A 57,671-nucleotide genomic window follows, 5' to 3' on the forward strand; every position below is an offset into this window, starting at 1 on the left:
GCTGCATAGGCTCCCACTTCTTCGTGCCGCACATGAATCCATTCAATACTGCTTTTCTTAACGGCAATATTAAGGTGATTGAGGCTGTCGCCGGTTACTGCATAAATTCTTTTCACATGGGCATTTTCGAGCATTTCAACAATCTGCTCTGCTATGTTTTTCGCCATAATTATTCTTTTTTGGTGTTTGTTTTCGTTTGAGAAATACTGAAGAGAATATGAATTGGTGAGATTTTAGCCTTAAAAAAATCTTCTCTCTCTCAAATTTAGCTAATAAATTATAATTTCTATGCCTGGATTATATTAAAATTTCAACACATTCCTCCGTTTCGATAGTACTGAAAAATTTTTAAACCATTAAGGAAATTGAAGTTATTAAGGATAATTAAGATAAAATCAGACGATTTTTTTAAGCATTCATTTCTGGAGAGATCTTAATGGGTTTAATAATATTTACGCTTTTTTCAAACAAAAAACTCTGCCATTACAGCAGAGTCTCTTTATTATTAAATGAAATATTTATCTGTTTCTGTCACCAGCGAAATTAATACGCCCATCCTGATCAGGAATATTTCTTGAAAAACTTAAAGCTAAAGAAATATTTTCTTTTTTATTTTTTGTAAAACGTTTTTGCATTCTTACAAGATCTCTCTTCACTTCTCTTTCGAAAGATTGATCAAAAACTGCCGGCAAAAGCTTTACATCAGAAACTTCTCCCTTTTCACTCACATTGAAAGTCAAGGTAAAATCGCCGGTTACCTGAAAACTGTTTCCGGTTTGCTGAAGATTGAACGCCAAATCTTTGTCAAATTTTTCCTGCCCGCCCTGGTAAGAACCATTCAGCTGATTTTTATCTGATTTAATTTTCACTAATGTCTGCGAAAAAGAAAATGTAAAGGCCAGAACCGCTAAAACTGAAAATATTTTTTTCATAAATTGATTTTTTGGTTCTTTAAAATTACATTCTTTCTCTTATATCTACAAAATTTCGATCTGATTTCTCAACAGGTCCTCAAACTCGTCTCTTTTACGGATCAGGTGTGCTTTTCCGTCTAAGAACAGCACCTCAGCAGGTTTTAGTCTTGAATTGAAGTTTGAACTCATTTCAAAACCGTACGCTCCGGCATTGTGGAACGCCAGAATATCACCTTCTCTCACTTCATTCAGCTTTCTGTCCCATGCGAAAGTATCGGTTTCACAGATATTTCCTACCACGGTATAAATTCTTTCTGCTCCTTTGGGATTGGACAGGTTTTCAATCAGGTGGTAAGAATCATAGAACATAGGACGGATCAGGTGGTTAAATCCTGAATTTACGCCTACAAACACAGTAGCCGTCGTCTGTTTGATCACATTCGCTTTCACTAAAAGATAACCGCTTTTTCCCACCAGGAATTTCCCTGGCTCAAACCACAGTTCGAATTTTTTTCCTGTGGATTTTGAGAATTCCGAAATAACTTTTTCTACTTTCTTACCTAACGTTTTCACATCTGTTTCTTCTTCACTGTCCTGGTAAGGAATTTTGAAACCGCTTCCCATGTCCAGATATTTAAGATTAGGGAAATGTTCTGAAAGTTCAAGCATAATGTCCAGTGCCTGTAAGAAGACATCCGGATCTTTGATCTCGCTCCCTGTGTGCATGTGAAGACCTTCCACATTCAGGTTGGTGCTTTTCATCACTCTTTCGATATGACGAACCTGGTGGATGGAAATACCAAACTTGCTGTCGATATGTCCCGTTGAAATTTTATAGTTTCCGCCTGCGAAAATATGCGGATTGATTCTTACCAGGATCGGGTACGAATTTCCGTATTTGTTTCCGAACTGCTCAAGAATAGAAATATTATCAATGTTAATATGAACTCCGAAAGTCATTGCTTCCTCTATTTCAGCCAGGTCAACACAATTGGGGGTAAACAGTATCTTTTCTTTCGGGAATCCTGCTTTTAGCCCTAGTTTAACCTCATTAATAGAGACACAATCCAAAGAAGCACCCAGGTTCTTGACATACTTAAGGATATTGATGTTCGTCAATGCCTTCGCTGCATAGAAAAACTTTGTATGTTTTAAAAAAGAAGATGTAAGTTTCTCGTATTGAGTTTTAATAGATTCCGCATCATAAACGTACACCGGGGTGCCAAACTCATTGGCAATCTTTAATAGTTCTTTTGAATTCATAATTTGATTTTAACATAAAAAAAGGCAGATTCTTCCAAAAAAGAGTCTGCCGCATTGATTATTTTTTATGCAAGACAACTCTTTAAATATTCCAAACCTTAGAGAACTTTACAGCTCCCTTTTTTCCGGTTTTAATTTGTTTAAAATTTTGCATTGCTTTTTTAATTATTTTGTGCAAAAGTACTACTTATTTTTCACTTCAGGAAAAATCACCCCATAAGCCTGCTTTTAATGCTAATCTTCTTTCGTTATTTTAAGGTCTGTAAAATGTCCAAGTGTACCCGGACCGATCCAAAGTCCTATTCCTCCCCGGAGATTTCCGCCCTGTTTTAGGTCATTAACGATCAGTGTTGGCTGGGAAGCTCCATTCACATACAGTTTTGCCGTCTCGCCTTTGACTTCTACTTTCACCTTAGTCCATTCACCCGGCACCATATCAACATAAGCTTCGTACTTTTCCGGAGTTTCTTTTCTTAACTTTTCCCATGGATACCCGGGCCAGGAAATATACTGGGTAGAGTGGTTTCTGCGAACCTGATCATCGGCGCGCCCGTTGGTAGGACGCAGATAAAAGACTTCCATTTTGGAAATGTCTTTCGCTACCCGGAAAGCGATGCCTACAAACCCACGTGCCGTTTCGCTGGCGGTAGAGTTGGGCTGCCCGGAAATTGTTGCTTCAATGGTTCCGTTATGAAAATCGATATTTTTTAATAATGCCAATGTCTTTTCATTGGTCACTTCGCCTTTAATGTCTAAAACCAGGGCATTTTTATTCTTATATTTTGCCTCTTTAACGGTTACCTGAGATGGAACAACATCCGCAGCCTTTAAGGTTATCTTCTGTGCTTTAGATAAAAAACAGGTGAAAACACTCAATACAAGAGCTCTTAATAATTTTTTACGGATCATAGCTTTGTTTTTTTATTACCTGAAAATCAATCCGAATATAATAAAAATCGAGACTCCTCTGATCAGAAATTTTTATTTCGGCAGCGGTAAGGTTTCGAAATCACCCCGTAATAATGCCAGCTGAAGGTCATTATGTAAATCTGTGGAAGATAAAGGCAAATCTATTTTGAGTTTTGCCAGCTTGCTCATCGTCTGAATCTGCGTAAACAGGTCATAGAAACCGTAAGAAATTATTTTCCCGTTTTCAATGATCAGGAACATCTTTTCGCCCAGTTTTCTTCCCTGTCCGAGCCAGAGTTCATTTCTTTTTCTGAAATCAATCTTTTTCATGAAAACACTGACGTCGTTAAACTCTTCCTGCAGGCTGATAAACTGAACGGCTTTTGTTCCCTGGGTAAATGATCTGAATTTCAGAATCGGTTTTTCCGTTTTATTCAGCTTGTTCTTTTCAACAATGTATTTATTATTTCTGTAGTAAAGCCCGAACGGAAATGCTTCTCTTTTCTTAATATTTTTGGAATTAAGGATCAGTTTTGCAATAATATCCGTTCCGGTAAGCTCATAATTGATCTGTTCAACATCTTTCTGAAGCGTTTCCCATTTTTTGGATTTGGAATTGAACACTTTTTTTGAAAACTTGTTGATATCCTGAACATATTCCGACAGAATAATCTTTCCTGCCTCATTCTGAAAGTAAACAAATCCTTTATCGTTGGGAAGATCCTGAGTCAGTATCTTGATTTTATTAATGTATGTTTTGGCATTGGTTTCGTCGTGCTGCTTCTGAATAATCTCGTTTTCAGTATCTTTTGAAACCAAAAGTTTAAAGAGCTCCAATGTTGCTCTGGCGTCCCCGTCAGCCCTGTGGTGATTGGTCAAAGGAATTCCTAAAGACTTCACCAGTTTCCCCAATGAGTAGCTTACCTCATCCGGAATCATTTTTTTGGCTAAAGGAATGGTATCTAACGTACTGATCTGAAAGTCATATCCAAGCCTTTTGAAGGACTGGCGAAGCATTCTGTAATCAAAATCAATATTATGTCCTACAAGCGTTGTATTCTGGGTAATTTCAATGACTCTTTTTGCGATTTCATGAAATTTCGGAGCGGTTTTCACCATTTTTGGGGTGATGCTGGTGAGCTTCTGTACAAAAGGGGTGATATCGCTTTCGGGATTAACGAGAGATATAAACTGGTCAGTAATTTTCTGGCCATCGTACCTGTAGATGGCTATATCTATAATGCATTCATTTCTATAACCTGCACCATTACTTTCTATATCTATAATCGAATACATTGAATTGTAGTTATACTGCTATTTTTTTTATTTTACTATTAATAAGCCCTGCCATCATCAGCCCGGAACACAGGGTTATGAAACCTAGTACATAACCCATGCCATAGGTCCATAACGGCTGTAATTGTATCTGCTGCACATCTCTGATATGGGAGAGAAATACCGCAAGAAGCACGTACAGACTCATCAGCGAAAGTATTCCGCCAAATAACTGATACAGCCATTTTTTATTTACCAGCAAAGGCAATCCTGCTAAAATAACAAAAAATATATCAAAAAAAGTAAAACGGGCATTGATACTGTCCATCACCAGATTCAAAACGGCCAGCGCGATACAATAAAAAGCTGATACTCTTTTCATAGCAGATTATTTTTTATGAAATTAATTTTAAATTTTCTACCTCCTTCTTCCACCCAATCCGAACATTCCGAGGATCGCTTTTGCGCCTTCACGCATCAACGTACTGGTAAATGTTCTTCCGGCCTTGCTTTGAAGGACCTGTTCAAACATTCCCGGTTCTTCTTTTACCGGTTTTGTTTTCTGGGTAGGCGCAGGGTTTTGGGCGGCCTGCTCCATTCTGTTGGTCAGTATTTCATAGGCTGAATCTTTATCAACTGCCTGTTCATATTTTGCTACCAGGGCAGAATTCCCGGTCAGTTCTGAAATTTCTGCATCATTCAGGACATCCATTCTGGATTCCGGAGAGATCAGATAGGTATGAACCAGCGGTGTTGGAATCCCTTTTTCATCCAGCGCGGTCACAAATGCTTCCCCGATTCCGAGATTCTGGATCAGAGTTGCTGCATCGTAAAATTCAGTCGTCGGATAATTTTCAACGGCTTTGCTGATTTCTTTTTTATCTTTTGCTGTAAAACCTCTTAACGCATGCTGGATTTTCAAACCGAGCTGTGACAATACATTTTCCGGAACATCCCCTGGAATCTGGGTAATAAAATAAATTCCGACTCCTTTGGAACGGATCAGTTTTACCATCGTTTCTATCTGGGAAAGCAGTGCTTTTGAAGATTCGTCAAAAATCAGGTGGGCCTCATCGATAAACAGAACTAATTTCGGTTTTCCACTGTCCCCTTCTTCCGGGAACGTCATATAAATTTCAGCAAAAAGCGAAAGCATAAAGGTGGAAAAAAGCTGTGGCTTATTCTGAATTTCAGCTACTCTGAGGATATTCACCACCCCTTTTCCGTCTCTGGTTTCAAGAAGATCCTGAACATCAAAACTAAGTTCACCAAAAAAATCAGCTGCTCCCTGCTGTTCCAGGGCAACGATGGATCTCAGGATCGCTCCCAGAGAAGACGGAGCTATGGAGCCGTAATTGGCAGCCAGTTCAGCTTTTCCCTGAGCATTATCTGTCACATATTGCAGCACTTTCTTTAAGTCATTAAGATCAATTAACGGAAGACCTTTATCATCACAATATTTAAAGACAATAGACATAATACTCTGCTGGGTATCATTCAGTTCCAGTATTTTACTTAATAAAACAGGCCCGAATTCCGTAACAGTAGCTCTCAGCTTCACTCCTTTTCCTCCGGAGATGCTCATTAATTCTACAGGAAATGCCTGCGGATTGTATGGAAGCTGGGTTTTAGCATATCTTTCTTCAATCACCGGATTCATCTGTCCTGCTTCCGCAATTCCTGAAAAATCGCCTTTGATATCCAGAACCAGGGATGGAACGCCTGCGTGAGAAAGCTGCTCTGCAAAAACCTGAAGGGTCTTCGTTTTACCGGTTCCGGTTGCCCCGGCAATAAGCCCGTGGCGGTTGATTGTTTTCAAAGGAATCGTGACATTGACTTCCGGAACTACTTCCCCGTCCAGCATTCCTTTTCCGAGTATAATGTGTTCTCCTTTCGGAGTATATCTGGTATTCAGTTGTTCAATAAATTGTGCTTTATCTGCCATTTGATCTTTTTTTAACATATAAATATAAAAGTTTTTGTAAAATATTCAGGTATTAAAGTGATAATCCGGAATAATCTTAGTTAACATATCCGGGAAAATTACCTGACAGCCATGCTCTGCAAATTTTAAACCATGAGAAAAAAAGATCTCCCCGAATTACTGCATACAAGGCATTACATAAATATTTTCACTTCTGTAACATGATAAAAAACATTCTGTAAAATAAGTATCCGGCGTACTCTCTTTTTTATTTGAAAACAAAGGTATTTACAGCTTACCTGCTCAGAATATTGAAAGAAACTATCGCGTGGATTTAACATTTCGTTTACAATTCATCTAATACTTTGTATCTTTATCTAAAATTTTAAAACGACCCCAATGAAAATTGAACAAATATATACGGGCTGTCTGGCTCAGGGTGCCTATTATATTGTATCAGAAAATGAAGCTGCCATTATTGATCCGCTAAGAGAGGTAAAACCTTATCTGGATCGTCTGGAAAAAGACAACGTTACTTTAAAATATATTTTTGAGACCCATTTTCACGCTGATTTTGTCTCGGGGCATTTGGATCTTAGCAAAAAAACGGAAGCTCCTATTGTATACGGACCTACCGCACAGCCTGCATTTGAGGCTATCATCGCTGAAGATAACCAGATCTTTGAAATCGGAAAAATAAAGATCAAAGTATTGCACACGCCTGGTCATACCATGGAAAGCACCACTTACCTTTTAATTGATGAAAACGGAATTGAAACCGCTATTTTCACGGGAGATACGCTGTTTTTAGGGGATGTGGGAAGACCCGATCTTGCCCAGAAAGCCACTAATCTTACTCAGGAAGATCTTGCAGGAATCCTGTATGACAGCCTTCAGACCAAGATCATTCCACTGGATGACAGCATTACGGTTTATCCCGCACACGGAGCCGGTTCTGCCTGCGGAAAGAATATGCAGAAAGAAACGGTAGACATTCTGGGAAATCAGAAAAAAACCAATTATGCGCTGAACCAGCCGGACAAGGAATCATTCATCAGAGAGGTTCTGGATGGTCTTACTGCGCCGCCGAAATATTTCGGAATGAACGTAGCCATGAACAAAGGCGGATATGAAAGCCTGGATGTGGTGATGAACAAAGGTTTAAGCCCTGTGGCTGCAGAAGATTTTGAAGCATTTGCAGAGGAAACGGGAGCCTTGATTTTGGATACCAGAAGTGCTGCAGAATTCCATAAAGGATTTATTCCTAATTCCGTAAATATCGGATTGAAAGGAGATTTTGCACCATGGGTAGGAAATATGATCGTAGATGTAAAGCACCCTATTTTACTTGTTACCGATGAAGGAACGGAGGAAGAAGTTATTACCCGGTTAAGCAGAGTAGGATTCGACAATGTAGTGGGATATTTAGACGGAAGCTTTACCGCATGGAAATCTTCAGGAAAAGAAACGGATGAAATCAAAAGAATATCTCCGGCTGAATTCGCTGAACAGTTTACAGAAAACGCAACGGTAATTGATGTAAGAAAGCTTAGTGAGTATTCTGCTGAACATATTGACAATGCCTTCAACAAGCCACTCGATACCATCAGTGATTGGGTAAAAACCATTGATGATTCTGAACATTTCTTCTTACACTGTGCCGGAGGATACCGAAGCATGATCGCCGCAAGCGTCCTTAACGCACACGGAATCAGAAACTTTACCGAAATAGAAGGAGGCTTCAACGGCATCAAAAAAACAGAAAAACTGCCGACAACAGATTTTGTCTGCCAGTCTAAAACATTATAAGACGTGAATGAAAATCACACCCAAACAGAAAGTTTTTAACCAACTATATTTCAGCAATTTAAACTAAAAACTATGTCACAAAAATTTCAGGAAATTATTGAATCCGAAAGACCTGTTTTAATTGATTTCTTTGCCACGTGGTGCCAGCCCTGCAAAGTACAGTCCTCTGTTTTAAATACCGTAAAGGAAAACATAGGGGAAGGAGCAAGGATCATCAAAGTAGATGTGGATCAGTATCCTGCACTGGCTGCCCAATACGGAGTAAGAGGTGTTCCTACCCTGGCAGTCTTTAAAAACGGTGAACTTTTATGGAAAGAAAGCGGAGTTCATGATGTGAATACACTCACGGAACTGCTTAAACAATATGCTTAATCAGGCTGAGACTAAGGTTAAGACTGAGATTCAATCTTAACCTTAGCCTCAATCTGAATCTATAATTCAATTGAAAATTGGTCTCGGTCATTCAGAAACTGGAAGTGCTGTCTGAAGTCTTTTAATTCATCCATATTCCATTCTGCGGCCACAATATTTCCATTCTTTTGAGAAATTTCTGTGCCGTCCGCAAAAAAACAGTGCGAACTTTCCTGATAAAAAAGATTATTCCCATCGGTCCCGATTCTGTTCAAACCAAAAACAAAGGACAAATTCTCTATGGCTCTGGCTTTTAAAAGATGTTCCCAGGCCCCTACTCTCTTTTCGGGCCAGTTGGCCACATACAAAACAGCATCATAATCATCATTATTCCTTGCAAATACCGGAAAACGAAGATCATAGCATACCTGCAGCAGGATCCGGAAGCCTTTATAATTCAAAATAACCCTCTGATTTCCTGGCGTATAGACCTTATCTTCTCCCGAAAAAGAAAAAAGGTGTCTTTTATCATAAAAAACGGTTTCGGCATCCGGCTGTACAAAATACATCCTGTTGTAAAACTTTCCATCTTCTTCTACAGGTGCGCTTCCACAGACGGCAGCATTTTTTTCTTTCGAAAACTTTTTCAGAAACTCCAGAGATTCTTCATTTCTATCGGAAACCTCGGAAGCATCCATACAAAAACCGGTAGAGAACATTTCAGGAAGCAGGAAAATATCAGCCTCCACCTCTTTAAACTGTTCTTCTATCAACCGAAAATTTTTGTCTTTATCTTTCCAGACAATATCTAAATTAAGTCCTGCAATTCTCATAAACTTTGTTAAAAAACTTCAATAAAAATACGATTTTCCATTGATTTCGGTTCTATTTTTGATGAGGATATTTCCAATTGCTATTATTTAAAAAGTAAAATTTATGAAGAAATTGTTTTTTGTGCTGATGATCGCTTTTTTCGGAACCACGGCTTCTGCGCAGGCGTATACAGGTAAGGGAGACCAGAAGATCCAGCTTGGACTGAGCGCCTGGGGCTATGGAACAGGAGTTACCGGAACTTATGACTACGGACTGAATAAGCTTGTATCCGTTGGAGCCGGACTGAATGCCTATTTCGGCAACTACAAAGATCATGATAAGGATAACCGTGTTTTTGTTTTCGGAAGAGTGAATTTCCATCTTCAGGAAGCCCTTCAGTTACCGGCCAAATGGGATATCTACCCTGGTGTGGACGTGGGTGTTCTCGGCAAGGATTTTGGAATCGGTGCACACATTGGAGCCCGTTACTTTTTCACCGAGAAAGTGGGCGTTTTTGCAGAAGTTGGAAACAACGGCAGTATAGGGGTTTCTTTCAATCTGTAAAATACATTAAATATATGACAAAGCTTCTCGTTTCGAGGGGCTTTTTTATTTGGCATAGTTTTGATAATTGTTACCTTTGCAAATTAAAATCTAAAATTTATTAATGGAATTAGCAATCAAGATTTTCCAGTTCATACTAAGTATATCTATTTTAGTGGTTCTTCATGAGCTTGGACACTTTTTACCGGCAAAATGGTTTAAGACCAGAGCTGAGAAATTCTTCCTGTTTTTCGATCCATGGTTTTCTATCTTTTCCATGAAGAAAATCAACGGAAAATGGCAGTATAAATTTCTTTCCAAGAACCTTCCGGACACCACAACTGTTGTTGTAGACGGAAAAGAGAAAGAAGTTCCTATTGATATATCACAACTTTCTGACGACGACTGGAGAAAACATCCGGAGCAGACGAAATACGGAATCGGATGGCTTCCTTTCGGAGGTTATGTGAAAATTGCCGGAATGATTGATGAAAGCATGGATACCGAGCAGATGAAAAAACCTGCTGAACCATGGGAATTCAGATCCAAACCGGCGTGGCAGAGACTGATCATTATGCTTGGAGGAGTTACTGTAAACTTTTTCCTGGCGTGGATTATTTTCGGATGTCTTTCTTTCTTTAATGGTGAAACTTCTTTTGATACCACTAAAGTAGATACGCCGATGCATTACACCAACGTTGCAAAAGCTATGGGCTTTGAGGATGGTGACAAGATCTTAAAAGTAGACGGAAAAATTCAGAACAACCTGGATAAACTGTCTTTAGATATATTATTAAGTGACCAGGTAACGGTTTTAAGAAAAGGAAAAGAGGTTACCTTTAATACGAATGACGATGGAAAAGCACTGGCTTTCAAAGATGAAAACCCAAGAGCATTCCTTACGCCAAGATACGCTCCTGTAATTGATACGATTGTAAATCCTAAAACGGCTGCGGCAGGTTTAAAGATCGGCGATCAGGTAGTATCGGTAAACGGGCAGAAAATCAATTATTATGATGAATTTCAGGGAGTTGTTGTAAAAAATGCAGGTAAAACGATCAATACAGAGGTATTAAGAGCCGGTGTAGTACAGCCTTTAAGTCTTGAGGTTTCCAAGGAAGGAACGTTAGGAATCGCTTCTTACAAGCAGCTTCAAAAATATGCCCAGACTCAGCAATTCACTTTTGTACAGTCTATCGGAAGAGGATTTACAAGAAGTATTGAGAGTTTAACGTACCAGGTGAAACAGTTTAAACTGGTATTCAACAAGAAAGTTCAGGGATATAAGAAAGTAGGAGGTCCGTTAGCGATCATCAAGAATATGCCTGTAGAAAAATCAAAAGACGGAGCGGTATCTGTAAACTGGAGCATGTTCTGGAGTTTTACAGCAATGTTCTCGGTTTGGCTGGCATTTCTGAACCTGATTCCTATTCCGGGACTTGACGGAGGGCACGTTTTATTTACTTTATGGGAAGTAATTACAGGAAAACCTGTTCCTCAGAAAGTATTGGAAAATGCACAGATGATCGGGGTTATCTTCCTGTTAGGATTGATGTTACTGATCTTCGGAAGCGATATCTTTAAAGCGCTTACAGGCAGTTTATAATTTTTTTGAATTTTTTTCTAAAAAATATTTGTAGGGTATAAATATTCGTCCTATATTTGCACCACTTAAAACAAAGGACATTCCTCCTTAGCTCAGTTGGTTAGAGCATCTGACTGTTAATCAGAGGGTCGCTGGTTCGAGCCCAGCAGGAGGAGCCAATAAGGACTAAACACTTACATTCATTTGTAGGTGTTTTTTTTGCTTTAAACGTTTCATGCACGGCAAAGTTTTACATAATAAATATAATGTGATAAGCAAAATTTTCATTGATGAAATGGAAGAGTTAGTAAAATTAAGAAAATTAGGAATATTAAAATAACAATTATGAAAAATACTGAGAAACAAATACTTGAACTATCTAAAAAAATACTTAATAATTCTGGATTCGGTTATGATGACGAGAATCAAATAAAGTGCACTGAATTAAATGAAGACTCTTTTTTTGGTCACAGCAAAGAAGAAAGCCAAAACATTTGGCAGATTTCTTTTTTATGGGGAGAAGAAGAATTTGGTAAAAGCAGAGGTGCTTTCCTATACATTGATGATGATAAAAAATTACCTCTTTTATTGGTTCATTCGCTCGGTCAATCTAAAATTAAATATTCTTTATCAAATGATGGCAAAACAATAGTTAGTAGCACTAATGTAAAGTTTACTATTGAAGAGTAAAAATGAAATATACAAAAGAACAAATTGAGGAAATCGCTAAAGAGGTTTTAGATAAAACAAATTTTACATATGATACCAAAGAAAAAATGATTGTCCGTGAAAATGAAGATTTCTACTTGAATGGAGAAAAAATCAACTCTTGGAATGTATCGGTATTTTTTGGAGAGGAAGATTGGGGCAAAAACCAATTAGCAGGACTTATAATTAATGATGAGAATGGTCATCCGATTTACTTACAACACAGTTTTAATAGTTTCATTTATTATAAGATTCATAATAATGGAGAAATCTCAACGGAAGCAAGACAAGGTAGCAAATAATCAATCATTTTTTATGTAGTACAAAACAAACAAAAACTCAACTTTCCATTTTGTATTAACAAACACATGATAACAATGTTTTAATCTGTAAACAAGTAGTTATACTGCTACATATATAGTATAGAGAAACAAAAATTCCCTCTGAAACTGGAGGGAATTTCTCTTTTTAAAAACCAAAAGAGTATATGATAAGTTTGGAAAAGACCCAGTAGATTTGCCCTTTGACAATACTAAAGTCACAGATGTTAAAAAAGAAATAAAATTACACGATATTTTAAAAATTAAGTAATATGATAACGAAAGAAGAAGCCTATAAAAAAGCAAAAGAATATTTGGATAAATCAAATACACAATATATAACTATTGATTCTGACAGTATTAAACTTGAAGAAAATGAAGTAGTCAGCTATGGAAAGAACGAGGGGAACAAATTAAATATATTTTCTGTTTGTTTTGGACAGTTATGGGGCATGGAAGAAAGAAGTATGTTCGTAGATATAAACGCAGATACAGGTGAGATACTGTATATAATGACACCTCATGGGTACATAGATATAAAAGAATAAATAAAAGGCTTTTTAATCAGAGGCCCTTGGTTCGAGCCCAGCAGGAGGAGCCAATAAGGACTAAACACTTACATTCATTTGTAGGTGTTTTTTTTGCTTTAAACGTTTCATGCACGGCAAATCTATTATATATTAGCAAAAAAATATACAATCAGTCTTACTACAGGGTATAAATATCAGATTATCTCATGAAAAAAACCTTTATTTCGTTATTCACCGCTTTTTCTCTTATCCAGATTTCAGCACAGGAAAAGTCTTATTTTTTATCAACTCCATCACTTAGTCCTGACGGAAAAACAGCCTACTTCTCTTACGACGGAGATATCTGGAAAGCAGATTCCAATGGCGGAAATGCATCCAGAATCACGGCTTTAGAAGGCGAAGAAATCAATCCCCGTATTTCTCCGGACGGAAAATGGCTGGCATTCAGCTCCAATCAGTACGGTAATTACGACGTTTATATCATGCCCGCTGAAGGGGGAACAATTAAGCAGCTCACCTTCCACACCGGAAAAGATGAAATAGAAAACTGGGGATGGGACAGCAAAACGCTTTATTTTACCTCAACAAGAAATAATAATTTCGGAAGTTTTAAAACGACTATTGAAGGAAAAACACCGGAAAAGCTTTTCAGCAATTATTTCAATAACACCAGCGGACTTGCTGAAACACCTGCGGGAGAATATCTTTTTACCAATTCTTCGGAAGCCGCTCATCAAACCTACCGTAAGCGATACAAAGGAGAAAACAATCCTGATATTTTAGGTTATAACCCGAAGAACGGTTCTTTCAGACAGTACACGAATTATGAAGGAAAGGATTTTAACCCAAGTGTAGATAAAAACGGTGTTATTTATTTTATTTCCGATGAGAAAAATAATGAATACAACCTTTATAAAATTGAAAATGGCGAAAAAACACTGCTGACCCAGTTTGATACTTCCATTAAAAAGCCTTTTGTCTCAGCAAACGGATCTAAAGTGATATTTGAAAAGGATTATCAGCTCTATACTTATGACGTAGCTTCAAAAAGCACACAACCTCTCAACATCAGCCTGAACGCCAATAAAAGATTGGAAAAAGAACAAAATTTCAGCGTAGAAAATAACATTTCCTATTATGACGTTTCTCCGGACGGCAAAAAGATGGCTTTTGTAAGCCGCGGTGTTCTGTTCGTTTCGGATATTGAAGGGAAATTCACCCAGCAAATTTCCGATGGCAAAGAGCGCATCATGGAAGTAAAATGGATGAAAGACAACCGCACATTACTTTTCAGCCAGACCGACAAAGGCTATCAAAACTGGTTCACTATTGCAGCAGACGGAAAAGGAAAGCCGAAACAATTAACCCAGGATTTACGCAACAACCGTAACATAGCGCTTAACAGCGATCTTTCAAAAGCCGTTTATTTAAGCGGGCGTGATGAAGTGAGAATAATGGATTTAAAAACATTCACTTCCGCCATGATCGTAAAGGATGAAATCTGGGCGTTCCAAAATTCAAGACCTTCTTTTTCACCTAATAACGAATATGTCTTGTTTTCTGCAAAAAGGAATTTTGAACTGGATATTTTTATTTATAACATTAAAAAAAGTGAAACCATCAACCTTACCAATACGGGTGTTTCTGAAGAAGATCCTTTCTGGTCGCCGAATGGCAAGTACATTTATTTCAGCAGCGACAGAACGAATCCTTCCTACCCTTTAGGCATGCAGAAATCCAATATTTACAGGATGGCTCTGGACTGGTTTGATGAACCTTACAAATCTGAGAAATTCGACAAGCTTTTTGTTGAAGAAAAGAAAGATAAATCCTCAGAAAAAGATACTAAAGAGAAAAAAGGAAAGAAAGAAGAAAAAGAGAAGGAGAAAACGCCTGTTATAAAAGAACTGAAGGTTAATCCTGATTACACGCTGGAAAGAATCGAATTGGTTACAGACCGATACGGCTCCCAGGAAGATCCTACGGTTTTCGCTGACGATAAGAAAGAGATCCTGCTGTTTAATTCCAATCAGGACAATGGGAAAAAGCAGTTGTTCAAAAAAGTATTTACTGATTTTGAGCCTGCCAAATCCGAGAAAGTTTTTGATAAGGAAGCCTATTATCTCACAAAAGTTGAGAAAAATGTATTTGCATTGATAGAAGGCAATATTTATAAGATGACCCTGGATGCATTAAAACCTGAAAAAATTAATGTTCAGTATGCTTTTGATAAAGATCTGGCTTCGGAATTCACCCAAATGTATGACGAAACCTGGACGGGCGTTGAAGAAAACTTCTATGATGAAAATTTCCACGGCATCAACTGGAAAGCGAAAAAAGAGCAATATGCAAAGTATCTTCCATATGTAAACAACAGAAATGATCTCCGAATTTTATTGAATGACCTCTTGGGTGAACTTAATTCTTCACATACCGGGTTTTCTTCATCCGGAAAAGAAGAAACCAAATACCTTAATTATTTCACCAATGAAACCGGGATTGTATTTAAAGCCGATCAGCCTTATGTTGTAGAAAGCATCGTAAGGAAGTCTCCTGCATTCCGCTCCGGTGTTGATATTAAACCCGGAGACCAGCTGATTGCAGTAAACGGAAAAAATGTTGATTCCAGTGAAAACCGTGAATCGTATTTTACCAGTCCGAAAAAACAGGAGGAGCTTGTACTCACTTTCAGCCGTGGCGGCAAAAATGTGACGACAAAAGTGCATCCGATTTCAAATATGGAATTAAAAGGGCTGCTTTACGATGACTGGATTTTCAAAAACCGCCAGCGTGTTAATAAGCTTGGAGACAACCGGATTGCTTATTCGTACATGAAAAACATGTCTACGGATGAGCTGGACCGCTTCCTTCTGGACATGGTGGAACAGGAAAACAAAAAAGACGCTGTGATTCTCGACCTGCGTTACAACACAGGAGGAAATGTTCATGATAAAGTATTGAATTTCCTTGCCCAAAAACCTTATCTGCAGTGGAAATACCGTGAAGGAAAAATGACGACTCAACCCAATTTTGCGCCTGCCGGCAAACCTATCGTTCTGCTGATCAATGAAAGCTCGTTAAGTGATGCCGAAATGACTGCAGCAGGCTTTAAAGCACTGAAACTTGGAAAAATCATTGGTCAGGACACCTACCGCTGGATTATCTTCACTTCGGGGAAAAACCTTGTAGACGGTTCTTATTACAGACTGCCTTCGTGGGGAACCTATACTCTTGATGGCCAGAATCTGGAAAAAACAGGGGTGAAACCGGATATTTATGTTAAAAATACCTTTACGGACCGACTGCAGGACAAGGATCCTCAACTGGAACGGGCTGTTCAGGAGATATTAAAAGACCTGAAGAAATAAAATCCCTATAATTAAAAGAATCCGGGGTGAAATAGCGATACGGAAAAGCGTATCGTTATTTCAGCACCGGAAAAAGGAAGCTTTGAGAAGCAACCCGCAATATTTCTGGCATTTATTGCTGTACTTTAAGAACCAGTTTAAAATATTTCTTACTGAAATTCAACATTTTTAGCCTAAAATGGTGGTTAATTGGGGATAAAACTTGACTGATATTAATATTCGTTTTATATTTGCAGCACCTTAAACAAAGGAAAATTCCTCCTTAGCTCAGTTGGTTAGAGCATCTGACTGTTAATCAGAGGGTCGCTGGTTCGAGCCCAGCAGGAGGAGCAGAAAGACTTACAGAAATGTAGGTCTTTTTTTATGTCCTTCCGGCAAAAAAGATCGCAGACGATTTGTGTATTTGAAATAGCATATATTTTGCATCATAAGAAATTAAATCAAATAACACCATGCCCTACTTATCCCGGATTTATCTAAAAGATGAACACCCTCAAGATTATCCTTTTAATCTTCCTTTTTTGCGTAACGGCTTAGATCTGAAACTCAAAAGAAATGTCACTTTTTTCGTTGGAGAAAACGGAATTGGTAAATCTACCCTCCTGGAAGCTATTGCAGAAAAGTGTGGTTTCAATGTTGCGGGAGGCAGCCGGAACCACCGCTACGATTTTCACAAAACGGAATCCGGACTATCCGATTATCTTACGCTTTCCTGGAAAACCAAAACAGCCCAGGGATTTTTTATGAGAGCCGAAAGCTTTTTCAACTTTGCCACTTATATTGACGAAGTCGCCAAAGAAGACAGAAGAGTGCTGGATGCGTACGGAGGCAAATCCCTGCATCAACAGTCTCATGGCGAAGCGTTCCTGTCGTTATTCCACAATCACTTTCAGAATGGGCTGTATATTCTTGATGAGCCCGAGTCTGCCCTTTCGCCTCAAAGACAGCTTTCCTTATTATCCATCATTCATAAACTCGAGAAGGCCGGAAAAGCCCAGTTTATTATTTCCACCCATTCCCCGATCCTGATGTGCTATCCGGATGCTGAAATATTTTTACTGGATGATAAAATTCAGCTGACTCATTACAAAGACACTGAGCACTATCACTTAACAAAGAATTTTTTAGAATCCCCTGAGCATTATTTCCGTCACTTGTTTGAAGATTTTTAGGGTTAAAATAAAAAACAGGAGAAAATAGTTCCACTTACAACACCTCATTAACTGAAAAATCCTTTTTTCGGGAAAATTTACCTACTAGACAATCTCCTTTATTACACTTTTCAGCATTCCGCTTCCGTTTTCCACAAATATTCACCAGATACTCAAACCATATAATATTCAGGTAGTAAAATCGGTATGAATAGAATTCCCCATTATTATGTGGAAAAGCAATGGAAAACATTCATTAGTTACTGTAAATCAATTTATTTATATTGTTAATAACCTGTGGAAAAAATATTGATGAGCTATCAATATCATATTAAAAACAGCTCATCGTACTGTATAAAACATGTGAATATCCTGTTAAATGCATGTTGAAAGCCTATGAATAACGCATATTGGCAGTGGATAGATTGTGGAAAACCTGTGAATACTTCCAGGAACTTCATAGGTATTGTATTTTTTAATTTAAATCATTGTATAAGGTTTATTTTTTTCAAAAAATGATGCAGAGTAAATGATTAATGATCACAATCTTTTATTGTTATTTTCGTTACATTTGTAGTTTTGTGATTTTTTATAGAAAACGTTAAAAAAAATGATATTTTTTTAATAAACAGCACGCTTTTTGTTTGTGCTAATTGCCTGAAGAACCAAATGATGTCAAACAACAACCTCAAATATTATAATCTCTTTTTTTTGCTTTTTATAACCTGCCTGACATACGCCCAAAACACAGCAAACGGCAGAATTGTTGACGCAAAAACCAATAAAGAAATTCTAGGTGTAGATGTATTTATCAACGATAATACGGAACCTGCTTTAAAAACTTCGCTGGGAAGTTTCACCGTACAGTCCGACAGCCTGATTTACAAGCTAAAATTCTCGAAAAAGAATTATTCTACGGAAACTATTACTATTACTCCCGAAACTGCGGAAAATATTTTCGTGAAACTTTCGCAGGAAAAAGAAAACACCATTGCGGAAATTGTAATTCACAACGAAAAACCGAAATACAAGAACAAAAAGGAAAATCCAGCATACGCAATTATGCAGGAAGTGTGGAAAAGAAAAAGAAACAACGGTTTAGAAAAATTTGATACCTACACCTATAAAGAGTACGAAAAGATCCAGTTTGATGCGAATAATCTGGACAGTGCTTTTATGAGTAAAAAGATCTTCAATAAGCTGGATTTCATCTTCGACTACGCAGATTCTACAGCCAGCGGAAAGATCGGACTTCCTATTTTCCTGAATGAATCCATTTATGAAAATTACGGAGAGAACAAGCCCGGAAAAAAGACAAAAAGATTACTGGTAGCCCAGAAAACATCAGGGTTCCAGGACAATCAGGTGATTACCATTACAGCCAAAAACCTTTACAGGGACATCAATATTTACGATAATACACTTAATTATTTTGATATCGGCTTCCCAAGCCCGGTCGGGTCCAACGGATTCAGCACATATGACTATAATTTAACGGATACGATCTCCATTCATGGTGAAAATGCTTACAAAATACGCTACCAGCCTAAAAGGAAAGAAGTTTTGGCCTTCCAGGGCTATCTTTATATAGACACGGACAGTTATGCGGTTTTGGGTGCCACTTTAAAATCAACACAAAAAATCAATGTCAACTTTATCAACAGTATTTCCACAGAGCTGGAATATGATAATCCCGACGAAAATACTTTCCTTCCTAAAAAATTCATCACAGAAATAGAACTTACCCCGTTTGCCAAGAAAAGAACTTCGAAAAGTATCATTGCGAAGCGGACCGTAGATTATTCCCAATATGATTTCAACAAACCTCTTGACGATAAAGTATTCACCCGGAGACAGGAAGAATACGACGATAAATTTGTTGATAAAGACGATGCCTACTGGGTAAAAGCAAGGCCTGACACTTTATCGAAATCTGAGCGCGGAGTTTATGAAATGCTTGACAAACTTCAGCAGACCCCAAAATTCAACCGTATTGTAAAAATCTACGAAACATTAGCTTCAGGATACTACAATGCATTTAAAGGTGTTGATATAGGTCCTATTTTTTCAATTTACGGTAAAAATGAAGTGGAAGGCGACAGAATAAGACTTGGAGCAAGAAGCTATTTTGGACAGAACGACCCTTGGAGAGTTCAATTTTACACTGCTTACGGATTCAAAGACGAAAAGGTTAAATATGGAGCTGAGGCCAGGTTTATGTTCAACCGCGTCAACAGATTTATGATTGGAGCAGGAACCAAAAGGGATATAGAGCAACTTGGAGTACAGCTTACCACGGATGATGGAATCATGGCCCGTACCTTTGCATCATCTACCCTTTTTGCAAGAGGTGAAAATGCTTCCCTGAGCTCTATTAACAAAACCAATATTTTCGCTTCCATTGAGCCCTGGAAAAACTTCCAGGTGAGGGTAGACGGAACTTTACAGAGCATCAAATCCGCCAATCCTGATAAATTCAGCCTGATGTACTACCGCAACGGCGATCTGAGAAAAACCCTTAATGACTCCCATGTTACCCTTAGCTTAATTGCAAGACCGGGAGCTAAATTTTCTCAAACCGGAGTTGACCGTTATGAACACGGAACTTTAGCACCAACCATCATCCTTAAATACACAAGAGGGATTGAAGGTCTTTTCAATGGTGATTTTAACTATAACAGGCTTCAGTTTATGTTCTACAAACCAGTACTGATCGGAAGCTGGGGAAAAACATTGGTAAGCTTTGAGGCTGGTAAAACCTTTGATACCGTTCCTCTGGCACTTCAGAATGTAGTTCCGGGAAACCAGTCTTACAGTCTTGCACAGAATACTTTTGCACAGCTTAATTATTATGAATTTGTAGCTGACACGTATTCTACACTGCATTTAGAACATCATTTCAACGGGAAAATATTATCTTTTATTCCTTTGATCAAAAAACTAAAACTTAGGGAAATCGCTTTCATAAGAGGAGCCTACGGAACCTTAAGTGATGCTTCGAAATCGATTAATGTGGACGGTTTCAAATATTCTGCACCAAGCGATCAGATCTATTTTGAATACGGATTCGGAATTGAAAACATAGGAATCGGAAACCTCAGAATATTCAGGGTAGATTTTAACTGGAGAGGAAATTATCTCGACAGACCTGACATTTCGACATTCGGCGTGAAAGCAGGATTCCAGGTTGGATTTTAATCAGACAATGAAAATAAATAATAAACGGGCTGTATCTTTGAAGATGCAGCCCGTTTTTATTCCTAAAATTTATGGGCAATGACTACCCGTGTTCTGTACTTTATGAGCACTCACAACCCTCATCTACATAAAGCAGACAACGCATTTTCTGCAGCGGCGTCATTCCGCACCAGATATCACATGAGGTAATTGGATTGGGAGGACATAATCCTCCTCCGTTAATTTGTTTCAGATGCTGCTTTGTTAGTTTCTTTAAATTTTTCATAGTTATTGTTTTAATCTGTCTGCCTACTCTATATGCTTTTCGGCCTTCGCAAGTATTTTATAATTTGACTGTTAGCAAATATAAAAATATTTCACCACAGTTGGAATATTAACGAAAATTTATCCTTAAAAATGCAAACAAAAAAAAGCCTCAGCATACGCTGAGGCCCTTTTCAATAACTTTATTTATGTTAACATCCGCATGGATCCGGATCCATTACCATGTTAGGACATCTAAGCCTTTGCTGCGCAGTCCATGAGCACCATTCTCCGCAGGTAGTTGCAGGCGGCGGACATGACGGCCCTCCTCCTTCTATTGTTCTCAATTGCTTTTTAGATAATTTTCTCAAATTTTTCATAGTATTTTGTTTAATTTGTCTGCCTACTCTATACGCTTTTCGGCTTTCGCGTGTAATTTTTTATTTGATTGGTTAACAAATATATAAATATTTCACCATAATTAGAATATTAGTGAAAATATTTTTCTTTTTTACAATAAAGACATAAAAAAAACCTCAGCTAATGCCGAGGTTTACATTTTATAAAACGCTTAAATGATTATGCGTTTGGCTCTACAGATACGAAAGATCTGTTGTTTGCTTTCTTTCTGAAAACTACTTTACCGTCTACTAATGCAAACAAAGTATGGTCTTTACCCATTCCCACGTTTTCACCTGGGTGGTGCTGCGTACCTCTCTGTCTGATAATAATATTTCCGGCAATAGCTTCTTGTCCTCCGAAAATCTTCACACCTAATCTTTTAGAGTGAGACTCTCTACCGTTCTTGGAACTACCGACTCCTTTCTTGTGTGCCATTTTATTACTGGATTATTTATTAAGTGCTTTAAATTGATCGATATTCTTAATGATAGCAGCATCTACTTCTTCATGAGTAAGAATATTCTTTTCTAATTCTACTTTAACTGCTTTACCTAAAGTAATTAAAGTTTCTCTGTTTTCTTTAGACTGAGACAAGTTGTTTTTCTTCAGGTGATAGTTCAGTTCATGATCTTCACCAAAGTTAACAGTTGCGTTATCTGAAAGAACTTCAGCTTTCACAGTTTCTTTTTTAGCAGCTTTCTTAGAACTTCCGTCAAAACCAGTGATACCAGTGATTTTAATTTGAGTTAAAGATTGTCTGTGACCGTTTTTAACTTTGTAACCTTTTCTTCTTTTCTTTTTGAAAACGATTACTTTATCAGCTTTTACGTGGTCTAGGATCTCTGCATCTACAGTGATTCCGCTTACAGCTGGGGCGCCAACAGTGATTGAACCGTTTACAGTAAGAAGAATTTTATCAAAAGAAACTTTGTCTCCTTTTTCTCCTTTTAAACGGTTTACAAACAACTTCTGGTCTTGCTCAACTTTGTATTGAAGCCCTGCTATTTCTACAATTGCAAACATTGTTTATAAATTTTTAGTTATTTCGAGGTGCAAATATATGAATAAATTTCTAAATAGCTTGCAATCAGATCCGTATTTTTTAATAAAATCAATTTGCCCCTATTTCAATAATTCGTCGGGAGAAAATATATTGGGAAACAGATCGTTTAAAAGAAAAAGATTCATACTCTAAGTGGCTTGCAAACCTAATAAGATGTTACGTTGAATGGACTCATTTCAGCTACATCAAAAACACAAACAGGAAATACATGAATAAATTTATCTGAAGTTTTACAATAGCTTTATTTTATTCCATTAAACGCAATAAAAATAAAACTTCACTATGGTTTGAATAATTTTTTCTATGAAAGTGCTTATAATTCAGAGATAATTTTATACCTTCGTTATCACCAAAAAATATTTTATATGAAAAGAAACTTCAAATTCTGCTTATTAGCAGGAGCCATAGCCGCTTTCTCCCTGTCTGCGTGCCGTGATGACAAAATGGAAGAATCTGCTCTTCCGGAATCCGAAACTTCCAGTGCCAAAATAGAACAGCCTGGAGACCTTGAAAAAATATGTTCTTATGTAGACCAATACTGGAGCTCTACTGCAGTATTGAAAACAGGACTTCAAAACACAGCCGACACCAATTTCATGAACGCCCAGATGACTAAAATTGCCAGTCTTTGGGGAAGAAGCAATCCTACGCTGCGTTTCGTAGACGATCCTTCCAATTTTAATTCTACCTACAATGCCATTTCCTATTCTACAGGGAAAATCTATTATGGGTACGCCATCTACGCTGACGCCAAAAACAAAGGCGGTGATATCGTTAATGCTATGATCCTTGCCCACGAGTACGGACACCAGCTTCAATACATCTTTAATCTTCCTTCTGTAAACGAATCCACAGCAAGACCCAACGAACTGGAAGCAGACGGTTTTGCAGGCTATTATCTGAGAAGACCTAACGGATACAACAAAACAAGCTTTGCCGAAATTGCAGCAGCCTATGAATTTGCACAGAGCATCGGAGATTATCAGACGACCAGCTCAAACCACCACGGAACTCCTCCTCAGAGAAGATCTGCCGTACGTTTAGGGTTCCTTCTTGGACAATATGACCTTAATGCAGCCAATTTTGACTATAACTTCTTCTATTATTATCAAGGCGTATTAAACGGAACTTACAAAATGGGTAAAAACTCTGTAAATCCGGAGATTGATGCCTATATGAGCCAATATATGGATGAACTTAGAAAAATCCAGACCGGAGAAATCTCCGAAGAAGAATTTAAACATCTTAAATAAACATTCATTTTTAGCATATTTAATTAAGGAGACAGACAGCAATGTTTTGTCTCCTTTTAGTTTATTTGAAAATATCCCAAAGTTTATATACTTTTGAACCTTATCCTAAACACATGAACAGAGATCTCTACATTGACTTTGCTAAAGGAATGGCAACCCTCTCCATTATATTCATCCATACCGCTTTCTGGTCGGGACAGTTTTACATTCCTGCAGAAGTAAGAGTATTTTCTCTCGTGTTTGATGTGGCCTTATTCTACGCATTAAGCGGAATCACCTCAGGATCGAACATTGAAAAAACCTTCTACAGATTATTAAAGCTTCAGATCACCTACATGATCTTTGTAACGTTTCTGTTCTTTATGGATTATTTTTTCAAGGTCTTCGGATTGACATTCTTTTCCATGGAATGGCTGCAAAACTTCTATTCAACTTTCGGATCAAAATATGCAACAACAGGTGTATCTGATATTCCGCAGTGGCAGAATCTCGGAAACTGGTACCTCCATCAGTATACCAATGCTGACACATTTCCTGTAGTAATGGGAAGTTTCTGGTATCTGAAAGTCTATTTTATCCTGGCTGTTTTTGGAGTATTAATCTTAAAATTTTTCCCGAAACATGTCAATTGGTTTATAGGCCTCTGTCTTGTCTTAACCTTATTATTCAACATTTTTCCGGAATATTATCCAGCCGGACAGGTCGGTTATGTAGCTTTTTATCTCGCAATATTTTTAGTTGCCCATCAGATGCGTGGAAAAACAATTCCTGCAAAGGTAATTCCGGTCGCTTATCTGCTGGTCGCTGCTGCTTTAATCTGGATGTTCTGGTATTACGGCGGGGAAATTTTTTATAAGATCAATAAAAATAAGTTCCCTCCAAAGATTCCTTATATTATCTGGTCCCTGTTCTCACTGACCACTTTATTTGTTCTTTACAACAGATTAAAGATCACGAAAGAGAATTTCGTCACCCATATCGGAAAGAATGCTATCTTTTTCTATTTTGCCCAGGGTTTAAGCTCATCCCTGGTGTATTTCATTGTAGTTCCATTAAAGGAAAATATGCCCTGGTGGATCCTGATGATCATTATTTATGTTATTAATGTAATTCTTGCTTTCATCATTGCAGCCGGACTAAAAAAAGTAGACAGCCTTGGTTGGAACGTTTTAGAGTTTTTAAGAAAAAAAACAGCAAATCAATAACTTTATAAGCCAATTTTGAATAAAATAATCTTTATTACCGCAATTTATTTTAATTTTACAAAAAATTCAAAGCATGTTTAAGTTGAAACTTCCTACCGATCCAAGGTGGGCGAATATTGCAGAGGAAAACATTGGAGAAATTTTAACGGATCACGCATGGTGCGAGCAAAAAGCAGCAACCAATGCTATCGGTCTGATCACAATGCTTCCCGAATATTCTGAGATCGTAACGGAACTTCTCGCCATTGCGCAGGAAGAGCTTGATCATTTCAACCAGGTACATGAGATCATTAAAAAGAGAGGTTATACTTTCGGAAGAGCCCGGAAAGATGATTACGTGAATGAACTTGCTAAATTTATCATTCAGGGAAGCCGTGAAGACTTAATTGTAGATAAAATGCTTTTCGCCGCCATGATCGAAGCCAGAAGCTGCGAAAGATTTAAAGTGCTTACCGAAAATATTAAGGATGAAGAGCTGAAAACATTCTACAAAGAGCTTATGATCTCGGAAGCCAATCATTACACCACATTCATAGGATTTGCCAGACAGCTTGGTGATCCTGAAAAAGTAAACAAACGCTGGGACGCATGGCTTGAATACGAAGCCAATATCATTAAATCTTACGGAAATAAAGAATCCATCCACGGCTAAAATAAAAAAAGTAAAAAATCCACGTTGAAAAAACCGACCTTCGAGAATATTGCCAATTTTTTCCTGAAAAACTTTTTTCAGGGACTGGTTATCATTGGGCCTATCGGGCTTACCATTTTTGTAATATGGTACATCGTAAGCGCCATTGACAATATTATCCCTTCTGTTGCAAAAGAAATTCCGGGACTGGTTTTTGTTTCAACGATTCTGATCACGGCGATTCTGGGTTATCTGGGAAACAAATTCGTAGTGGGAAGGTTCTTTTTTGATACAATGGACAGCCTTCTGGAGAAAACTCCCGGAGTAAAGCATATCTACACGCCTACCAAAGACGTGATGTCTTCGTTTGTAGGAGACAAAAAGAAGTTCAACGATCCTGTATGGGTAAAAACCAATGAAAATCCGGAGATCTGGAGAATCGGGTTTTTAACGCAGAAAGAAATGTCGGACGTTGAAAAACACAATTACGTTGCCGTATACTTACCTCACTCCTATGCGATTTCGGGATGGGTCATTGTGACGGAAGAAAAAAACATCAAGCCTGTAGTAGGCATGACTGCTGCTTCTGCCATGAAGTTTGCAGTAAGCGGCGGTGTTGCAGGATTCCATTCTGACGACAATATTTTCAAAGCTCCGGAATAATTTTTCCTGCTTAATTCAAAATCAGCAGTATCAAACTGCTTTCCTGTTTTCTTAGTTTTTAAAATATTATGTTAACCAAAAATCTGTTTTGGACACACCAGCATATCTGTTTTTTAACTCTATATCATTCAAGTAATTACAAAAAAATATGATCACTAATAATCCACTTTTAAACTGCGATCCAGAAAAAGGAGTATGCGAAATCCTTGAAACACCAGGTTCAGAATCATCTGCAGAACAGCTGCAGAGCACCAAAGATAAAATCACCATTATTTATTATACAGACCCCATCTGCTCTTCATGCTGGGGAATTGAAGCCCAGTTAAGAAAAATGAAACTGGAATACGGCGATGCTGTGGAACTGGATTACAGAATGGGAGGCCTTTTACCATCCTGGGATATTTACAATTCCGGCGGGATCAGCAAGCCAGGAGATGTTGCCCACCATTGGGAAGAAGTGAGCCCTTATTATCAGATGCCTATTGAAGGCGGAGTCTGGCTGACAGACCCTCTGAATTCTTCCTATCCTCCGTCAATTGCTTTTAAAGCTGCTCAAATGCAGGATAAAAAGAAAGCAGTAGACTATATGAGAATTACCCGTGAAATGGTTTTCCTTGACCAATTAAACATCACAAAACAGGAACATCTTGAAAAAGCCGCAGAACTCGCTGGATTAGATGCAGCACAATGGAAAGAGGATTATGAATCCAAAGCTCAGATTGAGTTCAAAAAAGATCTTGATCTTGCAAGACAGCTTGGGGTAAGAGGATTTCCTACACTGATTTTCACCAAAGATGACGAAATTTTAGATATTCTATATGGTTTCAAACCTTACGCAGATTTTGAAAGAAGAATAACAAAAATAAGCCCTGATGCGAAAAAGCAGAAATATTCTACTGAGCCTGAACAGCTTTTTGCAGTTTATCCTACTTTAACCACTCAGGAATTCGCAGTTCTTTCAAATATTTCTTTCGAAAAGGCGTTTGAAACTCTTATAAAGCTCAGCGGCGAAAAAATTATTTCCCGTAAGCAGTATAAAAACGGAGACCTCTGGGTTTTCAGTAAAAACTAATAACACGATTTAAAACTAATAAGGATGTATAAAGTTGCAATCATAGGAGCTGGAGTTTCCGGGTTGAGTATGGCCAATTATTTGGAAAAAAATAATATTGAGTACCATATCTACGAAAGGAGAACCCAAAATGACCTGAAAGGACACGGATTTATTCTTCCCAAAGAAGGCATTGAGTTTCTTTCCAGCATCATTAATATTGATGATCTGTATAAAAAAGGCCAGTTTTTAAAAAAATACCTTCACTATCACCAAAGCGGTGAAATTCTTTCTGAAAAGGAGCTTGAAGATGTTTTTGTAGTTTCCAGAAGTGCCCTGATAGAGATTTTGGCTCAGGGAGTTCCTTCTGATAAAATATCTTATGAAACGACAGTCACTCTGAACGGTTTCTCCGAAGGAAAGGCGGATATCACGATTAATGACGGTGCAGCTTTGGAAGCCGATATCATTGTGGCTTCAGACGGTTCAAGAAGCAGGATCAGAAGAAAGATCTTCGAGGATGAAAAAATGAAAGCCGTTTTAGAAAACGAAGTGGTCAACATTATTGAAAATGAAGAAATTGCAGGTAAGCTTGAAAATAATTTCCTTAAATTCCACCATGAAAACGGTGGTCTTACGTTTGGAGTTCTGAAGCTTTCTTCTACAAAAGTTCTCTGGTACTGCCAGTTTGATATCACCAAATTCTTCATCAATGAAGATTATACGCCGGATTGCATCAGACAGTTCATCGTTGATAATTTTGGGGACTGGAACCCTCTGGTATCTTCTATCATCAATGATTCCAGCTATGAAAATGCTCACATATGGAGAGTGTACGAACTGGAAAAGCTTAACCCTTTCTATCATGAAAATGTAGTGTTTATAGGCGATGCAGCCCATCCACTGATTCCGTTTACCAGCCAGGGTGTGACTTCTGCCCTGAAGGATTCTTACGTTTTAACGAATCTTTTACTGGAAGGAAACAGTCTGCCGGAAACCTTCAAAACCTACGAGGAAGTACGAAAAGCCGAAATAGAGATCCACATCAGCAACGGAAGAGCATTACTGAACCAGTTCCTGCTGCCATTGTGCGACCAGCAAAAAAATACCTTACCCATTTCATACAAATAAAAAATGTTTACAAATAAAGATATCAATTTCGAAGCCCTGAAAAGAAAAGCCTACAACGGAAGATGGGCAACCCTTGAGAACGGGATCATTCCATTAACCGCGGCAGATCCGGATTTCAGAATGTCCCATGAAATCGAGAACGGAATCATTGAATACATCAAAGACGGATACCTCAGCTACGGACCTTTTTCCGGAATTCCTGAATTTAAAGCAAGCGTGGCCAAACATTTCAATACAGAAAAGAAAGGAAGTTTCACGCCTGACAATGTTTTAGCCGTAAACAGTGCGGCGATGGGAATGTTCCTGATTGCGAAATACGTTCTTGGCCCCGGAGATGAAGCCATTATTTTTGACCCGGTAGATTTCTTATTCAAAAAAACTGTAGACGCAGCCGGTGGAACCATCAGATTGTGCGCTGTTGATTCCAAAACAGGAGAAATTGATTTTGAGATGCTTACTTCTCTGATTACACCCAAAACAAAACTTATCAGCATCTGTAATCCTCACAACCCGGTAGGAAGAATTTACTCAAAGGAGGTTTTAATCAGGATTTCAGAAATTGCCGAAGCTCATGATCTTTGGGTAATGAGTGATGAGATCTGGAGTGATATTGTGTATGACAACAAGGAATTTAATACGTATTCTTCAGTTTCCGAAGCTGCAAAGAAAAAAAGCTTTACCGTTTTTGGATTTTCAAAGTCATACGGAATTGCCGGATTAAGAATTGGAGCAGTTTTATGTAATGATCAGGAACTTTTGGATGATTTTACGGAAAAATCACAGTTCAATTCTACCATTGAAGGTGTTTCCACGCTATCTCAGATTGCGGCCAGTGTGGCTATTGAAAAGGCTAAGCCTTGGTTTAATGACTTCCTTACGCATCTGCAGCACAACAGGGATCTTGCCCATACTATGCTGAGCAACTCCGGTATTCTGACGCCTAATTTACCTGAGGCCACTTTTGTAATTTTCCCTAAAATTGAGAACGGATATTCAAGTGATGCCTTTGCACAGCACGTTTTAAAGGAAGGAAAGGTAGCCGTTGTTCCGGGTTCTGAAAGATGGTTCGGGAAAGGTGCTGAAGGTCATATCAGAATTTGTTTTTCCACTTCAAGAGAAATTCTGGAAGAAGGATTGAACCGGGTAATCGGAAGTTTTTAAGGTTGATAATTTTCACAATTAAAACCAAAACAGTTAATATTTTACTATAATTAACAAAAAATAAAGTTAATTTAAATATTTTGTTCACAATAGCTTATTTCCACATTGATTTGAGGATAAAATTCAATATTTTTGAATCAATCACCAAATCAAATAGGAAATATGAAATTGAAATACACAAGTATTCTTTTTTTGGGAACCGTATCTATGTTTTACTCACAAAACACCAATGATACCATCGCCAAAGAGTCAAAAATAGAAGAAGTATCTGTTACCGGAAGCCGGAATAAAAAAAGAACCGTGACCAACACGCCTGTTCCTGTGGATGTTATTGACATTAAACAGGTCAGCCAGTCTACAGGTCAGATAGAGGTGAATCAGCTTCTTCAGTTCAGTGCGCCTTCATTTAATTCCAACAAACAATCGGGATCAGACGGAGCGGATGCAGTAGATCCTGCCACACTTCGCGGTCTTGGTCCCGACCAGACTCTTCTCCTTCTCAATGGAAAGAGATACCATCAGTCATCTCTGATCAACCTTTTCGGAACCAAAGGAAGAGGAAATACGGGCTCGGATATGAATACCATCCCGATCGGGGCCATCAAAAGAATTGAGGTGCTGCGTGACGGAGCTTCTGCCCAGTATGGTTCTGATGCTATAGCCGGGGTAATCAACGTGATTCTCAACGACCGCAACCAGGGTTTTGAAGGCAATGCCTTCTATGGAATGAATGTTTTTAAAAGCCCGGGAGATAAAGATGTGGTTTCTGAACGCAAAATAGATGGTACCACTTTCGATTTCAGTGGAAATTTAGGAACGAAAATAGGCAATAAAGGCGGCTTCGGTAACTTCACCGTAGAGTTTGTCAATAAGGACAGAACCATCCGTAATGCCAATCCTGAGAAATATTCCACGCCGAGAGAGAAGTTTGGGGATGCCAAATCTCAGAATATTTATTTCTTCGGAAATGTGGAACTGCCGTTATCAGATGGCTTAAAATTCTATTCTCGACAAGGCTTTTCCCACCGTAAAACAAATGCTTATGCCTGGACAAGATCTGCAGATGCTGACGGAAATATTCCTGAAGTTTATCCGAACGGTTTTAATCCTCTTCAAAACACTAGTATCACGGATTTCACCTTTGACAATGGCCTGAAGTTTAAAGTGGCCGGCTGGGATGTTGATTTTTCCAATGCATTCGGAAGCAATAGATTTACCTACCAGATAGACAATACAATTAATGCGACTTTGGGAGTAAAATCACCGACCAGTTTTAATGCCGGAGGTCATTCTCTTTTGCAGAATACGACAGGTTTTAATGCCTCAAAACAATTTGGAGTTCTTAACGGTTTAAACATTGCATTCGGATCTGAATTCAGATATGAGCAATTTGAAATCATCAAAGGAGAAGAAGCATCATACGCAATGTATGACATCAATGGAAATATTGTAACAGCCAGCACTCCTCAAAGCTTACTGGTTACCAATCCGCTTTCCGGAGACAGCAGACCGGGGGGCTCACAGGGATTTCCAGGTTATTCACAGGAAGTTAACAAGAACCGTAATAATTTTGCCGCATATATAGACACCGAACTTGACATTACCAAGAATTGGATGATCAGTGTGGCCGGAAGGTTTGAAAATTACAGTGATTTCGGGAGTACTTTGAATGGTAAATTTGCCACAAGGTATGCGATTACGCCTAAGTTTGCCTTCAGAGGATCTGTTTCTACAGGGTTCAGAGCGCCTTCACTGGCACAGAAATACTACAGCCTTCAGTTCACGAATTTCCAGAGCGGGCAGCTTGTAACCATCCAGCTTGCTTCCAATGACAGTGATCTTGCAAAAACGGTAGGAATTCCGCAGCTAAAACAGGAAACCTCTCTGAACGGAAGTGCCGGTTTTACTTTCAACTCAGGAAAGTTTACAGCAACCGTTGATGGATATTACATCAAGGTAAAAGACAGAATTGTACTGACGGGAAATTTCTCGCAGGATGATGATGCCATCGGAAATATTCTGGCCGAAAACCATATTGATCAGGCACAGTTTTTCACGAATGCCATTGATACCAGAACAAAAGGTGTTGATGTTATTATCAGCTACACAGAAAATATTGGCAATGGAAAACTTTCTGCAACACTAGCCGGAAATTACAATGAAATGGAGATCACGAAAGTAAACACTACCGAAAAGCTACAGGGAAAAGAGGATACCTATCTAAGCCCTAGAGAACGTGCCTTTATCCTGGCTTCCGCTCCCAAAACAAAGATCAATCTGAACTTAAATTATAAAATTGATAAGTTTAATGCAAACGTTCAGCTTGTAAGATTTGACAAAGTGAAACTGATTGGTTACAGCGGTGCTGATGATTACCAGCTTTATGGCGCAAAAGTAACTACTGACATTTCTTTCGGTTATGAGTTCTCCAAAAATTTCAACCTTACAATCGGAAGTAAGAACTTATTCAACCGTTACCCAACTCTACAGACTGCGCATGTAGATGGAAATACAGAATCCGGAGGCATCTTCGATCCTGTACAGATGGGATTTGCCGGAAGACAGGCTTTCGCCAGACTAAACTTTAAGTTTTAATATAAAAAGAGCTTTATAAGCAAATTCGCAAACCGCCAATTTGCTTATAGCTCTTCTTTTTATTTCTTTGAGATTTTGTAGAGTTTTCCGCTGTCTGTTACCGCATACAGATTACCATCCATTCCATTCAGAACATCTCTGAACCTTTCTTTCTGATCGGCCAGAAGACGTTCTTCTCCTACTACTTTATTATCCTTCATAACCACACGGTTGATATGTTCACCGCTGAGACATCCAATCATAAGATTTCCTTTCCATTCCTCAATATTTCCCGTGTAGAATGTTACTCCGCTTGGTGAAATTACCGGATCCCAATAATAAACGGGCTGTTCGGTGCCTTCTTTTTGAGTGATTCCGTTTCCTACTTTTGCCCCTGAATATTCAATTCCGTAGGTCACATCTCCCCAGCCGTAATTTTTTCCGGGCTGAATTAAATTAATTTCATCGCCTCCTCTTGGGCCCATTTCAACATCCCAAAGCGTTCCGTTCGGATCAATCGCCATTCCCTGAGGATTTCTTACCCCATAGGCATAAATTTCAGGCTTATAACCCTGTTTCCCGATGAATGGGTTTCCGGGGGCAGGCTTTCCGTCTTTCGTAATTTTCAGAATCTTCCCTAAATAATTGTCCGTTTTCTGAGCATAGACTCTGGTTTCTTTATCAGATCTTTCTCCTGTACTTACAAACAGATTCCCGTCTTTGTCAAATTCCAGCCTGCTTCCATAGTGCTTATCGCCATCATAAGAAGGTTCTGCACGGAAAATAACCTTAACATCTGTGATATTTTTCAGATCACCTGAAAGTTTTCCTTTTGCTACAGAGGTAAGATTACCTTCTCCAAAAGGTTCTGAAAAGCTGAAATAGATTATATTATTGGATTTAAAATCCGGATCAAGGGCTACATCCAGCATTCCGCCCTGCCCTTTTGCATCTACTTTCGGGAAACCTTCAATTTTGGAAACCTGTTTTCCATCGGAGGAAACTACATTCATATGACCGTTTTTATCGGTAATAAGAAATTTCCCGTCGGGAAGGTTGATAATTCCCCAGGGTCTGCCGAGGTCTTTGTTGAGGATTTCCACATTATATGCGGTTGCCGTTTTTACCGCTTTAATCCTGGTCTGCCCTTTAAAAGCAGGCTTATAGTTGGTATTAGCCTTATCAGTTTCTACACTGCCGTCGGTTCCTGTCTGCTGGGCATTTGCATTGTTTTTATTACATGATGATAAAAGTAAAAAAACACTGAGCCCAGGAATAAAAAGATGATTGAATTTCATACTGCTATAATTTAGTGATTAAAAGATAAATAGAAAAATAATGCCATAAAAATTTGCAGGAATAGAATTTTATTCTACATTTGTAGAATAAATTACAACATTGTAGAATGAAAGATATAAAATTAACTGATTCTGAAAAGCGGCTTATGGAAATCCTTTGGGAGAAGAAACGTATTTTCATGAAGGATATTCTTGAGGCCTATCCGGAACCGAAACCAGCCGCAACTACTGTAGCCACACTTCTGAAAAGAATGCAGAACAAAGATCTGGTAGGCTATACACTGTATGGAAATTCCCGCGAATACTACCCGAAAGTAGAAAAAGGGGAATATTTCAATGAGGAAATGACCTCTATGATTGACCGTTTTTTTAACAGCTCCGTGACTCAGTTTGCATCGTTTTTTACGTCTAATACCAAATTCAGTCAAAAGCAGCTGAAAGAACTCCGCGACATTATTGATCAACAGATAAAAGAATAAAAATGCTGCCCATTGTTTTAAAAATAATTCTGTGCTCTTCAGTATTCATTGCGGTTTATTATCTGTTCCTGGAGAAAGAGAAAATGTATCGGTTTAACAGGTTTTACTTATTATTTTCTCTTGTGCTTTCTTATATAATTCCGTTTATCACGATTACAACAGAGTCTCCAAAAGTCGAAAACAGTCCGCAGATTATCATTGAAGACACCGCACAGCAGATCATCCTCACACAACCTGCTCAGGAAAGTTTTGACTGGATGAATATAGTATGGATGATTTATGCAGGCATTACAATTTTCTTTCTGATACGGTTTATTCTATCTTTCAGAGCTTTGAAAAAAATACAGGGAGAAAAGCGGATCTACCGGAATCACAATGTGGTGGTAACCCATGAGAATCTTGCTCCTTTCAGTTTCTGGAATACAATTTATTTAGGGGAAAATTATATTCAGCATCAGGTAATTGACCCGAGAATATTCCTTCACGAAAAAAGCCACATAGACCAAAAACACAGTATTGATCTTATCATCATGGACATCTTAAAGATTTTCACATGGTTTAATCCGGTTCTTTTCTTTTATAAAAAGGCGGTGATCACCAATCATGAATATCTGGCTGATGAAGCCGTTCTGATGAGCAGTTACAATATAAAAGACTATCAGAATCTGATTCTTGAAGAGATTATAAGCAGTCAGAATCCAACGCTGACCCATTCATTTAATTTTAACAACACCAAAAAACGATTTATTATGATGACCGCAAAAAAATCTAAGTTCAGTTTCCTGAAAAAAGCAGTCGGAATTACTTCTCTTATCGCTGCAACGGCATTATTTGCAGAAAGAACGTATACCGTGAATCAACCCGTCACTGATGATATTCAAAAAGTGACCGGAAAAAATACAGCTGTTTTATCTGCACAAGATCCATATCAGGAATTCAAAGAAATTTTAAGTAGATATGCTGATCTTTTAAACAGTGGAAAGTATGCAGAATTCTCCAAAAAAGTATCTGAAAGCGATAAAAAAAGACTGGAAGAACTGTACCCGCAGCTAACCGATGTCCAGAAAAGTGAACAGAAAATCACCTTTTTCAATACTCCGGGATTGCAAAAGAGAATTCCTACTGAAAATGAATTACAATCATTTTTAAACAAAAATAATTATGCGGTATGGATTGATTCCAAAAAGATCGAAAACAACAGCTTAAAAAACTATAAAACATCTGATTTCTCACAGGTTTTCATCAGTAAGGTTGGCCAGAATGCCAGAACGGCAAAAAATCCGCAGCCCTATCAGGTGAGCTTAATGACCCATCATTATTTCGAAAAAACAAAGGAGGAACAGCCACAAACCGCCATGGGATTCAAGAAGGAGGTCATAAAAACAGTTTCAGATACAATCCCTCCAAAGAAAACAGCAAGCAGCGAAGGTAAAAACACAGATAACAATACTGATCAACATTTTACTGCGGCAGAATATCCCGGAGGAGCTGCAGCCTTAAGAAAAAAAATAGCCCAGACTATGGACACCAGTTTATTCAGTTCCAAAGATGGGACCCTCAGCTCAATCGCATATATATACATTGACGAGGTAGGAAAAACAACAAAGGTAACAGCTTCGGGCAATAATGAAGCTTTTAACAACGAGCTCATCAGGACAGTCAGGATGATAAGCAACGAAACGACCTGGAAGCCTGTAACCCAAGATGGAAAAATAGTGGGAGTCGTCTATAAAGTCCCTGCTACAATGACTTTCCAATAGGATTGAATGAAAAGCGCTAGATAACTAGCGCTTTTTAATTTACATACTTGAAGCTGATGAAAATTTTACTATCAAAACATTCATCTTCAAATACTTTATGAAGGCTAAAAATTTCTTTCGTATTTTTGTTGTATACATCATTTCCTATGAACTTTAATCTTCATTCAGAATATAAACCCACAGGCGACCAGCCACAGGCGATCGAAAAACTTACCGAAGGCATCGAGATCGGCGAAAAATACCAGACACTTCTGGGTGTGACCGGTTCCGGGAAAACCTTTACGGTAGCGAACGTTGTACAGAATGTTCAGAAACCTACCCTGGTCCTGGCTCACAATAAGACACTGGCTGCACAGCTCTTCATGGAGTTTAAAGAATTTTTTCCCGATAACGCGGTTGAATATTTTGTCAGCTACTATGACTACTACCAGCCGGAAGCTTATATTGCAACTACCGGAACTTATATTGAAAAGGATCTTAGCATCAATGAAGAAGTGGAAAAACTTCGTCTTTCGGCCACTGCCAGCCTGCTTTCCGGAAGAAGGGATGTGCTGATTGTAGCTTCTGTTTCCTGTATTTATGGTATTGGAAACCCTTCAGAATTTCATAAGTCACTTATCACTTTAGCTATTGGAGAGAAAGTGACCAGAACTGCGCTTTTGCATTCATTAGTTAATGCATTGTACGCCAGAACACTGGGAGACTTCCAAAGAGGAACATTCCGTGTAAAAGGAGATGTTATTGATGTTTTTCCTGCTTATGCTGACAATGCGGTCCGGATTCAGTTTTTCGGAGATGAGATTGAAAAAATCCAGAGTTTTGATCCGGTAAGCGGAAATGTGGAAGCCAATTTTGACCAGATTCAGATTTATCCCGCGAATCTTTTCGTGACCTCAAAAGAAACGTTAAACGGAGCAATCAGAAGTATTCAGGATGATATGGTGAAGCAGGTAGATTTCTTTAATTCCATTGAAAAACCGCTTGAAGCCAAAAGATTACAGGAAAGAACGGAGCTCGACCTTGAAATGATCAAAGAACTAGGTTACTGTTCCGGCATTGAGAACTATTCGAGATATCTGGATGGAAGACTTCCGGGATCAAGACCTTTCTGCCTGATCGATTATTTCCCTAAAGACTTTTTAATGGTCATTGATGAAAGCCACGTTACGGTTCCCCAGGTTCACGCCATGTACGGTGGTGACCGAAGCAGAAAAGAATCACTGGTGGAATACGGTTTCAGACTTCCGGCCGCGATGGATAACAGACCTCTTAAGTTTGAAGAATTTGAGACCATGCAAAATCAGGTGATCTATGTTTCCGCAACTCCCGCCGATTACGAGCTTGAGAAAACCGGAGGGGCATATATTGAACAGATTATCCGTCCTACAGGCCTTCTGGACCCTGTGATTGAGGTAAGGCCAAGTTTAAATCAGATTGATGATTTAATGGAAGAAATCCAGAAAAGAGCTGATGCTGATGAAAGAGTTCTGGTAACGACCTTAACTAAAAAAATGGCTGAGGAACTGACCAAATATTTTATGAAATTCGGAATCAGGACCCGTTATATTCACTCGGATGTGGAAACCCTGGAACGTATTCAGATCATGCAGGATCTTCGTTTAGGCCTTTTCGATGTATTGATCGGAGTGAATTTATTAAGAGAAGGACTTGACCTTCCTGAAGTTTCCCTGGTAGCCATTCTGGATGCCGATAAGGAAGGAATGCTCAGAAGCAGAAGATCCATGATACAAACGGTGGGACGTGCCGCGAGGAATGTAAACGGAAAAGCCATCATGTATGCCGATAAGATCACAAAATCTATGCAGGCAGCCCTTGATGAGACGGAATACCGCCGAAACAAACAGATACAGCATAATGAAGCGAACGGACTTGTTCCAACAGCTTTAAATAAAAAAATATCAGAAAATCTGGTCGGAAGAAGCAAAGACTTCCCGGATCCGAAATATACGCAGAAAGAGATTCTTCAGAAAGCTGCCGAAACAAAAGCCAGCTACGGCGGTGAAGACATTGAAAAAATGATTGTGCAAAAGCAGAAAGAAATGGAAGCCGCGGCCAAAAATCTTGATTTCATAAAAGCGGCGAAGCTGAGGGATGAGATTGCGGCTTTGAAAGAATAATTGGGCAGAATATATTTCGGGCGGCATCTTCGATGCCGCCCGAAATTATACTATTTTCATTTAAAAATCTGTTATCTTAAAGAAGCCCTGATCGGTATCAGAAGTTCCATCAGCCCATTCAGTTTAATTTCATAAACCGTTGCCAGCTGCATTCCTAATTTTCCTTTGGGCATTCCTTTTCTGTTGAACCATTCAAGGTAGCTTACCGGAAGATCGGCAAGTACTGTTCCTTCGTATTTTCCAAAAGGCATCTTCACGACGCATATTTCTTTTAATATTTCTGAATTGACTCCTTCCACCTTTATACAATTAAATTGATTTTACCATCATCTCCCTTATCTTTCCCGGGAAGTTCAAGGTCGGGTGGCGTATCTTCATCCGAGAATTCATTTCTGTAAACCTGAATCAGAAGAACGGTAAACGAGATCAGAATCGGTCCGAAAATAAGCCCCATAAAGCCAAATAGATTCATCCCCATGATAATTCCGAATACGGTGTTCAGCGGGTGAATATTTTCCAGCCTTTTCAGGAGAGTAAACCGGAGAAGGTTATCGGTAAGTCCTACCACTACAAGACAGTAAGCGGCAAGTCCAAGCCCCTGCCCTGTATTCCCTTCTGCGATCATAAAGACACATACCGGAATATAAACAATGGCTGCTCCTACCACAGGAATCATTGAAGCAGCAGCGGTCAAGGCAAAAAGAAGCACCGGACTTGGGGCTCCAAAAATAAAATACCCTACCAGTGCCACAACACCCTGTCCTATAGCCACTACCGGAATCCCAATAGCGTTGGCCATGATTAATTTTCTCAGCTTATCGCCGATCAAGGAAATATTGGCTCTCTTCAAAGGTGCGGAAGAACTGAGCACTTTCTCAAACAGTCTGGGTCTTTCCAGCATAAAATACAGGATAAAATACATGGACATGATCACAGTAAGTGTATTGAAAGTCCCGCTCAGCGCAGAAGTAGAAAATCTTCCGGCAGAGTTTTTCACTTTATCCATATTCTCCTTGCTCAGAATATCAAAACTGGTTTTCGAGTAGATATATGAGTGTATCTTATCCAGAAATACATTGAATTTAGTCATATAAACCTGGGCATTTCCAAGCTTGTCAATCAGAAGGTCTACAATAAAATAGACCGGAAGAATAAGTATGACAAGACTCGCGAGCATTAACACCAGCGCGGCCAGCCACGGTTTCCACTTCTTTTCTTCCTGCAGATAAAAATTATACCTTCTGCACACCACATAAATGGTTATTGCCCCTAACACGGAGGGTATAAACAGGGAAAGATTAAAGCAGATCAATCCGGTAAGCACGAGAATGATGGCGATCAGAGCCACCTGTTTTATTGCAACATTACTGATCTGTTTATCTTTATTCATTGATCTGTTTTTATATTAATTTTTAAATCCGATCTGTCTTGGCTTTCCTAAAAATGCACAATACGTAGAGTACATAACCACCATTATGAAGGGTGCCGTTACGATGATACCAATACCGCACAGAATGATTCCTGCAAAAGAAATCAATCCTCCTAAAACAGTTACTCCAAGAAATGTTCCATAATTTTCTTTGGCAATATTGAACGACTTTCCTAAAGCCTCAGTAGCCGATGCATTTTCAAATAAAAGAATTGGGTAACCTAACAGAAGTAATGGATACACAAAAATAATCGGGAAGAAACACAATGACATAGCAACCGTAGAAATAAGCCCCGAAAGAATACTGTAAATCAAGATATTCACAAAATTCTGCTTGTATCCAATGAACAGATCAGCAAAATCAATCTGGCTTTTCGTGTTGTATTTGTTGACAATATAGATCAATCCTACGTACAACGGAGCAAGCAGGAGGCTCAAAAGACCTGATAATGTAAGATACAGAGAAAAGCCTGGCATATTCCAGTAGCTGAAGCTTGAATAATCTCCTTCCAGGTCCTGCATCTCTTCCATCATAGACATAGAATTAAAGCCACTCACAGACTGGATGATGAAGCCGCCTATAAGATAAATGATCATTGCAACAATCCCGTAAAGGAAAACTCCTTTAAACATTTCAAAGGAATGCGAAATGATAGATCCGGTATCTCTGTTTGGAACGGACCCCTGCTGGTCAAATTCGTTAAATTCTGACATAGTTTAATATTTAATGATTTCACCAAATTTAACTTTTTTTGGCAGAAAAAACATATTAAACCTATTTAAAATTTAACTTTTCTCTGAGAAAATGGTTTTGTATAAAGAGTAAATCATGGCATTCCAAAAGGGAAATGTAAAAAGACCGCCTATAAACAACAGGGCAAAACCTGCATATTTAAAGATTACAGCCACGATAACACAAACCAGGATTTCAATAAAATATTTCCTTAAGGCCTGTATATTCAAAGAAATAGCCTCAAAAATTCTCTTGTCGGTAAAAAACATGAGGGGAGCAACAAACACCGTAATACACACCCAGAGTACGGCAAGAAATAGGGTAGGCATCGTTAATCTGTAAACCATAATCCAGAAGATATAGTAGCCCAGATATTTAAAAAAATTAAGCCCGTTATACCCCACAAACATATCTCCCAATTCAATTTTCTCATTAAGATCTATTTTTCTGAAGATCTGAAACAGTCCTAAATTTAATGGATAAAGAAAAATACCGGTCGCTAAAATGGCATAGCTGAACATCTGATAATTTTCAGTAGCGGCCAATGCTTTTAATTTTTCCAGATATACGGTAGTTCCCTGCTGTAAAGCTTCCGCAAGCTCCTGATTCTGCTCCCACAATCCAAATCTGGCTGCAAAGAAAAACATGGAGGTGAAAAAGATGGCAAAAAAGATAATGGAAAACATTAACTGAAAAATCAACGTCTTGTTCCAATAGAAAAAAGCCTGCTTCAATATAAAATCTATTCCCGGTTTCTGAGGATATCTGTTCTGCATCTAAAAATATTTCTGCAAAAGTAGTCATCAATAATTATTTTTGCAGAATGTTTTCAATGAATCATCAAAAATTTATGGAAATGGACGAACTTTCCCTTCAGAAGGTTCCTTACTTTTTCATGATCGATTTCCTTGCGGGGAATGTAGAAATATATCCGGAAAATGAAATTGAAAAATCAGGTTTATTAATTGATTTTCAAACATTTTCAAACTCAAAAAAACAAGAAGAGCTCACTAAAAAAATTGAATGGACACCTTTTCCGGAGACGCTGAAAAGCTTTAAAGAAGGCTTTGATAAAGTTCAGAAAAATATTCGTCTGGGAAATTCTTATCTTACCAATTATACCAGAAAAACGGAAGTTCAGACGAATTTAAGCCTTGAAGAAATTTTTTATCATTCAATTGCGAAGTACAAAGTATTTTATAAAGATTTTTTTGTATTTTTTTCTCCTGAAACTTTTGTAAAGATTATAGACGGTAAAATTTTAACCTATCCCATGAAAGGTACTATTGATGCCTCATTGGAAAATGCCGCTGAAGTTTTGAAAAATGACAAAAAGGAAAAAGCCGAGCATTATACAGTGGTGGATCTTCTGCGGAATGACCTCAGCATGGTGGCAGATGATGTGAAAGTTGACCAGTTCCAGCATATTGACCTCATCAGAACGCAGCAAAAAGACCTGTATGCCATGAGTTCTGAAATTTCAGGAACCGTAAAACCTGAATTCGAAGGAAAAATCGGAAGCATGATGAAAAAACTATTGCCGGCTGGATCAATTCTTGGAGCACCAAAACCTAAAACACTGGAAATAATCTTAGATGCAGAAGGATATGACAGAGGGTATTATACCGGAGTCTGCGGCTGGTTTGACGGGGAAAACCTCGACAGCTGCGTGATGATACGCTTTATTGAAAAAGAGGGAGACCGCCTCTATTTCAAAAGTGGCGGCGGTATAACCCACATGAGCAGGTTAGAAGACGAATATCAGGAAATGAAAAATAAAATCTATGTCCCAATTCATTGAAAGCATAAAAGTAGAAGATCAGGAAATTTTCCTTTTGGATCTGCATCAGAAACGTATCAATCAGACATTTGCCCATTTCGGAAAAGAGGGTTCTATTGATCTGGCCAAGATCTTCAAAAACCTCGAACATGATGAAGACGGCCTTTTCAAGCTGAGACTTTCCTATGACCTTGATAAAAGGATCCGCACCATGATGATTCCGTATGCTATTCCTGAAATACACAGCTTCCAGCTGGTGGAAAATAACAGCTTCGATTATTCTTTCAAATTTGAAGACCGTAAAGAGTTGGACAAGATGAAGATGAAATCCAAAGCGGAGGAAATCATTATCGTGAAGAACAACCACATCACCGATACTTCTTTTTCCAATATCCTTTTCCTGAAAGGCAAGGACTGGTTCACACCGGCAACCTATCTTCTGAACGGAGTCCAGAGACAGAATCTATTGAAACACAAGAAAATAAAAGAAACGGAAATTACCCTTCAGAACATTAAACAGTTCTCTCATTTTCAACTGATTAATGCGATGAATGACTTTGATGATATGTTTATTTATCCCATCGACAGAATTACCAACCTGCCGGGGAATGAAGAATATCTTGACCTTTAATTCCCTTTCATAAATTCGAAATACGCCTTCTGAACATCTGCACTGTTTTTCCCGTAGGTATTGACTTCCAGGATTTTCGGCTGCAGATCAGGCTTGAAGAAATTCTCTAAAACCCTGTCCAGCGTAGGTTCGTCTTCCACTTTGATGTAGGAGAATCCGAAATGTTTCGCCAGGTGCTCAGCATGCTTGCGGTGTTTCGTAGCAATAAATTCATCTAATGTATTTGGATTGGCATTTCCCGGTCCCGGAATAATTTTGAAGATATTTCCTTCCCCGTTATTGAAAATAATAATCCTTACAAATGGAGGAATATACTGATTCCAAAGCCCGTTGATGTCATAAAAGAAACTAAGATCTCCTGTAATCACAAGGGTAGGATTCGCATTTTTAATAGCAAAGCCCATGGCTGTGGAGGTTGAGCCGTCTATCCCGCTCGTTCCCCTGTTGCAGTACATTCTTCTTTTTCCGAAATCAAACAGCTGCGCATATCTGATCGCGGAAGAATTACTGAAATGAATATTATAGTTTTCAGGAATAGTCTGAGAAGCTTTATTGAAGAAATAAAAATCTGAAAACTCAGCTTTGTTCAGGAAAAGCTCATGTCTTGCATCTTTTTTGTCCCTTAAAACATCCCAGAGGTTAAAATAAGGTCTTGGTTCAAGATTGATGAATTTCAACAATTTGGAAAAGAACACTTCCGGTTTTACCTCGATTTTTTCGGTCAGCGAGAAATACGTATCCGGCTGCCAGACTTCATCCAGATGCCAGTGCTGTTTCGGGCGGGCACTTCTTAAGAACTGTTTTACTTTTTTGGAAACTACATTCTGACCAACAGTAATCAAAAGATCCGGAGCATAAGTTTTATAGTCTTCTTCCGTGAAATTAAAGATATAACGGTCGATATGTCTGAAAAACTTCTCATGATAAAGATTGGAATTGGCCTCGCTCAGTACCACAACAGAGTGGTTCTTCACAAGCTGGGTCAGCTGGTTTTCCAACTCCGGGCTGTAATCCCTTGTTCCTACCAAAAGCATGATCCTCTGAGACGTATGCCAATCAGCGATCAGATTGGAAGGAAGCTCATACTCCTTATGCCTGATGGTTTTTTCAACCGTAGGGAAAGAAGGAAGTTCAGAAACCAACTCGTACAATGGTTCTTCCAGGGGAATATTGATATGAACAGGCCCCTGTTTTTCAAAGCAGAGCTCAATCGCTTTTTTAATAATGTCAAAATTAATGTCTTCCGCATTTTCTTTGCTGTCTTCCAAAAGCTGGAAGTCACCGTAAGAATGCTGGTGAAAAATATCCTTCTGCCTGATCGTCTGTCCGTCGAAAATATCTACGAAATCCGTAGGCCTATCGGCGGTAAGAATCAAAAGCGGAACATTCTGGTAAAAAGCTTCGGTTACCGCCGGGTAATAATTAGCCACAGCAGAACCGCTGGTACACGTAATGGCAACAGGTTTCTTCTCGCTTTTCGCCATTCCTATTCCTACAAAAGCAGCGCTTCTTTCGTCAACAATACTGTAACAGTTGAAGGTATCAATTTCCGACAAATGAATAGCCAGAGGAGCATTTCTTGATCCCGGGGAAATGATAACATCTGAAATTCCGTACTGCTGAAGAAGGTGGGCAAGTATCTGAATACTTCGCTTAGAAGAATATTTTTTCATATGGCAAATTTAACTGATAAATACTTATTTTAGAATCATTTCATTTAAAAAAAATGTAATTTTGTATTTCGTAAATTTCTAATAATGGATAAAATACCTAGTGTAGACCTGCGTGATTTCCTTTCGGACAACCCGGAACGCAAACAGAAATTTGTAAATGAAATCGGAAAAGCTTATGAAGAAATTGGTTTTGTAGCCTTAAAAGGCCATTTTCTTGATGACAAACTAGTAGACGAACTCTATGGAGAGGTTAAAAACTTTTTTGACCAGCCAGTAGAAACCAAACAGAAGTATGAAATTCCCGGAATCGGCGGCCAGAGAGGCTACGTAGGATTCGGAAAAGAAACGGCAAAAGGTTTCAAAAAAGGAGATTTAAAAGAATTTTGGCATTTCGGACAGTATGTCTCTGATGACTCAAAATACAAATCCGAGTATCCTGACAACGTGATCGTGGATGAACTTCCAAAGTTCAACGAAGTAGGTAAAGAAGCCTATCAGATGCTTGAAAAAACAGGCCAGTATGTATTAAGAGCTTTGGCTATATATCTTGGTCTGGATGAGTATTATTTTGACAACAAAATTGCGGAAGGAAACTCTATCCTGAGACCTATCCACTACCCGCCAATCACTCAGGAACCGGATGACGCTGTAAGAGCCGCTGCTCATGGGGACATCAACCTTATTACCCTTTTAATGGGATCTCAGGGGAAAGGTCTTCAGGTTCAGAATCACAACGGAGACTGGATTGATGCTATTGCTGAGCCGGATGAATTGATGATCAACGTTGGGGATATGCTTTCAAGACATACCAACAACAAACTGAAATCTACGATTCACAGAGTGGTAAATCCGCCTAGAGAATTATGGGGAACTTCAAGATACTCTATCCCGTTCTTTATGCACCCGGTGAGCGAAATGTCACTGAATGCTCTTGAAAACTGTGTAGATGAAAACAATCCGAAACTGTATGAAGATACTACTGCGGGAGAATTCCTGCACGAAAGACTGATCGAATTAGGATTGATCAAAAAATAGTATAAGAAAGTCAATAATTGCTCTGTATTCCGGTGATCAGTTCATGCTGTCCCTTTCAGAACAATTATTGACTTTTATTTTCTTATTAAACCTGTTTATCCTGTAATACAGTAAAATTCAGGACAAGGGGTCGTTTGTGTAAAAGTTCCCCATGGGCAGATACAGGTATAAGTGTCTCCACCACCCGTTCCACCACCTCCGCCGGTTCCCGGATCTATATACGGTACACATCTTCCTCCTGAACAGATATGCCCGGCTGAACAGCCTCCTGTTCCCGGTCCTTCACCTTCAAAACAGAAAGCAGGAAGGTCTCCTGCAGCAATTCTTTTTTTGTCTTCTCTGGAAAGTCTTTTTAAATTTTTCATGGTTTTTTGTTTTTGGTCATTTCCTACTCTGTAAGCTTTTCGGATCCCGCTTGTTTGATCTAAAATTAATTATTTTTCGTTAATAACCAAACACTTACCTTATTTTATTCACTACTGAATGAAATTTAAAGACAGTGATTCAGAATTAATTGCAAAACCTACCACATTTTATTTAAGTTAATAATATTTTAATTATATTTGATTTACTATCAAATTTTTAATTAAAACAATATGAAAAATTTAAAAAAACTAAACAAAGGCCAGTTAAAGAACATTTCCGGAGGAGGAGCCATTAAACTTCCAGAACCAGATTTCTGCATGTATTACTGCGATGGGCTTGTGGTTTGCGCAGCCTGCAGCGATGATTTCAAATGTCCGGACAATACCATGTAAGATTGAATCCGAACTTATAAGAAAAAACCGTTCCTTGTGGAGCGGTTTTTTGTTTTTCAGTATTTAAAATAAAACACTCATAAACACATACTTAAGTATTTTTCCATATCTTTATTTAAATCCAAAATCAACGATATGAAAAATTTACAAAAATTAAGTAAAGACAAACTGAAAACAATTTCCGGAGGCATTAGTTATCCATTCCCTGGAGATTGCTTTTATGTATGCAGTGACGGAATTCAGTATAAAGCACTATGCAGACAAGAATTCATTTGTCCGGATGGTGAGCAGCCTATTATTTACTAGAACAAAAACCGCTTCTTTGGAGCGGCTTTTTTCTTTTATCAAGGTTTGGCTAAAGCCGTTGGAATTTTGTTTTTTATAGAATGGGCTAAAGCCCATCCCTATTGAATTTCAGGAAGATCAATCAAACAGTCTCAGCTGCTGATCTTTAGTTCCTGTAAAATTAGCCGTGGAAAGTTTGGGAAATTCTCTTCCGTCAAAAAACTTCTTTCTGCCGATCTTAAATGTATTATGGATCATTTCGGCAATATTCCCTTCTCCCCTCTGTCTTTCAAAATATCTTTTATCACCCAGTTTTCCTCCGCGCATGGAGCGGATCAGATTCAGAACCTTCTGGGCTCTGTCAGGAAAATGAGCCTCGATCCAATTGACAAAGACAGGTTCTACCGTATCATTCAGTCTGACCAAAGTATACCCAAAGCTCAGTGCTCCGGCATCTGAAATAGCTTTTAAAATCGTCAGCGGTTCATCACTGTTCAGTCCCGGAATTATTGGTGCCACCATAACATGGACAGGGATTTTGTTTTCTGTGAGAACTTCTATGGCCTTTAGCTTATTGGGTGCTGAACTGGTCCGCGGCTCCATTTTTCTTCTCAGTTCCTCATTGATGGTAGGAATACTTAAAGATACCGAAACAAGATTCTGCTCTGCCATCGGTTTCAGAAGATCAAGATCTCTGAGAACCAGTGCATTTTTTGTCAGAATATTGACAGGATGTCTGTAGTCCAGGCATACCTGAAGAAGTTTTCTGGTTATCTCAAACTGTCTTTCCGCAGGCTGGTAGCAGTCTGTGTTCCCGGACAGCAGAATCGGAGCGGGACGGTAGCCTCTTTTCTGAAAAAATTTCTCCAACAGTTCAGGGGCATTTTTTTTGACCATGATCTTTCTTTCAAAATCAATTCCGGCACTGTAGCCCCAATATTCATGGGTAGGTCTTGCAAAGCAGTAGGAACATCCGTGTTCACAACCCTGGTACGGATTCATGGAATATTCCATCGGGAGATCTTCGCTTTTCACCTGATTCACAATGGTTTTCGGAAAAACTTCTGTGAAAGATGTTTTTACTGTTTCGAAATCTTCATCATCAGGCTCATAGGTATACCTGTCGAAACGGTTGATCACGTTCCGCTGCGCTCCCTGTCCTTTTATGAAATTTTCGTTCTGCATTGTGATGTAAAATTAGACTGGATTTTCTATAAAATAATGCGTTTTAACACTAAGTTATCCACAAAAAAATCCGGCCCTGTAACAGAGCCGGATTTCAACATAATTAAATATATCTTTTTACTACTTCAGCGCATAAAATTCCACTCCGTGATACTCATCGTCATGATTTTTCTCATCGAAGTGTCTGTGATAATCCGAATAGGTATCACTATATTTTTTATCTTTTTTAGTCAATATTTTTTTAATTCCAATAAAACCTAATACTGCCAAAAGACCAACACCTCCTGCCAGTAAAACGCCAACTTCTTTTTTCATATTTTTTCCGATTTATACGGTAGCTATTGCAAAAAGTATACCTATTTAAAGATTCCGAATTATAATTTTTGTTAACATTCAACTTTATTTCCATGAATAATACAATGCCATTTTTTATTATATTTAAAAGACCAATGGTTTAATTATTGTACTTAACTTAAAAAATAATATTATGGATAATTCAGATTATACAGACAGAATGACCACCCTGAGCCAGGTTATGAAAACCTTATCAGAAAGAGGAATACATAGGGAATTCAGAATGAATGAAGCCTGCGAGATGAAGTTTGAAAATTCCGAAAAAGTATATCAGCCTTCCGAGCTTACTATTTTGAAGACCTATCGTTTTGAGGGCGACAGCAACCCGGATGACAATGCCGTCTTGTATGTGGTAAAAGATAATGCCGGAAACCGCGGAATGATCATTGATTCCTATGGGGCAGACAGTAATTATCCCGGTGAAAAATTTGATGAATTTTTAAGAGATATCCCTGTACAGGAAAGCGAAGAATTCAATTTCTAGCCTTCCCCTCATTCAGGAACTTTATATAGATCCCGGAGCTATTCTGTTCCGGGATTTTCTTTTTTATTAAAGATTTTTTTCAAAAAGCCTTTCTTTTCTTTCTTCTCTTCTTTAGGAGCAGCAAGTTCTTCTTTTTTTGTTTTTATGTCTTTTTTCAGTTCTTTTACCGTCTTTTTCACCTCTTTTACAGAAGAAACGGCATCTTTTACGGTATTTTCTGTCTTTTCTACATTCTTGCCAATCAGGGTTTTCTTCAACCCTTGTTCAATTCCTCTCCAGAAAAGGTTGAAGAATGATTTGGTAGGATCACGTTCTACATTTTCCACAGCTACAGATTCAGGAAACCTTCCTGAGTCTGATCTGATAAAGATATTGGCCACAGCCGTCAGCACGCCTTTTTTCTCCTGATTGTTTTTATTTAAAATCGCAATTTTAAGTTCCTTATGCTTCAGGTTGAATGTTCCATGGATTCCTGCAGGATTTCCTTTAAAATTAAATAACATCTCCTGAATGGTTCCGGCAGTAGCCGTCACATGAAGATAAGGCCTGATAAACGGGTTGATCCCGCTGGCAGGAAGGTTGGACGTTTTTCCTGAGATTGAAAATGCATCGTTATGATCCGCCACATCAAAGTTCCAGTTCACTGAAAGCGGCGCCAGATTCATGAATGAGCAGTCGATTTTGATATCCACTTTTGTAGGCTTTCCTTTTACTTTGGCAGAATTCAGGTTTTTAACGTTCATATTAAAGTTAGCAAAGGTCAGCTTTCCCGGTCCTGCACTTTCCGGAGTATCTTCTTCATAAACAAGGACAGAGTTCTTCAGATCAAGATTTTTTACCGTCACCGGAATTTTTATAGAACGGAGCAGTCTAGAATACAGCGGTTTCACTTTCGGGTCATCATCAGGGATCTTACTTCTGAAAATATTGGCATCTGCACCGAGAACTGTCACATTGGATGCATTGATTGATCGATTATCTGAAAACAGGTCCCAGCTCCCGTCTGCCGCAATCTGCGAGACTTTGAGGTCGTATAAATCCCTTTCAACAGGGATCATTTTGATAAACTGCGCTCTGGAAACGAGGGGTTTCATCGCAAAATTATTAACCTGGATTTTATTCTTATTTAATTTTAAAAGTCCGGCACTTAAATTATAAAACCGGGTTTTATATGCAAAATTTCTTGTGGTCAGAAAGTAATCCTTCACCTTAAAAGAAAGTCCCTGATGATTTGGCTTGGGAGCAATTTCAATGGCATTCACCGTTGCATTAAGGTCATGAAAAGCCAGTGGCTGCATTCCTTTATCATACACAATATCTGAATTTTTTACAGACATTTTCCTGACGATTACGGATTGAATGATTCCCGGACCGGGTTTCACTTTGGGTTTATTCGTGGCGGCTTTAATGGTTCCGCTTACATTTTCAACAAGAACATCTTTGAGATCGAGATTAAGCTTTCTTTTAACGAATTCAAACTTATTGATGTTAAAGGCAATATGTCCGGTTTTCAGATCCATCGATCCTTTTCCTGGCTCATGAGTTCCGGGTGACAGCACCAGATTTCTGATTTCGCCGCTTTTAGGATTCAATGCAAAATTTTCTAGGCTAAAATTCTGATGATTGGAGTACTGAATATCTTTTCCTGAGAAATGAAAATCCTTGTATCCTATGGGAATTATTTCTTCCGCCGTTACTTTGTCAAACTTCAGCTGGTTGACTTTTACATTCAAGGTTTTGGCGAAAAGCAGCTTGCTGCCATCAGGTTTATTGATCAGAACGGAAAGGTTGTTAAGCTTTACATCTTCCAGATTAACCTCGAAATTCAATTTTTTTTCCGCTTTTTTAGGCTTTATTCCGGTATTATGTACGGTAAGAACCGGATTTTGAAAGTCTGCATTAGCCAGTGAAATTTTATTCTTCTTTACAACCACATCTTTAAAATCCATCTTTGGAATGGAGAATTCAAAAAGTTTGGGTTTCTTTGGATAAAACCGTTTAAACTGAGCAAAAGAGAGCAAAGGAATCAGGCGGAAATTCCTGATTGACATCTGACCGTTTGATGTAGTGATATTGCTGATTGTAATGGCATAAACATTATCCGGACGAAAGAAAAAATTCTTCCCTTTGATATCATAGCGGTCAAAAACCACCGGAAGCTTATCTTCTACTGATTCTTCCGTCATCTGAAGATTTTCCACAAACAGATCAAGTTCTTTAACTGATAAAAACTTTTGTCTGGTATGCTTGAAAATATTGATGCTTCCTTTATTGATCCTGATATTTTCAAACAGAACGGGATTTCTTTTTTTTCCTGTTTTCCGGTCTGCAGGTTGGGCAAGGCTGATGTTTAAATTCGGTTTGGCCAGCAGAAGATCCGTAGAACTGATTCTTTTATTGAAAACCGCATCGTAGATTCCGAAACGGCTGATCTTTAGGGTATCAATGGTTCCCTGAAGCCCTATAACATTGGTATTTGCAGGATCTTTGCTGTTGATGGTAATTCCTGCAGCAAAAATATTTCCCGAACCCAGATCTACATCCAGTGTTTTGTAGGAAACTTTATAGTCCGTATTCTTTTTAATATAATCGGGAAGCTGGGTTTTAAGCCATATATTGAGTCCGAAATTCGCTGCAAGAAGTAAGAGCAGCAGAATTCCCAGACCGGTTAACAGCTTTTTGACCCATTTTTTCATACTTGCGATTTGATGTTTGGTATCTTAAATAAAAGATTAGTTTTTAATCTCCAGTTCGATTACATAGCCTTCGTGCCCTCTGACATTCATAAAATCGCCCCCGTCAAAACTAAGATACTGTCCTTTGATTCCTCTCAGCTTTCCTGCAAATTCAGGTTTTTTATCTAAGGTAAAAGAGCTTACTTTTTCCGGCTTCTCAAACGGGTAATCGAATTTCCATAAATCTTCTCCTTCACTGTAGAACTTCTGGAAATCCTCCGGAAAATACTGTCTGATCTTCTGCTGGAAATCGGCAAGATCCATTTCGCCTTCAAAATCATCCTGAAGCATTTTCTTCCAGTTGGTTTTATCCGGCAGGTGTTCTTTTAACGCGACTTCAATCATTCCGGCTTCATAACGGTTCTCCGTTCTGGCAATCGGAAGGGCAAAAGTAGCGCCCTGATCGATCCATCTGGTTGGGATCTGGGTATTTCTCGTTACCCCTACTTTCACATCACCGGTGTAGGCAAGATATACGGTATGAGGCTGCAGCTGGATTTGCTTTTCCACTTCAAGATCACGTTCACCAACGCCTAAATGAGCCGTGGAAAGCTCGGGACGGATGATGGTATCGCTCGCATACGGACTTTCGAAGAAGCAGTTTTTGCAGAATCCCATTCTGTAAATTGGTTTATTTTCTCCGCAGCTGACACATTGAAACCCGGTGTGTTTTATCCTCAGTTCTTTTCCGAAAAGCTCATTCATATGGATAAGATCTCCTGAAAGATTCAGATAATATTGGATCGGCTGTGCATCGAAGCTCGTCATTTTTAAAATTTGCCCTTGAAACTGCATACTGTTTATATTACTTTTTTAAGTAAATTTAATGATTATATTTTCAAAAAGTAAATTTATATTTTTGCGTCACTAAAAAATCACAAATGACTTATCTTGTAACTGGAGGCAGCGGATTCATCGGTTCTCATTTAGTAGAACGATTATTAAGAAATGGACATTCTGTCATAAACGTTGACAATTTTGATGATTTCTATCAATATCAGATAAAAATTAAAAATACTTTAGAGTCTATCGGCAATTTTTCGGATTTTGAGTTTTCGGACAAAGAGGCTGATATCAGACATTTAACAGAAATTTCCCGATCTGCCAGCTATCAACTGTATTATCAGGATATCCGTGATAAACAGGGACTTGAAAATATTTTCAAAAATCACCAAATCGATCTTGTTATTCATCTTGCGGCACTTGCAGGGGTACGTCCTTCCATTGAAAGACCGCTGGAATATGAGGAAGTCAATGTCCGCGGCACCATGAATCTCTGGGAACTGTGCAGGGAATTCAACATTAAAAAATTCATATGCGCATCTTCTTCAAGCGTTTACGGAAACAATGAAAAGGTTCCTTTTTCGGAAACAGACAATGTAGACCATCCGATCTCACCTTATGCGGCCACAAAAAAAAGCGGCGAAGTTTTAGGACATGTTTACCATAATCTATACGGTATAGATATGATCCAGCTAAGATTTTTTACCGTTTACGGGCCAAGGCAAAGGCCGGATCTTGCGATTCATAAATTTACAAAACTGATTTCCGAAGGCCGGGAAATACCGTTCTATGGTGATGGGAATACGGCCAGAGATTATACTTATATTGATGATATTGTAGACGGAATCACGAAATCCATCCTTTATCTGGAAGCCAATTCCGGAGTGTATGAAATTATCAACCTTGGGGAAAGTGAAGTGATCACTTTAACGGAAATGCTGAGCACTATAGAAAAAGCGCTTGGAATTTCTGCCACGAAGAAAAATCTGCCAATGCAGCCGGGTGATGTCCAGAAAACCAATGCGGATATCACAAAAGCCCGGACATTAATTGGCTACAAACCAGACACAGACTTCCAAAATGGCACAAAAAAATTTGTGGAATGGTTTTTGAGAAAATGACATCATGCCATTGATCAACGCAGCTGTAATGCAGTCTGTGGCGGACAATGAACAAAAATTAATCAAAAAGAATTGAAAATCAAGTATAAAAAAGCATATAATATAAGCTAATTTTATACTTTTGCAAAAAAATTAGAAAATTATGTACTGGACATTAGAATTAGCCTCCTATTTAAGTGACGCACCTTGGCCAATGACAAAAGCAGAACTTATCGACTATGCAATCAGAACTGGTGCACCCATGGAAGTAGTTGAAAACCTTCAGGCTATTGAAGACGAAGGAGAAATCTATGAATCTATCGAAGAGGTATGGAGTGATTATCCTACCGACGAGGATTTCCTTTGGAACGAAGACGAATATTAATTAAAGCAATAAGCTTTAAGCAGCCTGCTTAGAGCTTTTTTGCCCTTTTTTATATATAAAATTCACACGATAAGCGTGTCAGTAAAACGCTTAAAGCATATTGCTTTAAGCATAAAGCAGAAAATTTATGAGTTTTTTAAACAAAGTTCTTAAAGGGTTTTTGGGAGACAAAAAAGCGCAGGACCTAAAAGAAGTAAAAAAAGTTGTAACAAAAATCAAAGCTGTAGAACCAGCCATCCAACAGTTATCTGATGATGGACTGAGAGAAAAAACTGCTGAGTTTAAAGAGAGCATAAAATCTTCAACCAGCAAAATAACAGCGCAGATAGAACAGATAAAAGAGCAGATAAAAAATTCAGCTAACGTAGATGAAAAAGAAGCTCTTTTCTCAAAGATTGAATCTCTGAAGAAAGAATCTTACGATATTGAAGAGAAAGTTCTGGCACAAATCCTTCCTGAAGCTTTTGCATTGGTAAAAGAAACAGCAAGAAGATGGGCTCAGAACGGAGAAATCCGCATCAAAGCAAGCGACTGGGACAGACAGCTGGCTGCTGCGGGTAAAGATTTCGTAGAGATTCAGGGAGATACAGCAGTCTGGAAAAGCTCATGGGATGCAGCCGGAACTCCAGTAGTTTGGGATATGGTCCACTATGATGTTCAGTTTATCGGAGGGGTTATTCTTCACAGCGGTAAAATTGCCGAAATGGCAACCGGTGAAGGTAAAACTTTGGTAGGAACACTGCCTATTTACTTAAATTCACTTCCTGAAAGAGGGGTTCACGTAGTAACGGTGAATGACTATCTTGCGAAAAGAGACTCCGCATGGATGGGTCCTCTTTATCAGTTCCACGGAATGTCTATCGACTGTATCGATAACCACCAGCCGAACTCAGACGGAAGAAGAAAAGCATACAATTCAGATATTACCTACGGAACGAACAACGAATTCGGTTTCGATTATCTGAGAGACAACATGGTAACTTCACCTTCAGAACTGGTACAGAGAGAATTGAACTTTGCGATCGTGGATGAAGTTGACTCCGTATTGGTAGATGATGCAAGAACACCATTGATTATTTCTGGTCCGGTTCCTCAGGGAGACAGACAGGAATTTGATGTTCTTAAACCTTCTATCGACAGAATCGTGGAAGTTCAGAAAAAAACAGTTTCTGTGCTTTTTAATGAAGCTAAAAAATTAATCGGGGCAGGAAACACTAAAGAAGGAGGATTCAAATTGCTTCAGGCTTACAGAGGTCTTCCGAAAAACAGACAGTTAATCAAATTCTTATCGGAAAGCGGAAACAGAGCATTGCTTCAGAAAGTTGAGGCGCAGTATATGCAGGACAACAACCGTGACATGCCGATTGTAGATAAAGACCTTTACTTCGTTATCGAAGAGAAAAACAATCAGGTGGATCTTACGGATAAAGGAGTAGAATATATGTCTCAGGGGAATTCTGATGCCAACTTCTTTGTTCTTCCGGATATCGGAACAGAAATCGCTGAAGTGGAGGCAAGAAACCTGACTAAAGAAGAGGAATTCGAAGCTAAAGAAAAACTTTTCTCTGACTTTGCTGAAAAATCTGAGCGTGTACACACGATGAGCCAGCTGTTAAAAGCTTACACATTATTTGAAAAAGATGATGAATATGTAGTAATTGACGGGGAAGTAAAAATCGTAGACGAGCAGACCGGCCGTATCATGGAAGGAAGACGTTATTCAGACGGTCTTCACCAGGCGATCGAAGCTAAAGAAAACGTAAAAATTGAAGCTGCTACGCAAACCTTTGCTACGGTAACGCTTCAGAACTATTTCCGTATGTACAACAAGCTTGCGGGGATGACGGGTACTGCTGAAACAGAAGCAGGGGAACTTTGGCAGATCTACAAATTAGATGTTGTGGTGATTCCTACCAACCGTACTATTTTAAGACATGACAGACAGGATCTGGTTTTCAAAACCAACCGTGAAAAATACAATGCCGTTATAGAGGAAATTGAAAAATTAACAGCCGCAAAAAGACCTGTGCTTGTAGGTACTACTTCTGTTGAAATCTCTCAGTTACTATCTAAGGCACTTCAGTTAAGAAAAATTCCACACCAGGTATTGAACGCGAAGCTTCACAAAAAAGAAGCAGAGATCGTTGCCGGAGCAGGACAGCCGGGCGTTGTAACGATTGCAACGAACATGGCAGGTCGTGGTACGGATATCAAGCTTTCCAAAGAAGTAAAAGAAGCCGGAGGTTTAGCGATCATCGGTACGGAAAGACACGATTCAAGACGTGTAGACAGACAGCTTAGAGGTAGAGCAGGACGTCAGGGAGATCCTGGAAGCTCTCAGTTCTATGTATCTCTTGAAGATAACCTAATGCGTCTTTTCGGTTCTGAAAGAATTGCAAAAATGATGGACAGAATGGGCCATAAGGAAGGGGAAGTAATTCAGCATTCCATGATCAGCAAGTCTATTGAAAGAGCGCAGAAAAAAGTAGAAGAAAACAACTTCGGAATCAGAAAAAGACTTCTTGAATATGATGACGTTATGAACAAACAGCGTGACGTAATTTACAAGAGAAGAAAGAATGCTCTGTTCGGTGATCACCTGAAGTATGATATTACCAATATGATCTTCGATGTGGCCAATTCTATTGTGACCAAAGGAAAAGCTACAGGAAACTATAAAGATTTCGAATTTGATATTATTAAATTCTTCACAATGGAATCTCCGGTTTCTGAAAATGATTTCAAAGGCAAGCAGATTCCGGAACTGACAGATCTTCTATTCAAGGCGGCTCAGGAAGATTATAAAATGAAACTGAACTTACTGAAAGAGAAATCATTCCCTATCATTGAGAATGTGTATCAGAATCAGGGTTCTATGTTCAAAATGATCCAGGTTCCTTTCTCAGACGGACACAAAACAATGACCATTGTAGCTGATCTGAAAGAAGCTTATGACACTCAGTGTGAAAGTTTAATCAATGATTTTGAAAAGAACATCACGTTATCCATCATCGATGAAAACTGGAAACTTCACCTTCGTGAAATGGATGACCTGAGAAGATCTTCGCAAGGTGCCGTTTATGAGCAGAAAGATCCATTGGTGATCTACAAACAGGAATCATTCCACTTATTCAGTGAAATGGTTGACAAAATGAACAAAGAAATTATTTCTTTCTTATACAAAGGAGAAATCCCCGCTTAAGGAATTAATATTAAAATCTCATAAAAACCCCGCTTCAGCACTTGCTGAAGCGGGGTTTTGCTATTCAGTACTTAATAAATTCATGATAAATATCAATTCTGTTATTTATTTAGAACAATTAAAAACAATATATTTGCAAAAAATTTGACTTCATGAAAAATGTACTGATCTGTGCCTCATTGTTGGGTTCTGTACTGGTTTTCGCCCAGGAAAAGGATTCTACTGCCTTAAAAATTGATGAAGTAATCATCAATACCTATATCAAAAAGGACAGTGAATACTCCAACAAAATGCCTTTAAAAGCGATAGAAAACCCTCAGGTTTATTCAAGCATAGACAAAACAATTTTAGAGAATCAAGGAATTTTTACGGTAGATGATGCCTTCAAAAATATCACAGGTCTGCAAACGATGTGGACGGCAAACGGAAGAGCTGGTGATGGTGGTGCTTATGTAAACCTTAGAGGTTTCGTTGCTGCCAATTCTTTAAGAAATGGTGTTCTGGGTGCAGTTACGGGTACAATAGATGCTGTCAACCTGGAAAAGCTGGAAGTCTTAAAAGGTCCGTCCGGAACATTATTCGGAAGTTTATTATCAAGTTATGGAGGTGTAATTAATCGTGTAACTAAAAAACCTTTTGAAACTTTCGGTGGAAATGTAAGCCTTGCAGGTGGAAGTTATGACACCTACAGAGCTGCCGTCGATGTTAATACTCCACTTACCAATGACAAAAAACTTTTATTCCGTTTAAACTCTGCCTATACGAATGAAGGAACATTTCAGACAGAGGGTTTCAGAAGAAATCTAGCTATTGCTCCGAGCTTAAGCTACAAACCTACAGATAGGTTAAGCATTAACCTGGATATGGAATTATTCCAGATGAAAAGTATGAGTGATCAAACCTTTTTCTTTTATTCAGGGGATTATCTCAAGAAGGTTAACAATATCAGGGATCTTAATCTCGACTACAAAAATTCATATTTAGGAAAAGATCTTACCAATACAGGAAGAAGTATCAATTTCTTTGGGCAGGTTCAATATAAAGTTTCAAATTCTATTACTTCTTCTACTAATTTCAGTTCAGCTTCCAGTTATTCTGACGGATTTATGCCTTATCTGTATTTTATGGGTGATGATGCAACAAGTATGTACAGAAGTGATCAGTCAACCAGAGACAGCAGAAAAAAATCCATCAATTTCCAGCAGAATTTTAACGGGGATTTTAAAATCGGAAACTTAAGAAACCGTGTTGTCTTAGGTTTCGATTATTTAAGGGTAAATAACAATCAAAACTTCTATGATGTGAATGGTTTTGATAAAGATGCAGGTGGCAATTCTATTCCGGTCCCATTGCATCAGCAAGGTTTTGATTATACCAATTTCAATGGAACAGCCCTTCAATCCATG

54 protein-coding genes and 2 tRNA genes (2 of these 56 only partly in view) are annotated in these 57,671 nt (G+C 38.5%); 33 read left to right on the forward strand and 23 right to left on the reverse strand.

Annotated features, from left to right (window positions below; genetic code table 11):
* The 7 genes from JET18_RS11300 to JET18_RS11330 form a co-directional block, all read right to left on the reverse strand.
* A protein-coding gene (locus tag JET18_RS11300; RefSeq protein WP_202091135.1) for a thiamine pyrophosphate-dependent enzyme crosses the window boundary here: on the reverse strand, positions 1–167 show its beginning. It extends 1,567 nt beyond the left edge of the window; 167 of the gene's 1,734 nt are visible here — the first part of the coding sequence; the start codon lies at positions 165–167; its stop codon lies beyond the left edge, outside the window.
* Positions 168–518: 351 nt separating this feature from the next.
* Positions 519–932 (reverse strand): hypothetical protein, encoded by a 414-nt coding sequence (locus JET18_RS11305; RefSeq protein ID WP_202091137.1) that lies wholly within the window; start codon positions 930–932, stop codon positions 519–521.
* A 45-nt stretch (positions 933–977) separates the two neighbouring features.
* Positions 978–2,177: a diaminopimelate decarboxylase gene (gene lysA, locus JET18_RS11310; protein ID WP_202091139.1), complete on the reverse strand. Its 1,200-nt coding sequence runs from the start codon at positions 2,175–2,177 to the stop codon at positions 978–980.
* Positions 2,178–2,411: 234 nt separating this feature from the next.
* Entirely contained in the window at positions 2,412–3,086 is a 675-nt protein-coding gene (locus JET18_RS11315; protein WP_202091141.1) for a hypothetical protein, read from the reverse strand.
* 72 nt (positions 3,087–3,158) lie between these two features.
* Positions 3,159–4,382, reverse strand: coding sequence for a 3'-5' exonuclease (locus JET18_RS11320; protein WP_202091142.1), 1,224 nt, complete (start codon positions 4,380–4,382; stop codon positions 3,159–3,161).
* A 10-nt stretch (positions 4,383–4,392) separates the two neighbouring features.
* Positions 4,393–4,743 (reverse strand): hypothetical protein, encoded by a 351-nt coding sequence (locus JET18_RS11325; protein ID WP_202091143.1) that lies wholly within the window; start codon positions 4,741–4,743, stop codon positions 4,393–4,395.
* Positions 4,744–4,779: 36 nt separating this feature from the next.
* The gene (locus tag JET18_RS11330) at positions 4,780–6,306 is read right to left on the reverse strand and encodes a helicase HerA-like domain-containing protein (protein ID WP_202091144.1); all 1,527 of its coding nucleotides are present in this window, start codon (positions 6,304–6,306) and stop codon (positions 4,780–4,782) included.
* Between the two features lie 378 nt (positions 6,307–6,684).
* Between JET18_RS11330 and JET18_RS11335 the strand changes: the two genes are divergently transcribed.
* A complete protein-coding gene (locus JET18_RS11335) occupies positions 6,685–8,094 on the forward strand; it encodes an MBL fold metallo-hydrolase (protein ID WP_202091146.1) in 1,410 nt (469 codons plus the stop codon).
* Between the two features lie 72 nt (positions 8,095–8,166).
* Complete coding sequence (locus JET18_RS11340) at positions 8,167–8,466, forward strand: thioredoxin family protein (RefSeq protein ID WP_202091148.1); 300 nt, start codon at positions 8,167–8,169, stop codon at positions 8,464–8,466.
* A gap of 59 nt (positions 8,467–8,525) precedes the next feature.
* Here the strand turns inward: JET18_RS11340 and JET18_RS11345 are convergent, their stop codons facing one another.
* Complete coding sequence (locus JET18_RS11345; RefSeq protein ID WP_202091150.1) at positions 8,526–9,278, reverse strand: nitrilase-related carbon-nitrogen hydrolase; 753 nt, start codon at positions 9,276–9,278, stop codon at positions 8,526–8,528.
* 103 nt (positions 9,279–9,381) lie between these two features.
* Here JET18_RS11345 and JET18_RS11350 point away from each other — a divergent pair, with 103 nt between their 5' ends.
* From JET18_RS11350 to JET18_RS11395, 10 genes are all read left to right on the forward strand, one after another.
* Complete coding sequence (locus JET18_RS11350; RefSeq protein WP_202091152.1) at positions 9,382–9,822, forward strand: DUF6646 family protein; 441 nt, start codon at positions 9,382–9,384, stop codon at positions 9,820–9,822.
* A gap of 103 nt (positions 9,823–9,925) precedes the next feature.
* On the forward strand, positions 9,926–11,407 hold the full coding sequence (gene rseP, locus JET18_RS11355) for an RIP metalloprotease RseP (RefSeq protein ID WP_202091154.1): 1,482 nt from the start codon (positions 9,926–9,928) through the stop codon (positions 11,405–11,407).
* Between the two features lie 81 nt (positions 11,408–11,488).
* A tRNA-Asn gene (locus JET18_RS11360) sits at positions 11,489–11,565 on the forward strand.
* Positions 11,566–11,731: 166 nt separating this feature from the next.
* Complete coding sequence (locus JET18_RS11365; RefSeq protein WP_202091155.1) at positions 11,732–12,076, forward strand: hypothetical protein; 345 nt, start codon at positions 11,732–11,734, stop codon at positions 12,074–12,076.
* 2 nt (positions 12,077–12,078) lie between these two features.
* Positions 12,079–12,396 carry a hypothetical protein gene (locus tag JET18_RS11370; protein ID WP_202091156.1) on the forward strand — a complete coding sequence of 106 codons (318 nt, stop codon included), beginning with the start codon at positions 12,079–12,081 and terminating at the stop codon, positions 12,394–12,396.
* 290 nt (positions 12,397–12,686) lie between these two features.
* Complete coding sequence (locus tag JET18_RS11375; RefSeq protein ID WP_202091157.1) at positions 12,687–12,962, forward strand: hypothetical protein; 276 nt, start codon at positions 12,687–12,689, stop codon at positions 12,960–12,962.
* A gap of 188 nt (positions 12,963–13,150) precedes the next feature.
* The gene (locus JET18_RS11380; protein WP_202091158.1) at positions 13,151–16,312 is read left to right on the forward strand and encodes a S41 family peptidase; all 3,162 of its coding nucleotides are present in this window, start codon (positions 13,151–13,153) and stop codon (positions 16,310–16,312) included.
* 256 nt (positions 16,313–16,568) lie between these two features.
* A tRNA-Asn gene (locus JET18_RS11385) sits at positions 16,569–16,642 on the forward strand.
* A gap of 191 nt (positions 16,643–16,833) precedes the next feature.
* Positions 16,834–17,484, forward strand: a complete 651-nt coding sequence (locus JET18_RS11390; protein WP_202091159.1) for an AAA family ATPase — start codon at positions 16,834–16,836, stop codon at positions 17,482–17,484.
* 690 nt (positions 17,485–18,174) lie between these two features.
* The gene (locus JET18_RS11395; RefSeq protein ID WP_228728541.1) at positions 18,175–20,661 is read left to right on the forward strand and encodes a DUF5686 family protein; all 2,487 of its coding nucleotides are present in this window, start codon (positions 18,175–18,177) and stop codon (positions 20,659–20,661) included.
* A gap of 100 nt (positions 20,662–20,761) precedes the next feature.
* On the opposite strand, the gene JET18_RS11400 is transcribed toward JET18_RS11395, so the two are convergent.
* The 4 genes from JET18_RS11400 to rplU form a co-directional block, all read right to left on the reverse strand.
* A complete protein-coding gene (locus JET18_RS11400; protein WP_202091160.1) occupies positions 20,762–20,926 on the reverse strand; it encodes a bacteriocin-like protein in 165 nt (54 codons plus the stop codon).
* Positions 20,927–21,116: 190 nt separating this feature from the next.
* Positions 21,117–21,284, reverse strand: a complete 168-nt coding sequence (locus JET18_RS11405; RefSeq protein WP_202091162.1) for a bacteriocin-like protein — start codon at positions 21,282–21,284, stop codon at positions 21,117–21,119.
* A gap of 199 nt (positions 21,285–21,483) precedes the next feature.
* A complete protein-coding gene (gene rpmA, locus JET18_RS11410; RefSeq protein WP_007842221.1) occupies positions 21,484–21,741 on the reverse strand; it encodes a 50S ribosomal protein L27 in 258 nt (85 codons plus the stop codon).
* Positions 21,742–21,753: 12 nt separating this feature from the next.
* On the reverse strand, positions 21,754–22,329 hold the full coding sequence (rplU, locus tag JET18_RS11415; protein WP_202091164.1) for a 50S ribosomal protein L21: 576 nt from the start codon (positions 22,327–22,329) through the stop codon (positions 21,754–21,756).
* Positions 22,330–22,734: 405 nt separating this feature from the next.
* On the opposite strand from rplU, the gene JET18_RS11420 reads away from it, so the two are divergent.
* The 8 genes from JET18_RS11420 (at position 22,735) to JET18_RS11455 (ending at position 32,059) form a co-directional block, all read left to right on the forward strand.
* Entirely contained in the window at positions 22,735–23,622 is an 888-nt protein-coding gene (locus JET18_RS11420) for a neutral zinc metallopeptidase (protein WP_202091166.1), read from the forward strand.
* Positions 23,623–23,735: 113 nt separating this feature from the next.
* Entirely contained in the window at positions 23,736–24,827 is a 1,092-nt protein-coding gene (locus JET18_RS11425; RefSeq protein ID WP_202091168.1) for an acyltransferase family protein, read from the forward strand.
* 73 nt (positions 24,828–24,900) lie between these two features.
* Positions 24,901–25,479, forward strand: coding sequence for a tRNA-(ms[2]io[6]A)-hydroxylase (gene miaE, locus JET18_RS11430; RefSeq protein ID WP_202091170.1), 579 nt, complete (start codon positions 24,901–24,903; stop codon positions 25,477–25,479).
* Between the two features lie 24 nt (positions 25,480–25,503).
* Positions 25,504–26,121 (forward strand): DUF502 domain-containing protein, encoded by a 618-nt coding sequence (locus JET18_RS11435; RefSeq protein ID WP_048505345.1) that lies wholly within the window; start codon positions 25,504–25,506, stop codon positions 26,119–26,121.
* Between the two features lie 148 nt (positions 26,122–26,269).
* Positions 26,270–27,193, forward strand: coding sequence for a DsbA family protein (locus JET18_RS11440; protein ID WP_202091172.1), 924 nt, complete (start codon positions 26,270–26,272; stop codon positions 27,191–27,193).
* A gap of 24 nt (positions 27,194–27,217) precedes the next feature.
* Positions 27,218–28,303 carry an FAD-dependent oxidoreductase gene (locus tag JET18_RS11445; protein WP_202091174.1) on the forward strand — a complete coding sequence of 362 codons (1,086 nt, stop codon included), beginning with the start codon at positions 27,218–27,220 and terminating at the stop codon, positions 28,301–28,303.
* A gap of 3 nt (positions 28,304–28,306) precedes the next feature.
* The gene (locus JET18_RS11450; protein ID WP_202091176.1) at positions 28,307–29,464 is read left to right on the forward strand and encodes a pyridoxal phosphate-dependent aminotransferase; all 1,158 of its coding nucleotides are present in this window, start codon (positions 28,307–28,309) and stop codon (positions 29,462–29,464) included.
* Between the two features lie 162 nt (positions 29,465–29,626).
* Positions 29,627–32,059, forward strand: a complete 2,433-nt coding sequence (locus JET18_RS11455) for a TonB-dependent receptor plug domain-containing protein (protein WP_202091178.1) — start codon at positions 29,627–29,629, stop codon at positions 32,057–32,059.
* A 59-nt stretch (positions 32,060–32,118) separates the two neighbouring features.
* Here the strand turns inward: JET18_RS11455 and JET18_RS11460 are convergent, their stop codons facing one another.
* Positions 32,119–33,336, reverse strand: a complete 1,218-nt coding sequence (locus JET18_RS11460) for a PQQ-dependent sugar dehydrogenase (protein WP_202091180.1) — start codon at positions 33,334–33,336, stop codon at positions 32,119–32,121.
* A 107-nt stretch (positions 33,337–33,443) separates the two neighbouring features.
* Between JET18_RS11460 and JET18_RS11465 the strand changes: the two genes are divergently transcribed.
* From JET18_RS11465 to uvrB, 3 genes are all read left to right on the forward strand, one after another.
* Positions 33,444–33,815, forward strand: a complete 372-nt coding sequence (locus JET18_RS11465; protein ID WP_202091182.1) for a BlaI/MecI/CopY family transcriptional regulator — start codon at positions 33,444–33,446, stop codon at positions 33,813–33,815.
* A 2-nt stretch (positions 33,816–33,817) separates the two neighbouring features.
* Positions 33,818–35,575, forward strand: a complete 1,758-nt coding sequence (locus JET18_RS11470) for a M56 family metallopeptidase (RefSeq protein WP_202091184.1) — start codon at positions 33,818–33,820, stop codon at positions 35,573–35,575.
* A gap of 146 nt (positions 35,576–35,721) precedes the next feature.
* Positions 35,722–37,713: an excinuclease ABC subunit UvrB gene (gene uvrB / locus JET18_RS11475; protein ID WP_202091186.1), complete on the forward strand. Its 1,992-nt coding sequence runs from the start codon at positions 35,722–35,724 to the stop codon at positions 37,711–37,713.
* A 71-nt stretch (positions 37,714–37,784) separates the two neighbouring features.
* Here the strand turns inward: uvrB and JET18_RS11480 are convergent, their stop codons facing one another.
* The 4 genes from JET18_RS11480 to JET18_RS11495 all read right to left on the reverse strand — a co-directional run bounded on the left by JET18_RS11480 (position 37,785) and on the right by JET18_RS11495 (position 40,651).
* Positions 37,785–38,012: a DUF3820 family protein gene (locus tag JET18_RS11480; protein WP_202091189.1), complete on the reverse strand. Its 228-nt coding sequence runs from the start codon at positions 38,010–38,012 to the stop codon at positions 37,785–37,787.
* Between the two features lie 2 nt (positions 38,013–38,014).
* On the reverse strand, positions 38,015–39,103 hold the full coding sequence (locus tag JET18_RS11485; protein ID WP_202091191.1) for an AI-2E family transporter: 1,089 nt from the start codon (positions 39,101–39,103) through the stop codon (positions 38,015–38,017).
* Positions 39,104–39,118: 15 nt separating this feature from the next.
* A complete protein-coding gene (locus JET18_RS11490; RefSeq protein WP_202091193.1) occupies positions 39,119–39,856 on the reverse strand; it encodes a beta-carotene 15,15'-monooxygenase in 738 nt (245 codons plus the stop codon).
* A 72-nt stretch (positions 39,857–39,928) separates the two neighbouring features.
* Complete coding sequence (locus JET18_RS11495) at positions 39,929–40,651, reverse strand: hypothetical protein (RefSeq protein WP_202091195.1); 723 nt, start codon at positions 40,649–40,651, stop codon at positions 39,929–39,931.
* 47 nt (positions 40,652–40,698) lie between these two features.
* Between JET18_RS11495 and JET18_RS11500 the strand changes: the two genes are divergently transcribed.
* Positions 40,699–41,676: an aminodeoxychorismate synthase component I gene (locus tag JET18_RS11500; RefSeq protein WP_202091197.1), complete on the forward strand. Its 978-nt coding sequence runs from the start codon at positions 40,699–40,701 to the stop codon at positions 41,674–41,676.
* A complete protein-coding gene (locus tag JET18_RS11505; protein WP_202091199.1) occupies positions 41,660–42,286 on the forward strand; it encodes an aminotransferase class IV in 627 nt (208 codons plus the stop codon). Before JET18_RS11500 ends, JET18_RS11505 begins: the two co-directional genes overlap by 17 nt.
* On the opposite strand, the gene menD is transcribed toward JET18_RS11505, so the two are convergent.
* Positions 42,283–43,959 (reverse strand): 2-succinyl-5-enolpyruvyl-6-hydroxy-3-cyclohexene-1-carboxylic-acid synthase, encoded by a 1,677-nt coding sequence (menD, locus tag JET18_RS11510; RefSeq protein WP_202091201.1) that lies wholly within the window; start codon positions 43,957–43,959, stop codon positions 42,283–42,285. The genes JET18_RS11505 and menD overlap by 4 nt on opposite strands.
* An 84-nt stretch (positions 43,960–44,043) precedes the next feature.
* Between menD and JET18_RS11515 the strand changes: the two genes are divergently transcribed.
* Positions 44,044–44,994 (forward strand): isopenicillin N synthase family dioxygenase, encoded by a 951-nt coding sequence (locus tag JET18_RS11515; protein WP_202091204.1) that lies wholly within the window; start codon positions 44,044–44,046, stop codon positions 44,992–44,994.
* Between the two features lie 95 nt (positions 44,995–45,089).
* Here the strand turns inward: JET18_RS11515 and JET18_RS11520 are convergent, their stop codons facing one another.
* Complete coding sequence (locus JET18_RS11520; RefSeq protein WP_202091206.1) at positions 45,090–45,359, reverse strand: hypothetical protein; 270 nt, start codon at positions 45,357–45,359, stop codon at positions 45,090–45,092.
* Positions 45,360–45,590: 231 nt separating this feature from the next.
* On the opposite strand from JET18_RS11520, the gene JET18_RS11525 reads away from it, so the two are divergent.
* Together JET18_RS11525 and JET18_RS21995 are read left to right on the forward strand one after the other, a co-directional pair.
* On the forward strand, positions 45,591–45,752 hold the full coding sequence (locus JET18_RS11525; RefSeq protein WP_202091207.1) for a bacteriocin-like protein: 162 nt from the start codon (positions 45,591–45,593) through the stop codon (positions 45,750–45,752).
* Positions 45,753–45,887: 135 nt separating this feature from the next.
* The gene (locus JET18_RS21995) at positions 45,888–46,058 is read left to right on the forward strand and encodes a bacteriocin-like protein (protein ID WP_449507491.1); all 171 of its coding nucleotides are present in this window, start codon (positions 45,888–45,890) and stop codon (positions 46,056–46,058) included.
* A gap of 117 nt (positions 46,059–46,175) precedes the next feature.
* Here JET18_RS21995 and JET18_RS11530 read toward each other — a convergent pair whose 3' ends face one another.
* Both JET18_RS11530 and JET18_RS11535 read right to left on the reverse strand, forming a co-directional pair.
* The gene (locus JET18_RS11530; RefSeq protein ID WP_202091208.1) at positions 46,176–47,222 is read right to left on the reverse strand and encodes a PA0069 family radical SAM protein; all 1,047 of its coding nucleotides are present in this window, start codon (positions 47,220–47,222) and stop codon (positions 46,176–46,178) included.
* Positions 47,223–47,342: 120 nt separating this feature from the next.
* Entirely contained in the window at positions 47,343–47,537 is a 195-nt protein-coding gene (locus tag JET18_RS11535; RefSeq protein ID WP_111953749.1) for a hypothetical protein, read from the reverse strand.
* Positions 47,538–47,709: 172 nt separating this feature from the next.
* Here JET18_RS11535 and JET18_RS11540 point away from each other — a divergent pair, with 172 nt between their 5' ends.
* Positions 47,710–48,060 (forward strand): hypothetical protein, encoded by a 351-nt coding sequence (locus tag JET18_RS11540; protein ID WP_202091209.1) that lies wholly within the window; start codon positions 47,710–47,712, stop codon positions 48,058–48,060.
* Between the two features lie 38 nt (positions 48,061–48,098).
* Here the strand turns inward: JET18_RS11540 and JET18_RS11545 are convergent, their stop codons facing one another.
* Together JET18_RS11545 and JET18_RS11550 are read right to left on the reverse strand one after the other, a co-directional pair.
* Positions 48,099–50,756: a hypothetical protein gene (locus tag JET18_RS11545; protein ID WP_202091210.1), complete on the reverse strand. Its 2,658-nt coding sequence runs from the start codon at positions 50,754–50,756 to the stop codon at positions 48,099–48,101.
* A gap of 36 nt (positions 50,757–50,792) precedes the next feature.
* Positions 50,793–51,590, reverse strand: a complete 798-nt coding sequence (locus tag JET18_RS11550; RefSeq protein ID WP_202091211.1) for a DUF2797 domain-containing protein — start codon at positions 51,588–51,590, stop codon at positions 50,793–50,795.
* 86 nt (positions 51,591–51,676) lie between these two features.
* Between JET18_RS11550 and JET18_RS11555 the strand changes: the two genes are divergently transcribed.
* The 4 genes from JET18_RS11555 to JET18_RS11570 all read left to right on the forward strand — a co-directional run.
* Positions 51,677–52,699: a GDP-mannose 4,6-dehydratase gene (locus tag JET18_RS11555; protein WP_202091213.1), complete on the forward strand. Its 1,023-nt coding sequence runs from the start codon at positions 51,677–51,679 to the stop codon at positions 52,697–52,699.
* A 142-nt stretch (positions 52,700–52,841) separates the two neighbouring features.
* Positions 52,842–53,063, forward strand: coding sequence for a DUF2795 domain-containing protein (locus JET18_RS11560; protein WP_002662059.1), 222 nt, complete (start codon positions 52,842–52,844; stop codon positions 53,061–53,063).
* A gap of 127 nt (positions 53,064–53,190) precedes the next feature.
* A complete protein-coding gene (gene secA, locus JET18_RS11565) occupies positions 53,191–56,265 on the forward strand; it encodes a preprotein translocase subunit SecA (RefSeq protein ID WP_202091215.1) in 3,075 nt (1,024 codons plus the stop codon).
* Between the two features lie 152 nt (positions 56,266–56,417).
* Positions 56,418–57,671: the 5' portion of a TonB-dependent siderophore receptor gene (locus JET18_RS11570; protein ID WP_202091217.1), read on the forward strand. It continues 921 nt past the right edge of the window; 1,254 of the gene's 2,175 nt are visible here — the first part of the coding sequence; its start codon is at positions 56,418–56,420; the stop codon falls past the right edge of the window.

Origin of the sequence: Chryseobacterium endalhagicum, from assembly GCF_016745235.1 — a bacterium.
Taxonomy (GTDB): Bacteria; Bacteroidota; Bacteroidia; order Flavobacteriales; family Weeksellaceae; genus Chryseobacterium; species Chryseobacterium endalhagicum.

Bases quoted from the DNA above. Each gene is read 5' to 3' on its own strand.
- JET18_RS11550 (WP_202091211.1), bottom strand. From the start codon at position 51,590: ATGCAGTTTCAAGGGCAAATTTTAAAAATGACGAGCTTCGATGCACAG.
- JET18_RS11400 (WP_202091160.1), bottom strand. From the start codon at position 20,926: ATGAAAAATTTAAAGAAACTAACAAAGCAGCATCTGAAACAAATTAAC.
- JET18_RS11545 (WP_202091210.1), bottom strand. From the start codon at position 50,756: ATGAAAAAATGGGTCAAAAAGCTGTTAACCGGTCTGGGAATTCTGCTG.
- secA (WP_202091215.1), top strand. From the start codon at position 53,191: ATGAGTTTTTTAAACAAAGTTCTTAAAGGGTTTTTGGGAGACAAAAAA.
- JET18_RS11530 (WP_202091208.1), bottom strand. From the start codon at position 47,222: ATGCAGAACGAAAATTTCATAAAAGGACAGGGAGCGCAGCGGAACGTG.
- JET18_RS11515 (WP_202091204.1), top strand. From the start codon at position 44,044: ATGGATAAAATACCTAGTGTAGACCTGCGTGATTTCCTTTCGGACAAC.
- JET18_RS11500 (WP_202091197.1), top strand. From the start codon at position 40,699: ATGTTTTCAATGAATCATCAAAAATTTATGGAAATGGACGAACTTTCC.
- JET18_RS11340 (WP_202091148.1), top strand. From the start codon at position 8,167: ATGTCACAAAAATTTCAGGAAATTATTGAATCCGAAAGACCTGTTTTA.
- JET18_RS11405 (WP_202091162.1), bottom strand. From the start codon at position 21,284: ATGAAAAATTTGAGAAAATTATCTAAAAAGCAATTGAGAACAATAGAA.
- JET18_RS11370 (WP_202091156.1), top strand. From the start codon at position 12,079: ATGAAATATACAAAAGAACAAATTGAGGAAATCGCTAAAGAGGTTTTA.
- JET18_RS11325 (WP_202091143.1), bottom strand. From the start codon at position 4,743: ATGAAAAGAGTATCAGCTTTTTATTGTATCGCGCTGGCCGTTTTGAAT.
- JET18_RS11320 (WP_202091142.1), bottom strand. From the start codon at position 4,382: ATGTATTCGATTATAGATATAGAAAGTAATGGTGCAGGTTATAGAAAT.
- JET18_RS11485 (WP_202091191.1), bottom strand. From the start codon at position 39,103: ATGAATAAAGATAAACAGATCAGTAATGTTGCAATAAAACAGGTGGCT.
- rplU (WP_202091164.1), bottom strand. From the start codon at position 22,329: ATGTTTGCAATTGTAGAAATAGCAGGGCTTCAATACAAAGTTGAGCAA.
- JET18_RS11495 (WP_202091195.1), bottom strand. From the start codon at position 40,651: ATGCAGAACAGATATCCTCAGAAACCGGGAATAGATTTTATATTGAAG.
- JET18_RS11555 (WP_202091213.1), top strand. From the start codon at position 51,677: ATGACTTATCTTGTAACTGGAGGCAGCGGATTCATCGGTTCTCATTTA.
- uvrB (WP_202091186.1), top strand. From the start codon at position 35,722: ATGAACTTTAATCTTCATTCAGAATATAAACCCACAGGCGACCAGCCA.
- JET18_RS11525 (WP_202091207.1), top strand. From the start codon at position 45,591: ATGAAAAATTTAAAAAAACTAAACAAAGGCCAGTTAAAGAACATTTCC.
- JET18_RS11345 (WP_202091150.1), bottom strand. From the start codon at position 9,278: ATGAGAATTGCAGGACTTAATTTAGATATTGTCTGGAAAGATAAAGAC.
- JET18_RS11330 (WP_202091144.1), bottom strand. From the start codon at position 6,306: ATGGCAGATAAAGCACAATTTATTGAACAACTGAATACCAGATATACT.
- menD (WP_202091201.1), bottom strand. From the start codon at position 43,959: ATGAAAAAATATTCTTCTAAGCGAAGTATTCAGATACTTGCCCACCTT.
- JET18_RS11505 (WP_202091199.1), top strand. From the start codon at position 41,660: ATGTCCCAATTCATTGAAAGCATAAAAGTAGAAGATCAGGAAATTTTC.
- JET18_RS11560 (WP_002662059.1), top strand. From the start codon at position 52,842: ATGTACTGGACATTAGAATTAGCCTCCTATTTAAGTGACGCACCTTGG.
- JET18_RS11470 (WP_202091184.1), top strand. From the start codon at position 33,818: ATGCTGCCCATTGTTTTAAAAATAATTCTGTGCTCTTCAGTATTCATT.
- JET18_RS11425 (WP_202091168.1), top strand. From the start codon at position 23,736: ATGAACAGAGATCTCTACATTGACTTTGCTAAAGGAATGGCAACCCTC.
- JET18_RS11540 (WP_202091209.1), top strand. From the start codon at position 47,710: ATGGATAATTCAGATTATACAGACAGAATGACCACCCTGAGCCAGGTT.
- miaE (WP_202091170.1), top strand. From the start codon at position 24,901: ATGTTTAAGTTGAAACTTCCTACCGATCCAAGGTGGGCGAATATTGCA.
- JET18_RS11450 (WP_202091176.1), top strand. From the start codon at position 28,307: ATGTTTACAAATAAAGATATCAATTTCGAAGCCCTGAAAAGAAAAGCC.
- JET18_RS11520 (WP_202091206.1), bottom strand. From the start codon at position 45,359: ATGAAAAATTTAAAAAGACTTTCCAGAGAAGACAAAAAAAGAATTGCT.
- JET18_RS11335 (WP_202091146.1), top strand. From the start codon at position 6,685: ATGAAAATTGAACAAATATATACGGGCTGTCTGGCTCAGGGTGCCTAT.
- JET18_RS11490 (WP_202091193.1), bottom strand. From the start codon at position 39,856: ATGTCAGAATTTAACGAATTTGACCAGCAGGGGTCCGTTCCAAACAGA.
- JET18_RS11315 (WP_202091141.1), bottom strand. From the start codon at position 3,086: ATGATCCGTAAAAAATTATTAAGAGCTCTTGTATTGAGTGTTTTCACC.
- JET18_RS21995 (WP_449507491.1), top strand. From the start codon at position 45,888: ATGAAAAATTTACAAAAATTAAGTAAAGACAAACTGAAAACAATTTCC.
- JET18_RS11305 (WP_202091137.1), bottom strand. From the start codon at position 932: ATGAAAAAAATATTTTCAGTTTTAGCGGTTCTGGCCTTTACATTTTCT.
- JET18_RS11460 (WP_202091180.1), bottom strand. From the start codon at position 33,336: ATGAAATTCAATCATCTTTTTATTCCTGGGCTCAGTGTTTTTTTACTT.
- JET18_RS11350 (WP_202091152.1), top strand. From the start codon at position 9,382: ATGAAGAAATTGTTTTTTGTGCTGATGATCGCTTTTTTCGGAACCACG.
- JET18_RS11365 (WP_202091155.1), top strand. From the start codon at position 11,732: ATGAAAAATACTGAGAAACAAATACTTGAACTATCTAAAAAAATACTT.
- rseP (WP_202091154.1), top strand. From the start codon at position 9,926: ATGGAATTAGCAATCAAGATTTTCCAGTTCATACTAAGTATATCTATT.
- lysA (WP_202091139.1), bottom strand. From the start codon at position 2,177: ATGAATTCAAAAGAACTATTAAAGATTGCCAATGAGTTTGGCACCCCG.
- JET18_RS11380 (WP_202091158.1), top strand. From the start codon at position 13,151: ATGAAAAAAACCTTTATTTCGTTATTCACCGCTTTTTCTCTTATCCAG.
- JET18_RS11535 (WP_111953749.1), bottom strand. From the start codon at position 47,537: ATGAAAAAAGAAGTTGGCGTTTTACTGGCAGGAGGTGTTGGTCTTTTG.
- JET18_RS11445 (WP_202091174.1), top strand. From the start codon at position 27,218: ATGTATAAAGTTGCAATCATAGGAGCTGGAGTTTCCGGGTTGAGTATG.
- rpmA (WP_007842221.1), bottom strand. From the start codon at position 21,741: ATGGCACACAAGAAAGGAGTCGGTAGTTCCAAGAACGGTAGAGAGTCT.
- JET18_RS11440 (WP_202091172.1), top strand. From the start codon at position 26,270: ATGATCACTAATAATCCACTTTTAAACTGCGATCCAGAAAAAGGAGTA.
- JET18_RS11375 (WP_202091157.1), top strand. From the start codon at position 12,687: ATGATAACGAAAGAAGAAGCCTATAAAAAAGCAAAAGAATATTTGGAT.
- JET18_RS11465 (WP_202091182.1), top strand. From the start codon at position 33,444: ATGAAAGATATAAAATTAACTGATTCTGAAAAGCGGCTTATGGAAATC.
- JET18_RS11420 (WP_202091166.1), top strand. From the start codon at position 22,735: ATGAAAAGAAACTTCAAATTCTGCTTATTAGCAGGAGCCATAGCCGCT.
- JET18_RS11455 (WP_202091178.1), top strand. From the start codon at position 29,627: ATGAAATTGAAATACACAAGTATTCTTTTTTTGGGAACCGTATCTATG.